Annotated in this window: 53 protein-coding genes and 3 tRNA genes (2 of these 56 only partly in view); 32 read left to right on the top strand and 24 right to left on the bottom strand. The window is 59.5% G+C overall.

Translation table 11 applies throughout. The annotated features are described in order from the left end of the window. The 7 genes from serA to WA928_RS02200 all read left to right on the top strand — a co-directional run. Positions 1–464, top strand: the 3' portion of a protein-coding gene (gene serA / locus WA928_RS02230) for a phosphoglycerate dehydrogenase (protein ID WP_424299000.1). 736 nt of this gene lie to the left of the window's left edge; only the last 464 of its 1,200 coding nucleotides appear in the window; its start codon lies beyond the left edge, outside the window; its stop codon occupies positions 462–464. A gap of 219 nt (positions 465–683) precedes the next feature. Beyond that, positions 684–2,156 carry a NarK family nitrate/nitrite MFS transporter gene (locus WA928_RS02225; protein ID WP_424299586.1) on the top strand — a complete coding sequence of 491 codons (1,473 nt, stop codon included), beginning with the start codon at positions 684–686 and terminating at the stop codon, positions 2,154–2,156. Between the two features lie 81 nt (positions 2,157–2,237). Then, positions 2,238–5,993 carry a nitrate reductase subunit alpha gene (locus tag WA928_RS02220; protein WP_424298997.1) on the top strand — a complete coding sequence of 1,252 codons (3,756 nt, stop codon included), beginning with the start codon at positions 2,238–2,240 and terminating at the stop codon, positions 5,991–5,993. Between the two features lie 11 nt (positions 5,994–6,004). Further along, positions 6,005–7,546, top strand: a complete 1,542-nt coding sequence (narH, locus tag WA928_RS02215; protein WP_350379498.1) for a nitrate reductase subunit beta — start codon at positions 6,005–6,007, stop codon at positions 7,544–7,546. Positions 7,547–7,557: 11 nt separating this feature from the next. Continuing rightward, a complete protein-coding gene (gene narJ / locus WA928_RS02210) occupies positions 7,558–8,250 on the top strand; it encodes a nitrate reductase molybdenum cofactor assembly chaperone (protein ID WP_424298993.1) in 693 nt (230 codons plus the stop codon). Positions 8,251–8,260: 10 nt separating this feature from the next. After that, a complete protein-coding gene (narI, locus tag WA928_RS02205; RefSeq protein WP_424298990.1) occupies positions 8,261–8,950 on the top strand; it encodes a respiratory nitrate reductase subunit gamma in 690 nt (229 codons plus the stop codon). A gap of 9 nt (positions 8,951–8,959) precedes the next feature. After that, entirely contained in the window at positions 8,960–9,706 is a 747-nt protein-coding gene (locus tag WA928_RS02200; protein WP_424298987.1) for a peptidylprolyl isomerase, read from the top strand. Here WA928_RS02200 and WA928_RS02195 read toward each other — a convergent pair. The 3 genes from WA928_RS02195 to WA928_RS02185 are packed head-to-tail and all read right to left on the bottom strand — an operon-like array spanning position 9,689 to position 11,919. Then, positions 9,689–10,183 (bottom strand): RrF2 family transcriptional regulator, encoded by a 495-nt coding sequence (locus WA928_RS02195; RefSeq protein ID WP_424298984.1) that lies wholly within the window; start codon positions 10,181–10,183, stop codon positions 9,689–9,691. The genes WA928_RS02200 and WA928_RS02195 overlap by 18 nt on opposite strands. Before the next feature lie 13 nt (positions 10,184–10,196). After that, positions 10,197–11,519, bottom strand: a complete 1,323-nt coding sequence (locus WA928_RS02190) for an NnrS family protein (protein ID WP_424298981.1) — start codon at positions 11,517–11,519, stop codon at positions 10,197–10,199. Continuing rightward, positions 11,497–11,919: a group III truncated hemoglobin gene (locus tag WA928_RS02185; protein WP_424298978.1), complete on the bottom strand. Its 423-nt coding sequence runs from the start codon at positions 11,917–11,919 to the stop codon at positions 11,497–11,499. Before WA928_RS02185 ends, WA928_RS02190 begins: the two co-directional genes overlap by 23 nt. Before the next feature lie 208 nt (positions 11,920–12,127). On the opposite strand from WA928_RS02185, the gene WA928_RS02180 reads away from it, so the two are divergent. Together WA928_RS02180 and WA928_RS02175 are read left to right on the top strand one after the other, a co-directional pair. After that, on the top strand, positions 12,128–13,126 hold the full coding sequence (locus WA928_RS02180; protein ID WP_424298975.1) for a glycosyltransferase family 2 protein: 999 nt from the start codon (positions 12,128–12,130) through the stop codon (positions 13,124–13,126). Further along, positions 13,123–14,781, top strand: a complete 1,659-nt coding sequence (locus tag WA928_RS02175) for an ArnT family glycosyltransferase (protein ID WP_424298972.1) — start codon at positions 13,123–13,125, stop codon at positions 14,779–14,781. Before WA928_RS02180 ends, WA928_RS02175 begins: the two co-directional genes overlap by 4 nt. Here WA928_RS02175 and WA928_RS02170 read toward each other — a convergent pair. Continuing rightward, positions 14,741–15,133 (bottom strand): GtrA family protein, encoded by a 393-nt coding sequence (locus tag WA928_RS02170; protein ID WP_424298969.1) that lies wholly within the window; start codon positions 15,131–15,133, stop codon positions 14,741–14,743. The genes WA928_RS02175 and WA928_RS02170 overlap by 41 nt on opposite strands. 34 nt (positions 15,134–15,167) lie before the next feature. Between WA928_RS02170 and WA928_RS02165 the strand changes: the two genes are divergently transcribed. The 5 genes from WA928_RS02165 (at position 15,168) to mobA (ending at position 18,620) form a co-directional block, all read left to right on the top strand. Then, complete coding sequence (locus WA928_RS02165) at positions 15,168–16,022, top strand: ChbG/HpnK family deacetylase (RefSeq protein ID WP_424298966.1); 855 nt, start codon at positions 15,168–15,170, stop codon at positions 16,020–16,022. Beyond that, a complete protein-coding gene (locus WA928_RS02160; protein WP_424298963.1) occupies positions 16,019–16,381 on the top strand; it encodes a TIGR01244 family sulfur transferase in 363 nt (120 codons plus the stop codon). The genes WA928_RS02165 and WA928_RS02160 overlap by 4 nt, the downstream gene beginning before the upstream one ends. A gap of 70 nt (positions 16,382–16,451) precedes the next feature. Continuing rightward, positions 16,452–16,913, top strand: a complete 462-nt coding sequence (locus WA928_RS02155; RefSeq protein WP_350379470.1) for a universal stress protein — start codon at positions 16,452–16,454, stop codon at positions 16,911–16,913. 14 nt (positions 16,914–16,927) lie between these two features. After that, the gene (moaA, locus tag WA928_RS02150) at positions 16,928–18,010 is read left to right on the top strand and encodes a GTP 3',8-cyclase MoaA (protein WP_424298959.1); all 1,083 of its coding nucleotides are present in this window, start codon (positions 16,928–16,930) and stop codon (positions 18,008–18,010) included. Next, positions 18,003–18,620 carry a molybdenum cofactor guanylyltransferase gene (gene mobA, locus WA928_RS02145; protein WP_424298956.1) on the top strand — a complete coding sequence of 206 codons (618 nt, stop codon included), beginning with the start codon at positions 18,003–18,005 and terminating at the stop codon, positions 18,618–18,620. Before moaA ends, mobA begins: the two co-directional genes overlap by 8 nt. Here mobA and glp read toward each other — a convergent pair. Genes glp through moaC form a run of 5 tightly spaced genes read right to left on the bottom strand, consistent with a single transcriptional unit; the run spans position 18,617 to position 21,589 of the window. Beyond that, positions 18,617–19,825 (bottom strand): gephyrin-like molybdotransferase Glp, encoded by a 1,209-nt coding sequence (glp, locus tag WA928_RS02140; RefSeq protein ID WP_424298953.1) that lies wholly within the window; start codon positions 19,823–19,825, stop codon positions 18,617–18,619. The genes mobA and glp overlap by 4 nt on opposite strands. A 2-nt stretch (positions 19,826–19,827) precedes the next feature. Further along, positions 19,828–20,352 (bottom strand): molybdenum cofactor biosynthesis protein B, encoded by a 525-nt coding sequence (gene moaB, locus WA928_RS02135; protein WP_424298950.1) that lies wholly within the window; start codon positions 20,350–20,352, stop codon positions 19,828–19,830. After that, entirely contained in the window at positions 20,349–20,822 is a 474-nt protein-coding gene (locus tag WA928_RS02130; RefSeq protein ID WP_424299583.1) for a molybdenum cofactor biosynthesis protein MoaE, read from the bottom strand. Before WA928_RS02130 ends, moaB begins: the two co-directional genes overlap by 4 nt. A 40-nt stretch (positions 20,823–20,862) precedes the next feature. After that, a complete protein-coding gene (locus tag WA928_RS02125) occupies positions 20,863–21,114 on the bottom strand; it encodes a MoaD/ThiS family protein (protein WP_424298947.1) in 252 nt (83 codons plus the stop codon). Next, on the bottom strand, positions 21,095–21,589 hold the full coding sequence (moaC, locus tag WA928_RS02120; protein WP_424298944.1) for a cyclic pyranopterin monophosphate synthase MoaC: 495 nt from the start codon (positions 21,587–21,589) through the stop codon (positions 21,095–21,097). Before moaC ends, WA928_RS02125 begins: the two co-directional genes overlap by 20 nt. 70 nt (positions 21,590–21,659) lie before the next feature. On the opposite strand from moaC, the gene WA928_RS02115 reads away from it, so the two are divergent. After that, positions 21,660–23,204: an MFS transporter gene (locus WA928_RS02115; RefSeq protein ID WP_424298941.1), complete on the top strand. Its 1,545-nt coding sequence runs from the start codon at positions 21,660–21,662 to the stop codon at positions 23,202–23,204. On the opposite strand, the gene WA928_RS02110 is transcribed toward WA928_RS02115, so the two are convergent. Further along, positions 23,094–23,975, bottom strand: coding sequence for an EamA/RhaT family transporter (locus WA928_RS02110; RefSeq protein WP_424298938.1), 882 nt, complete (start codon positions 23,973–23,975; stop codon positions 23,094–23,096). The two genes, WA928_RS02115 and WA928_RS02110, sit on opposite strands and share 111 nt — an antisense overlap. After that, a complete protein-coding gene (gene bioB, locus WA928_RS02105; protein ID WP_424298935.1) occupies positions 23,975–24,973 on the bottom strand; it encodes a biotin synthase BioB in 999 nt (332 codons plus the stop codon). The genes WA928_RS02110 and bioB overlap by 1 nt, the downstream gene beginning before the upstream one ends. 279 nt (positions 24,974–25,252) lie before the next feature. On the opposite strand from bioB, the gene WA928_RS02100 reads away from it, so the two are divergent. The 4 genes from WA928_RS02100 (at position 25,253) to WA928_RS02085 (ending at position 28,717) form a co-directional block, all read left to right on the top strand. Further along, positions 25,253–25,328, top strand: a tRNA-Ala gene (locus tag WA928_RS02100). 20 nt (positions 25,329–25,348) lie between these two features. Next, positions 25,349–25,424, top strand: a tRNA-Glu gene (locus WA928_RS02095). Between the two features lie 19 nt (positions 25,425–25,443). Then, a tRNA-Asp gene (locus WA928_RS02090) sits at positions 25,444–25,520 on the top strand. Between the two features lie 314 nt (positions 25,521–25,834). Beyond that, a complete protein-coding gene (locus WA928_RS02085) occupies positions 25,835–28,717 on the top strand; it encodes an EAL domain-containing protein (RefSeq protein ID WP_424298932.1) in 2,883 nt (960 codons plus the stop codon). A 17-nt stretch (positions 28,718–28,734) separates the two neighbouring features. On the opposite strand, the gene lnt is transcribed toward WA928_RS02085, so the two are convergent. From lnt to queA, 10 genes are all read right to left on the bottom strand, one after another. Beyond that, positions 28,735–30,360: an apolipoprotein N-acyltransferase gene (lnt, locus tag WA928_RS02080; protein WP_424298929.1), complete on the bottom strand. Its 1,626-nt coding sequence runs from the start codon at positions 30,358–30,360 to the stop codon at positions 28,735–28,737. Continuing rightward, a complete protein-coding gene (locus tag WA928_RS02075) occupies positions 30,353–31,240 on the bottom strand; it encodes an HlyC/CorC family transporter (RefSeq protein ID WP_424298926.1) in 888 nt (295 codons plus the stop codon). Before WA928_RS02075 ends, lnt begins: the two co-directional genes overlap by 8 nt. A 54-nt stretch (positions 31,241–31,294) precedes the next feature. After that, positions 31,295–31,780, bottom strand: a complete 486-nt coding sequence (ybeY, locus tag WA928_RS02070) for an rRNA maturation RNase YbeY (protein WP_424298923.1) — start codon at positions 31,778–31,780, stop codon at positions 31,295–31,297. Further along, complete coding sequence (locus WA928_RS02065; protein WP_424298920.1) at positions 31,770–32,792, bottom strand: PhoH family protein; 1,023 nt, start codon at positions 32,790–32,792, stop codon at positions 31,770–31,772. The genes ybeY and WA928_RS02065 overlap by 11 nt, the downstream gene beginning before the upstream one ends. Beyond that, a complete protein-coding gene (miaB, locus tag WA928_RS02060; RefSeq protein ID WP_424298917.1) occupies positions 32,789–34,276 on the bottom strand; it encodes a tRNA (N6-isopentenyl adenosine(37)-C2)-methylthiotransferase MiaB in 1,488 nt (495 codons plus the stop codon). The genes WA928_RS02065 and miaB overlap by 4 nt, the downstream gene beginning before the upstream one ends. A 205-nt stretch (positions 34,277–34,481) precedes the next feature. Further along, the gene (gene secF, locus WA928_RS02055; RefSeq protein WP_424298914.1) at positions 34,482–35,417 is read right to left on the bottom strand and encodes a protein translocase subunit SecF; all 936 of its coding nucleotides are present in this window, start codon (positions 35,415–35,417) and stop codon (positions 34,482–34,484) included. A 12-nt stretch (positions 35,418–35,429) separates the two neighbouring features. After that, complete coding sequence (gene secD / locus WA928_RS02050; RefSeq protein ID WP_424298911.1) at positions 35,430–37,301, bottom strand: protein translocase subunit SecD; 1,872 nt, start codon at positions 37,299–37,301, stop codon at positions 35,430–35,432. Between the two features lie 102 nt (positions 37,302–37,403). Then, positions 37,404–37,751, bottom strand: a complete 348-nt coding sequence (gene yajC, locus WA928_RS02045) for a preprotein translocase subunit YajC (protein ID WP_424298908.1) — start codon at positions 37,749–37,751, stop codon at positions 37,404–37,406. A 102-nt stretch (positions 37,752–37,853) separates the two neighbouring features. Next, positions 37,854–38,990: a tRNA guanosine(34) transglycosylase Tgt gene (gene tgt / locus WA928_RS02040; RefSeq protein WP_424298905.1), complete on the bottom strand. Its 1,137-nt coding sequence runs from the start codon at positions 38,988–38,990 to the stop codon at positions 37,854–37,856. Continuing rightward, entirely contained in the window at positions 38,987–40,051 is a 1,065-nt protein-coding gene (gene queA, locus WA928_RS02035) for a tRNA preQ1(34) S-adenosylmethionine ribosyltransferase-isomerase QueA (RefSeq protein WP_424298902.1), read from the bottom strand. The genes tgt and queA overlap by 4 nt, the downstream gene beginning before the upstream one ends. Positions 40,052–40,250: 199 nt before the next feature. Here queA and dacB point away from each other — a divergent pair, with 199 nt between their 5' ends. From dacB to WA928_RS02010, 5 genes are all read left to right on the top strand, one after another. Continuing rightward, positions 40,251–41,630, top strand: a complete 1,380-nt coding sequence (gene dacB / locus WA928_RS02030; protein WP_424299580.1) for a D-alanyl-D-alanine carboxypeptidase/D-alanyl-D-alanine endopeptidase — start codon at positions 40,251–40,253, stop codon at positions 41,628–41,630. A gap of 96 nt (positions 41,631–41,726) precedes the next feature. Further along, positions 41,727–42,365 (top strand): uracil phosphoribosyltransferase, encoded by a 639-nt coding sequence (gene upp, locus WA928_RS02025; protein WP_424298899.1) that lies wholly within the window; start codon positions 41,727–41,729, stop codon positions 42,363–42,365. A 116-nt stretch (positions 42,366–42,481) separates the two neighbouring features. After that, positions 42,482–42,805 (top strand): DUF883 family protein, encoded by a 324-nt coding sequence (locus WA928_RS02020; protein WP_350382260.1) that lies wholly within the window; start codon positions 42,482–42,484, stop codon positions 42,803–42,805. A 5-nt stretch (positions 42,806–42,810) separates the two neighbouring features. After that, positions 42,811–43,263, top strand: coding sequence for a phage holin family protein (locus WA928_RS02015; RefSeq protein ID WP_424298896.1), 453 nt, complete (start codon positions 42,811–42,813; stop codon positions 43,261–43,263). Then, the gene (locus WA928_RS02010) at positions 43,263–43,595 is read left to right on the top strand and encodes a hypothetical protein (protein WP_424298893.1); all 333 of its coding nucleotides are present in this window, start codon (positions 43,263–43,265) and stop codon (positions 43,593–43,595) included. The genes WA928_RS02015 and WA928_RS02010 overlap by 1 nt, the downstream gene beginning before the upstream one ends. 25 nt (positions 43,596–43,620) lie before the next feature. Here the strand turns inward: WA928_RS02010 and WA928_RS02005 are convergent, their stop codons facing one another. Continuing rightward, complete coding sequence (locus tag WA928_RS02005) at positions 43,621–45,165, bottom strand: UbiD family decarboxylase (protein ID WP_424298890.1); 1,545 nt, start codon at positions 45,163–45,165, stop codon at positions 43,621–43,623. Between the two features lie 71 nt (positions 45,166–45,236). On the opposite strand from WA928_RS02005, the gene WA928_RS02000 reads away from it, so the two are divergent. Then, the gene (locus WA928_RS02000) at positions 45,237–46,121 is read left to right on the top strand and encodes a transglycosylase SLT domain-containing protein (RefSeq protein WP_424298887.1); all 885 of its coding nucleotides are present in this window, start codon (positions 45,237–45,239) and stop codon (positions 46,119–46,121) included. A gap of 19 nt (positions 46,122–46,140) precedes the next feature. Here WA928_RS02000 and WA928_RS01995 read toward each other — a convergent pair whose 3' ends face one another. Then, the gene (locus WA928_RS01995; RefSeq protein ID WP_424299577.1) at positions 46,141–47,310 is read right to left on the bottom strand and encodes a pyridoxal phosphate-dependent aminotransferase; all 1,170 of its coding nucleotides are present in this window, start codon (positions 47,308–47,310) and stop codon (positions 46,141–46,143) included. Positions 47,311–47,371: 61 nt separating this feature from the next. Between WA928_RS01995 and WA928_RS01990 the strand changes: the two genes are divergently transcribed. From WA928_RS01990 to WA928_RS01975, 4 genes are all read left to right on the top strand, one after another. Beyond that, positions 47,372–48,298, top strand: coding sequence for a hypothetical protein (locus tag WA928_RS01990; RefSeq protein ID WP_424298884.1), 927 nt, complete (start codon positions 47,372–47,374; stop codon positions 48,296–48,298). Between the two features lie 86 nt (positions 48,299–48,384). Continuing rightward, complete coding sequence (locus WA928_RS01985) at positions 48,385–50,679, top strand: NADP-dependent malic enzyme (protein WP_424298881.1); 2,295 nt, start codon at positions 48,385–48,387, stop codon at positions 50,677–50,679. A gap of 22 nt (positions 50,680–50,701) precedes the next feature. Beyond that, on the top strand, positions 50,702–51,865 hold the full coding sequence (locus WA928_RS01980) for a patatin-like phospholipase family protein (protein ID WP_424298878.1): 1,164 nt from the start codon (positions 50,702–50,704) through the stop codon (positions 51,863–51,865). Beyond that, positions 51,862–52,323, top strand: a complete 462-nt coding sequence (locus WA928_RS01975) for a barstar family protein (protein WP_424298875.1) — start codon at positions 51,862–51,864, stop codon at positions 52,321–52,323. The genes WA928_RS01980 and WA928_RS01975 overlap by 4 nt, the downstream gene beginning before the upstream one ends. A gap of 1 nt (position 52,324) precedes the next feature. Here the strand turns inward: WA928_RS01975 and WA928_RS01970 are convergent, their stop codons facing one another. Further along, positions 52,325–53,047, bottom strand: a complete 723-nt coding sequence (locus WA928_RS01970) for a 16S rRNA (uracil(1498)-N(3))-methyltransferase (RefSeq protein ID WP_424298872.1) — start codon at positions 53,045–53,047, stop codon at positions 52,325–52,327. Positions 53,048–53,182: 135 nt separating this feature from the next. On the opposite strand from WA928_RS01970, the gene tkt reads away from it, so the two are divergent. The 3 genes from tkt to WA928_RS01955 all read left to right on the top strand — a co-directional run. Continuing rightward, entirely contained in the window at positions 53,183–55,228 is a 2,046-nt protein-coding gene (gene tkt, locus WA928_RS01965; RefSeq protein WP_424298869.1) for a transketolase, read from the top strand. 12 nt (positions 55,229–55,240) lie between these two features. Beyond that, positions 55,241–56,251, top strand: a complete 1,011-nt coding sequence (gap, locus tag WA928_RS01960; RefSeq protein ID WP_424298866.1) for a type I glyceraldehyde-3-phosphate dehydrogenase — start codon at positions 55,241–55,243, stop codon at positions 56,249–56,251. Positions 56,252–56,362: 111 nt separating this feature from the next. Further along, positions 56,363–56,695, top strand: the beginning of a protein-coding gene (locus WA928_RS01955; protein WP_424298863.1) for a phosphoglycerate kinase. The gene runs 855 nt beyond the window's last position; only the first 333 of its 1,188 coding nucleotides appear in the window; it begins with the start codon at positions 56,363–56,365; the stop codon falls past the right edge of the window.

Raw genomic sequence — 56,695 nt, 5'->3', positions numbered from 1 at the left:
CGGGGCATTTGTCCGGTGCAGCCATCGATGTGTTTCCCACTGAGCCCAAAAGCCGCGACGAAGGCCTGGACAGCCCGTTGCGTGGCATGCAAAACGTTATTCTTACCCCACACATTGGTGGTAGCACCCAAGAGTCCCAGGAAAACATCGGCCGCGAAGTGGCCGAGAAGCTCAGACGTTTTGTCAGCAGTGGCACCACCAAAGGGGCAGTCAATTTCCCCGAAATCGCCTACCACGAGCAGGCAGGCACCGCGCGGATCATCCATATCCACCAAAACGTGCCCGGTGCCATGGGTGCGCTCAGCAATTTGATGGGCGAGTTTGGCCTCAATATTGTCAGCCAGCAGCTGCAAACCCGGGGCAAGATTGGCTATGCCATCACCGACGTCGATGGTGAAGTCACTGATCAAGTTGTCGAGGGCCTGCGCCGCCACCCCATCACCATCCGCTGCGACCGCGTCTGATCGCGCTTTGTCGCCAGCTCACCGCGCCCTCAAGGGCGCGGTTTTTTTTGGATCCAAATCTTTTCTGCTGATGCTTCGCCTGTGAGCTAGGGTTCATTGGTCTGGTCATCCGTGCGGTAAGACCCTTATACTGACTAGGCTTTGTCAGATCACGCGGCCCTGGTTTCCCCTATAGATACAGGCTGTTTGCAAACAAGCAATGATTTGATCTAGATCATCATCCTTGTTGTCTGTGGGGTTTATTGTGTCAGGGTTCTTGGCCTTGGAGTCCTGCGCATGAGCTCTCCCCCTGACGTTCCCGCACGTAAAAGGCGTCGTGTCCTCACTGTCTGGACCCCTGAAGACCAAGAGTTTTGGGCGCAAGAGGGTCGGGCAATTGCCAACGTCAATCTCTGGATCTCCATCCCGGCTTTGTTTCTCGCCTTTGCCGTGTGGCAAATGTGGAGTGTCGTTGCCGTCAATCTACCCAATTTAGGGTTTAAGTACACCGAAAACCAGCTGTTCTGGCTGGCTGCACTGCCTGCCTTGTCCGGTGCCACGCTGCGCATCTTTTATTCGTTCATGGTGCCCGTTTTTGGTGGCCGTCGCTGGACGGCTCTCACCACAGCCAGCCTGTTGCTACCCACCATTGGGGTGGGTATCGCCGTACAAGACCCCACCACCCCGTATTCAACCATGCTGATGCTGGCTTTGTTGTGCGGTCTGGGCGGAGGCAATTTTTCCTCGTCCATGTCCAATATCAGCTTTTTCTTTCCCAAAGAGCGCAAGGGCTCTGCCCTGGGGCTAAATGCCGGGCTGGGCAATCTGGGCGTGTCTTCGGTGCAGTTTTTGGCTCCTCTGGTGATCACCATGGGTGTTCTGGGGCCCTGGGCGGGTGGCTCGCAGATGGCCACGCTGTCTGGTGCCCATGGCGGTCCCGCCGAGGTCTGGGCTCAAAACGCTGCCTTTATCTGGGTGCCGTTCATCATCGTCGTATCCATGCTGGCCTGGGTGGGGATGCATGATATCGCCACAGCCAAAGCGTCTTTCTCCGAGCAGGCCGTCATCTTCAAGCGCCGGCACAACTGGATCATGTGCTTCCTTTATCTGGGTACCTTTGGCTCATTTATCGGGTTTTCTGCCGGTTTTCCGTTGCTCATCAAATATCTGTACCCGGATATCCGTCCTTTGCAGTACGCCTGGCTTGGGCCTTTGGTAGGGGCCATGGCGCGGCCCTTTGGCGGCTGGCTGTCCGATCGTCTGGGTGGGGCCCGGGTTACCTTCTGGACATTTTTCTGGATGGTGCTGGGTGTGGTGGGTGTGATGCTTTCATTGCCGGGCGGCCAGTCGGCCGGTAGTTTCCCAGGGTTTTTGCTGTCGTTTCTGTTCCTGTTTTTCCTCACGGGTATCGGCAATGGATCTACCTTTGCCATGATTCCGGTCATTTTCAATACGCTGGCGCAGCGTCGGCATGCCGCCGGATCCCCCGTCAACGCCGAAGCCGAAGGTGCCAAAGAATCCGCCGCAGTGTTGGGATTCAGTGGTGCCATGGGGGCCTATGGCGGCTTTTTCATCCCCAAAAGCTTTGGCACGTCCTTTGATCTCACCGGCGGTGCAGACGCCGCCCTGGTTTTTTTCATTGTGTTTTATGCAATCTCCATTGCCGTGACCTGGTGGTTTTATGCCCGGCGCGAGGCGGAGATCCCCTGCTGAACACGTCTTCTGGGCCTGTCCTCACCTGGGTGTGGTGGCACGGCCGGCATTTTTAGAATTCTTTCCAACGGAGCCATCATCGTGAGCCATTTCATTGATCGCCTGAAATATTTTTCCCGTCCGAAAGAGCCGTTTTCCAATGGGCATGGCACTGTGGTGCACGAAGATCGCACCTGGGAAGAAGCCTATCGCAATCGCTGGCAGCACGACAAAATTGTCCGCTCCACACACGGGGTCAACTGCACGGGCTCCTGTTCCTGGAAAATCTACGTAAAAGGCGGCATTGTTACCTGGGAAACCCAGCAAACCGACTACCCCAGAACCCGCCCTGACATGCCCAACCACGAGCCCCGTGGCTGTCCGCGGGGCGCCACGTTCTCGTGGTACCTGTACAGCGCCAACCGGGTCAAATATCCCATGTTGCGTGGCCGGCTGGCACGGATGTGGCGCGAGCAGCGCCAGTCGCTGGGGCCGGTTCAGGCCTGGGAGTCCATCGTCTCCGATCCCGAGAAAGCCGCGTCCTATAAATCGATGCGGGGCTTGGGCGGCTTTGTGCGATCCAATTGGGATGAGGTCAACGAGATCATCGCTGCGGCCAATATCTACACCATCAAGCGTTACGGGCCTGATCGCATCGCGGGGTTCTCGCCGATTCCGGCCATGTCCATGATCTCCTACGCCTCGGGCAGCCGTTATCTGTCGCTGCTGGGTGGGTCCCTGCTCAGCTTCTACGACTGGTACTGTGATCTGCCCCCCTCCAGCCCGCAAACCTGGGGCGAGCAAACCGACGTCAGCGAATCCGCCGATTGGTATAACTCCACCTTCATCATGCTGTGGGGCTCCAATGTGCCGCAAACGCGTACACCCGATGCCCACTTCATGGTCGAAGCGCGTTATCGGGGTGCCAAGGTTATTTCGGTTTTCCCGGATTACGCCGAGGGTGCAAAGTTTGGCGATCTCTGGATCCATCCCAAGCAGGGTACCGACGCCGCCTTGGCCCTGGCCATGGGCCATGTGGTGCTCAAAGAGTTTCACCTGGCCGGAAAAAGCGCATATTTCGACCAATACTGCCGCCAGTACACCGATATGCCTTTCCTGGTTCGGCTGGTGCGTCAGGGCGATCACTACGTGCCGGATCGCAAGCTGCGGGCTGCCGATTTCACCGACCGTCTGGGCCAGCAAAACAACCCCGAATGGAAAACCGTCGCTTGTGACGAAAACACCGGTGATTGGATTGTCCCCCAGGGCTCCATCGGCTTTCGTTGGGGCCAAAAAGAGGGTGAGGACGCCGGCAAATGGAACCTCGAACTCAAAGATGCGCGGGGCCAGGCTGTCAAGCCGCGCCTGTCCTTGCTGGATGTCCGGGACGACGCCGTTCCCGTGGCTTTTCCCTATTTTGGCGGCGTGCACCACGATTACTTCAAGGGCACCGACCACGATGAAGTGTTGGTGCGCCAGTTGCCGGTCAAGCGTGTACAAACTGCCGAAGGCGAAGTGCTGGTGGCCACCGTATTTGATCTTTTCGTGGCCAACTACGGTATCGACCGTGGCTTGGGGGGCGAAAACGTCGCGTCTTCCTTCGATGACGATGTCCCCTACACCCCGGCCTGGCAAGAGCGCATCACGGGTGTGCCCCGCGAGCAGGTCATCACGGTGGCGCGCCAGTTTGCCGATAACGCCGACAAAACCCAGGGCAAGTCGATGGTGATTCTTGGGGCCGGCCTCAATCACTGGTATCACATGGATATGTCGTATCGCGGCATCATCAATCTGGTTTCCATGTGTGGCTGTGTGGGTCAGTCGGGTGGTGGCTGGTGCCACTATGTGGGACAAGAAAAACTTCGCCCGCAAACCGGCTGGACGATGCTGACCTTTGCGCTCGATTGGCTGCGCCCGCCACGCCACATGAACGGCACCTCGTTTTTCTACGCGCACTCCGATCAATGGCGCTACGAGAAGCTGAAGGTCTCCGAGCTTCTGTCACCACTGGCCGACCCCACCAAATACCAGGGTGGGCTGATCGACATGAACGTGCGTGCCGAGCGCATGGGCTGGTTGCCCACTGCCCCGCAGCTGCAAGCCAATCCGCTTAAAGTGGTGCAAGATGCCCAGGCAGCCGGGCAAGACCCCAAAGATTACGTCGTCAAGGGCTTGACCGACGGTTCTTTGAAATTGGCCTGCGAAGACCCGGACAACCCCGAGAATTTTCCCCGCAACCTGTTTGTGTGGCGCTCCAATATTTTGGGGTCTTCCGGCAAGGGGCACGAATATTTCCTCAAGCATCTGTTGGGTACGCAACACGGCGTCCAGGGCAAGGATCTGGGCGAAATGGGCGAAAGCCGGCCTCAAGAGGTCAAATGGCACGACGAAGCCCCTCAGGGCAAGCTCGACCTGCTGGTTACGCTGGATTTTCGTATGTCCACTACCTGTGTGTACTCGGACATCGTGCTGCCTACGGCCACCTGGTACGAGAAAAATGATCTCAATACCTCGGACATGCACCCGTTCATCCACCCCTTGTCGGCGGCGGTTGATCCCATCTGGGAGTCGCGCAGCGATTGGGAGATCTACAAGCAGCTGGCCGAGAAATTCACCGAGCTTGCCGCAGACGCAGATCTTCCGGACGAAGATCTCGTCATGCAGCCCATGCAGCATGATTCGCCAGGAGAACTCTCCGATCCCTACGAGGTTCGCGACTGGCGCAAGGGCGAATGCCAGCCGATCCCGGGCAAGACGATGCCCAACCTGATGGTGGTAAATCGCGACTACAAAAATCTGTACAAGCGCTTTATTACGCTGGGCCCGCTGGCCGAGAAGCTGGGCAATGGCGGCAAGGGCATCTCGTGGGATACCAAAGAAGAAGTCGATTTCTTGCGCAAGCTTAATTACACCGAGCGCGAGCCCGGGGTAGGGCAGGGCCAGCCGCGCATTTTTACGGATATCGATGCCTGCGAGACGGTGCTTACCCTGGCGCCCGAAACCAATGGCCATGTGGCGCTCAAGGCCTGGGAGGCCCTCTCCAAATCAACCGGGCGCGATCACACCCATCTGGTGCGCTCCAGCGAGCACGAGAAAATCCGCTTCCGCGATATCCAGGCGCAACCGCGCAAGATTCTCACCTCGCCCACCTGGTCGGGGATCGAATCCGACAAGGTCAGCTACAGCGCGGGCTACACCAATGTGCACGAAATGATCCCCTGGCGCACGCTCACCGGCCGTCAGGAGCTCTATCAGGATCACCCCTGGATGCGCGACTTTGGCGAGGCACTGTGTGTGTACCGGCCACCAGTGGATACAAAAACCATCAAGCCGATGCTCGACAAGCAGTTCAGTAACGGCGAGCCCCATGTGGTGCTTAACTTCATCACACCGCACCAAAAATGGGGCATCCACTCCACCTACTCCGACAACCTGATAATGCTCACCCTGTCACGTGGTGGCCCGATTGTCTGGATGTCCGAGATCGATGCCGCCAAGGCGGGCATTGTCGATAACGACTGGATCGAGGTCTTTAACGTCAATGGCGCCCTGGTGGCGCGGGCGGTGGTCAGCCAGCGGGTGCCCGAGGGCATGACCATGATGTATCACGCCCAGGAAAAAATCGTCAATGTGCCGGGCTCCGAGATCACCGGGAAGCGAGGCGGCATTCATAACTCGGTTACCCGCATTGTGATCAAGCCCACGCACATGATTGGCGGCTATGCCCATCTGGCCTACGGGTTCAATTATTACGGCACTGTCGGATCCAACCGCGATGAGTTCGTGGTGGTTCGCAAACTGAAGAACGTTGACTGGATGGACGAGACACACGAAATCCCTGCCCAGACACAGGCCTAAGGAGTCACCCCATGAAAATACGCGCACAAGTTGCCATGGTCCTCAATCTGGACAAATGCATTGGCTGCCATACCTGTTCGATTACCTGCAAAAATGTCTGGACGTCCCGTGAGGGCATGGAATACGCCTGGTTCAACAACGTCGAAACCAAGCCTGGCATTGGCTATCCCAAAGACTGGGAAAACCAGGATCGCTGGAACGGCGGTTGGCGACGCAAGGCCAATGGCCGCATCGAGCCCCGTCAGGGCGGCAAGCTTAAGCTTTTGTCCCGCATTTTTGCCAATCCCAATTTGCCCCAGATTGACGATTACTACGAGCCCTTTACCTACGATTACGAGTATCTGCAAAAAGCCCCCGAGCGCACCACGCCGCCCGTGGCACGGCCGCGTTCGCTGATTACCGGGCAACGCATGGAGAAAATCGAGTGGGGCCCCAACTGGGAGGAAATCCTCGGTGGCGAGTTCTCCAAACGCTCCAAGGATTACAACTTCGAGGACGTGCAAAAAGACATCTACGGGCAGTTTGAAAACACCTTCATGATGTACCTGCCACGGCTGTGCGAGCACTGCCTCAATCCAACCTGTGTGGCCAGTTGCCCCTCGGGCTCCATCTACAAGCGCGCCGAAGACGGTATTGTCCTGATCGACCAGGACAAATGCCGCGGCTGGCGCATGTGCATTTCCGGCTGCCCTTACAAAAAGATTTACTACAACTGGAAATCCGGCAAGGCCGAGAAATGCATCTTCTGCTATCCGCGCATCGAGGCCGGGATGCCTACGGTGTGTTCCGAAACCTGCGTGGGGCGTATTCGTTACCTGGGCGTGCTGCTTTATGATGCCGACCGCATCGAGGCGGCTGCCAGCGTCCCGGACGAAAAAGATCTCTACGAGGCGCAGCTCGATCTTTTCCTGGATCCCTTCGACCCGGAAATCCGTCGTCAGGCCCTGGCCGATGGCATTCCCGAAAATTGGCTGGATGCCGCCTGTAATTCGCCGGTGTACAAAATGGCAGTCGAGTGGAAAATCGCCTTCCCGCTGCACCCCGAATACCGCACCTTGCCGATGGTCTGGTACGTGCCGCCGCTGTCGCCCATTCAATCGGCGGCCAACAGTGGTCAGATTGGCGCGTTTGGCGAAATCCCGGATGTGAAATCCCTGCGGATTCCCCTGCGTTATCTGGCCAATCTGTTGACGGCTGGCAACGAACCCCCTGTTGCGCTTGCGCTCGAACGCATGCTGGCCATGCGTGCATTCATGCGTGCCCGTTCGGTTGACCGCCAGGAGCGTCAGGACATCCTGGATCAGGTCGATCTTACGGTGCACGAAGTCGAGGACATGCATCGCTACCTGGCCATTGCCAACTACGAAGACCGCTTTGTCATTCCCACGGCGCACCGTGAAAACGCTGAAAACGCCTTCGAGATCCGGGGCGGTTGCGGTTTTACGTTTGGCAATGGCTGTTCAGGGGGCAGCTCCGAGGGCTCGCTTTTTGGCAAGCCACGCAACAAACGCAAACCGACGGTGGTCTTTCTTGATCCCGCCCGGACAGCCTGAAGGAGACCCGTATGACAGAACTGCTCACGACACGGGATGCGGCGGTGTTTTCCGTGATGTCGCTCTTGCTCAGCTATCCCGAGCAAGATTGGCTTGATGCCTTGCCCGAACTCTCGGATGAACTTCCGCCCGAGGCGCAGCAACGTCTGGCCCCCCTGTTTGCCTATCTGCGCAGCTTCGACGACCTGATCGATCTTCAGGAAGCCTATGTGGCCACCTTCGATCGGCGGGCCGCGCATTCGCTGCATTTGTTCGAGCACGTCCATGGCGAATCCCGCGACCGTGGCCAGGCGATGGTGGATTTGCAAAACGAGTACCTGAAGCATGGTCTCGAGCCTGCCACCACCGAGCTGCCCGACTATGTCCCTCTGTTTCTGGAATTCCTCGGGCAGATTCCACCAGAGGCGGCGGAGGCATTGTTGGGCGATGCCATCCATGTGCTGTCCCGCCTGGGCGACAAACTCGCAGAGTCCGACAGCCCCTACGCCTGCCTGTTTGTGCATTTGCGCACCCTCACGCCGGTGCAGCCCGAGATGCTGCCGGATCCGCCCGAGGGTGAGATGGAAGAAACCATGATCACGTTTGGCCCGCAAGCCGATGGCACCGAGCCTTTGCTGATGCAGCGGGCGGGCCAGCAAACGCAGCCGCTGGTGTTCCATCCACCACGAGCGCGTGCCAAACAATCAGGCGACAAACCGGTTTGAGGAGATCACCATGAAAGACGGTCTGAACTTTTTCTTTTTCGGGGTGTATCCCTATATCGCCCTCAGCATCTTTTTCCTGGGCAGCCTGGTGCGCTTCGAGCGTGAGCAATACACCTGGAAAAGTGACTCCAGCCAGTTGCTGCGTTCAGGCTCTTTGCGCTGGGGCAGCAATCTCTTCCATATCGGGATCATCTCCCTGTTCTTCACCCATCTGGTGGGCTTGCTTACGCCACCGGCTGTTTATCATGCCTTTGGCGTCACCACCGAGTTCAAGCAACTGCTGGCCATCATTGTGGGCGCCATCCTGGGGATCATCTGCCTCATTGGCTTGTTGCTGCTGATTCATCGCCGCTGGGCAGAAATTCGTATCCACCATAACAGCACCCATGCCGACTGGGTCACGTTGCTGTGGATCCTGCTGGTGCTGGCCTTTGGTCTGGCAACGCTGTTTACTTCCGTGCAGCACACGGACGGTGCCGTGATGATCCAGCTGGGCGAGTGGTCGCAGCGTATTGTCACCTTCCGCTCTGGGGCGGTGGGGGCCCTCGAAGGTGTACCGCTGGTTTATCGCCTACATATGGTGCTTGGGATGACGCTCTTCCTGATCTTCCCGTTTACCCGGTTGGTGCATGTGTGGTCGGGCTTTGCCTCGGTCACATATCTGGTTCGTCCCTGGCAACTGGTTCGCCCGCGTCGCTAAGGAGGCTTCATGATCACGGTTAATGACATCACCATCACCGAGGCCGAGGTGCTGGCCGAGGTGCCCAATCATCAACAAGAGGCCAACCCACGTCTGGCGGCCGGTCAAGAGCTCGTCTTGCGCGCGCTCATCCGCCAACGGGGTGCAGCGCTGGATCTGAATGCGGATTCGGATGAGGCCCTGACGGCGGCCGTTCTAAATGAAGACGTGCGCACGCCACAGGCAGACGAGGCCAGTTGCCGGCGCTACTACGAGCAGCATCCTGACGAGTTCCGCGAAGGCGATCTTATCGAGGTCTGGCATATTCTTTTTCAGGCCACTTCGGGGCTGGACGTGCAAAAACTGCGCGCCCGGGCCAATTTGCATCTGGCCGAGCTCCACCGCAAAGGTCTGGGGCATTTTGCCCAGTTTGCCCGCGAGTACTCCAACTGCCCCTCCGGGTCGGAAGGCGGCTCGCTGGGCGAACTTACTCGCGGCGAGATGGTGCCCGAGTTTGAAAAGGCCGTGTTTGCCATGCCCGAGTACACGCTGGCCCCCGAGCTTATCGAATCCCGCTTTGGTTTTCATATTGTCCGAACCGGACGTAAGGCCGAAGGCCACATTGTGCCCTTCGAGGCTGCGCATCAGCGCCTGGCCACCTGGCTCGAAGAATCCAGCTATCGCCGGGCGGTACACCAGTACCTGCAGCAACTGGTGGGCAGCGCCCAGATACAGGGTATTCCTATGCAGGGGTCGGATTCACCCTTGGTGCAATAAGCCTGCCTGACGCCTGATACGCACCTCGGCTGCCGGTTTTGCCGGGGTGTCAGGCGTCAAACCAGGCTGGAGGGTGCCTGTGGGTGGCAGCACGTCAGCCAGCGTGCGGGCATCCAGATAATCCATAAAGGCCTGCAGGGCCCCGGCAATCACGGGTTTCAGCCCACAGTGGCCGCTGAGGATGCACTGGTTGTCAGGCCCCATGCATTCCACCAGCGCCAGATCGTTTTCCATATCGCGGATCAGGGCACCCAAAGGAATCTCATGTGGCTCGTGAGCCAGCTCCATCCCGCCGTTTTTACCGCGTACCGTCCGGATCCAGCCGTGTTGCCCCAGCCGGTGGGTGATTTTCATCAGGTGCGGCTCGGAGATGCCATAGAACTGGGCAATTTCCGCAATCGTGCACAGGCGGTCGCGGTGATTGCTGAGATACATCAGCAGCCGTACCGCGTAGTCGCTCATGTTGGTGAGGCGCATGGTGATCCTTGCCCTAACGGGCTTCTGCGGGGCGAGCCGCCGCCGGCTTTTTAGCCGTGGCTACCGGTGCCGGCTTGTCGGGCCGTGGGCGGATCAGCATGGGTACAAAGCGCCACAGATAAAGGCCCAGGGCAACAATCCAGGCCACTGCGCTGAGGTGCAGCAAGTGCACGCTGGTGGCCGTGGGCCACAGCGCAGCCAGGCGCAAGACAGCCGCCGCCACCACCAGCCAATGGCCGGCCAGCATGCTGCGATCCAGTGCCAGGGGCCGCCCCAGGTGGCCCAGGGCAGTACGGGTGAGCATACCGATGATCAGGATGCAAAAGCCTGCCAGGCCAATCAGGTGCACGTGCGTTGCGCTGCGCGCCAGCACCCCGTTGAGCAGTGCCGGGTCAAACAGATTGCTGAACTGCCAGGCGGCAAACAGCAGGCCGATGCCGATGAAGGCGTAGCCCAGGTACAGAATCCAGAGCATGGGCTTGTGCAGGATGGCTTGGGGTTTCCAGTAAAACAGTTGCCCCAGGCTGATCAGGCCGGTGATGAACAGGCTGATGGCCATCACCAGAGGCAGGGTGTGCACACCGCTGCCGGGTGTCATGGGGGTGCCGGTGATCTGAACCCCGATGCCTGCTGCCAGGGCCAGCCCGCTGAATATCATCTGGTATTGCCCGGAGCGTGTCAGCATGGGGATTTTCAGATCGGGCACCATGCGCATCGCAAAAAACGGGATCACCCGGCGGGCAATCAGCAAAGCAATGATGGCCATGCCGATCAGGCCGATGTCAAAGCGCTGCATCAGTTCGATATAGTTGCCGTCCAGTGCAGCCAGCAGATACATCAGGTCGGCTACCCCGAGCATGAAAATCAGAACCGGCACCCCGTAGTTGCGTCGGCTGCGTCCCTTGATCATGACGCGGCCCAGGGCCACTGCGGCGCCTGCAAAGAACAGTAGTTCGGCCACCAGGGCAATCCAGAAGCCCGCCAGGCCACCGGCCAGGAAACCGATGCGGGCAATGCACCACAGAATGCAAAGAATGGCCAGCGGTGTGCCGTGCAGGGGGTTAAAGCCTGTCCAGGTGGCGCTGGCCGTGAGCAAAAAGCCCACGGCAATGGTGATGATGAAGCCCCAGAGCATCTCGTGCGCATGCCAGCCGACCATCGACAGCGGGCCGGTGAGCAGCTGTGGTGTAAAGATCCACAGTGCAATGGAGATTAGTGCCCAGCTTGCCCCGGCGATGTACAGCGGGCGAAAACCCAGGGCCAGAAACGCAGCCATGGAAGGGCGGTTGGGGGAGAGAGGCGCGGAGGCCTCTTCAACGTTCAGCAGACGAGACATTTTCGTCAAACTCCGTGACGGGATGATTGGGGGAATGGCTGACCTGGTAGCCATACCAAAGACTGCGGGCAATCCGCTGGGCAAAATCCTGGGCCTGGGCCTGGAAGGCGGGGTTGTCAAACTCCATGAGTGTTTCGCGAAACAGCTCCAGCCAACGGACGAACATGCCGCCCTCGATGCCAGGCAAAGCCACATGGCGGGGCATGGGTGTACCGCTGTAGGTGCCTGTGCGACGCAGCAGCGACGACCAGAATCTCACCATGCGTTCGAGGTGTTCATCCCAGTCGTCGATGTGGGCATCAAAGATTGGGCCGAGAGTCTCGTCTTGCCGCACACGGCGGTAAAAGTGGTGGACGAGGGTGACGATTTCGTCTTGGGTGCAGACAAAGGGTTCGTCCATTCAGCGCTCACAAGGTGTCAATTTTTAAAGGTTCATATTATAGGTACCTTAATAAGGTACCGTAAAGTGAATCTTTTGGCTGGCTGTCGCTGCCGGGCTTCAGTTATCATCAAAGCCCTGGCCGACTGTCTTGGTATGGCCAGGGTTTTTTTGCTGCCGCCTGGGGCGCATTGGATGCCCGGGTGCCTATTGTTGCCAAATCCCCCACATGTCCAAACCCGCCTTTCTGTCGTGTATTGTGCCGTGCCTCAACGAGCAGGCCAACCTGGCTATTTTGCTACCAGAGCTTCTGGTGACCCTCGAGCCCCACGTGGATCAGCTGGAGATCATCGTGGTTGATGACGGCAGTACCGATGCCACGCCCGATTTCATGCGCCGCATGTGCAGCCTGCATGCCCAGATCGTGTATTTGCGCCTGTCGCGCAATTTTGGCAAAGAGGCCGCCCTGACGGCGGGTCTTGAGGCTGCGCGCGGCACGGTCATGGTTTGCCTGGACGCCGATCTGCAGCATCCACCGCAAATGGTGCCGGCAATGTTGGCGCGTTGGCGTGAAGGCATCCAGATGGTGTATGCCGTCAGGGCCAGCCGCATCGATGAAAGTCCGTTCAAGCGCCTGGGAACGCGGTTGTTCTACGCACTGATGCGCACCTCTGATGGCCGCACGGTGCCGCCCAATGCGGGCGATTTCCGTCTGATGGATCGTGTAGTGGTGGATGCACTGTTGCAACTGCCTGAGCGCGACCGCTTCATGAAGGGGCTGTTTGCCTGGGTGGGCTTCGAGGCTGAGCCCATGCCATACACCCCGCCGCAAAGGCGTTTCGGGGTCAGTCGGTTTCGGCCATTGAAGCTGCTGCGTTTTGCCGTGGATGGCCTCACCGCATTTACGACTTGGCCGTTGCGGATCCTCAGCCTGGTGGGGGCCTGCTTGTCCCTGGTGGCGTTTGTGTATGGTCTGTTCATCATCATCACTCACTGGTTATATGGTGATGCCGTACGCGGTTGGGCCACCCTGATCACCGTGGTGCTGTTTTTCTCTGGCGTCAATCTGATGTCGTTGGGGGTGGTAGGTGAATACATCGCCCGGATTTTCACCGAAGTCAAAGGCCGTCCGGTGTATCTGCTGCGCGAACACCTGGGCGGTGACGGCGTAACGGCACAAGCAAAGCAAACCAACGATGTCCCCGATCAAGACAAGGATGCTTCATGATGCGTGCGGCGGGTTTGCGTGGGTTTGGCTCACGTGTGCTGGACAGTGCAGAAAACATCTGGCGCGGCATGCAAACGCGGCGCGCCTGGCCCTGGATCGCCCTATGGGTGTTTGTCTGGCTGGCGGCCACTACCTGGGCCTATCCCTTGCTGTTGCCCGACGAAGGCCGTTACGTGGGGGTGGCCTGGCACATGCTGGCTTCGGGTGACTTCCTCACCCCGCGCCTGGATGGCATGCCGTTTTTTCACAAGCCGCCCCTGTTTTACTGGCTGACGGCGGGTGCCTTGGCCGTATTTGGCGATAACGCCTGGGCGGGCCGCCTGGTGTCTGTTTTGTCTGCCACCTTGCTGGTTACCGTGTTTTATGTCTTTTTAAGGCGCTACGAACGTGTGTCCGTGGCGCGCCGTGCGACACTGATTCTTGCCGTGCAGCCATTTCTGTTTGGTGCGGCTCATTATGCCAATCTGGATATGCTGGTGGCGGCTCTCATGGGGCTTACCGTCATGGCGGGCGCGCATGCCGTGTTTCAGCATCAGCTGCAACGGCCCAGCCACTACGCGGTATTGGGGATGTATGCCCTGGCTGCCGGTGGATTTATGGCCAAGGGCCTGATCGGTGCTGTGCTGCCCGGGGGCATCCTGTTTTTCTGGTTGCTGGGCCGACGCCAGTATCCGGCCATGGGGCGCCTGCTGTGGTGGCCCGGCATTGTGCTTTTCCTGGTGCTGGTTTCGCCGTGGATGCTCATCATGGAGGCACGCCATTCTGGTTTCTTTGATTACTACATTGTCTATCAGCACTTTCAGCGCTTTCTCGAAACCGGCTTCAATAATCCGCATCCGTTCTGGTTCTACGTGCCGGTGGTGCTGGGTCTGACCTTGCCTTGGTCTGTGCAGCTGTGGCGCTGGTTTACCTTGCATGGCCCGCTACAAACGCATTTTGTGCCGCCTCTCGAGCGCATCGAGCAGGTTGAGCGCCCGGTCATGCGCGGGCTGATGCTCTCCTGGCTACTGGTTGTGCTGGTGTTTTTCTCCATTCCCAGCTCCAAGCTGGTGGGCTACGTCATTGCCGTGTTGCCGCCGCTGGCTTGGTTTATCCAGGAAACCTTCGAGCAGCGCCACGAAGAAACCGAACCGTCAGTGGCCAGAAGCCTGGTGCGCCATACGCTGATTGCCATGGGGCTCTGCCTGCTGGCCGTGGTGCTGCTGCTGCTGTTTCCGCAGCGCACCTCCAAACCGCTGGCTCAGGTGCTTGCCGCCTCTGCCCAGGTAGACGACCGTCTGGTGATGTTCAACCAGTTTGCTTACGATGTGCCCATGTATGCCCACTGGATGTCTCCTGTGATTGCAGTAGCAAACTGGGAGGATCCGGACATCATGTGCGGAGACGATTGGCGCCGCGAGCTGGCGGATGCTGCGCAGTTTGCTCCCGTCATCGGCCAGGCTGTGCTCTGGACACCCCAGCGTTTGCAGGCCAGTGTGTGTGAGCCAGGTCGTCCTGACACCTGGATCATGGCGTGGTTGGACGAAGCAGACCGCTTGCCAGCGCTGGCAGGCAAATTGCCTGTTGCCAAAACACGCAAGATGGGGCTTTGGAAAATCTCTGCCACAGACCAGGTTAATGGCTGCGCCGAAACGCCCAGTACCGGCCCAAAATAAATGTCATCCCTGCAATGCCGATCAGCACCAGAGCCAGTAGGATGTCATAGCGGATCCGGGTGGCTTGCAGCAAGATGGCATAGCTGATTTCATTGATGGCAAAGCCCAGGGCCGATACCATAAAAAACCGCACCGCTGCCCGTGCCAGGGGCGCGTGCTGATGGCGAAACGTCAGGCGGTAATGCCCGGCAAATGACACCCCAAAGGCCACCAGCCAGCCAATTACGTTGGCGATCAGGGGCGCCAGGCCGGCCCAGGCCACACAGGCAACGGCAATTACCCAGTGGGTGGCTGCCGCTGCGCAGCCTACAATAACAAACCAGCCGATCTGGCCCAGAAAGTTTTTAAGCATTCGTCTTGATGCGTTCCGGTGACATGAACCAAGCATGAACCAAGCTTCTTCTCCCAGCCTTCCGTCTGATTCACGATCTCGGCGCATTGTAGTGTGTGCGGATGATTTCGGAATCAGCGCGTCTGTAGACGCCGCCATTCTGGATCTTGCTGCGGCTGGCCGTCTGTCGGCCACCAGTGTGCTGGTGGATGGCCCTACGGCCACCCAGAGCATGCCGGCGCTCCTGCAAACGCATCTGCAAATTGGCCTGCACCTTAATCTCACCGAATCCTTTGGCCAACCAGGCGTGTGCCGGCCATTGCGGCAACTGATTTTGTCCGCCTATCTGCGTCGGCTATCCGCCGAGGCGGTGCGCGGCACCATCCGGCGGCAACTGGCACGGTTTATTCAACTGACAGGCCGCAACCCGGATTACATCGACGGACATCAGCATGTACATCAGTTGCCCGTCGTGCGGGACGCCTTGCTGGCTGTGTTGGCAGAGGCGCCTGCAGATCGCCCCTGGTTGCGTCATACGGGGCGTCCGCGCACACAAGGCCTGCCCTTGCGTGTACGGCTCAAGGCCTGGGTGATCGCCTGTCTGGGGTCGCGTCAACTGTGGCGGCAGGCACAAGCGGCAGGGTTTTACCAAAACCCGGGGTTTCTGGGCGTGTATGATTTCACAGGAGGCACCCGAGCATATGCACACTGGATGTCTTGCTGGTTGGCTCAAGCCCAGGCGGGTGATGTGCTGATGTGTCATCCGTCCATGGGCGTCGATGCCCAGGATCCACTGTCAGAGCAGCGCCTGGCAGAGTTCTCTGTCTTGTCGGGTGCGCCGTTGGCTGGTTGGCTGGCCAATCACTGTTTAATCATTGCGGGCACAGGCCCCGCCAAGGAGACACCATGAGCGTTTCTTATCAATCTCTTGCTCCGGATTTTGCGGTATCTGGCCAGTTGCAGCCCTCGGACATGGCTGAGTTGGCCCAGGCGGGCTTCAAGTCCGTGATCATCAATCGCCCGGATGGCGAAGGTGGTGCCGAGCAGCCGCAGTCGGATGCCGTGCTGGCTGCCGCCCGGGCCGCAGGCATGGAGGCCCGCTACCAGCCCGTGGTCAGTGGTTCGGTCACACAGGCCAATGTGGTGGATTTTGCTGCACTGCTACAAGAGCTCCCGGGGCCGGTTCTGGCCTTTTGTCGTTCGGGTGGGCGCTGTACTAAATTGTTTCAATCTGCTCAGAACCTTGCGTCAGATCAATCTCAGGGCTGATCCGACTATTTTTTAACCCGGCCAGCAGGTATGCTGAAGCTTCCCGTTCAGTTCTTTGGATGATCTGCGTATGTTCAAGAAAATCCTTATCCCCACCGACGGCTCCAAGCTTTCTGCACAGGCAGCCAACAAGGGTGTCTGTTTTGCCCGCACCATCGGGGCCGAAGTCGTTGCACTGCACGTCACCCAGCCGTTTGCCGCAACCGTCGGCTTCGACGGCATGGCTGCGGCATACGCCATCACCGACGAAGACTACGACCGCACCGCGGCCGAGCAAGCCCAAAAATACCTGCAGCAAGTGCTCGACCGCGCTGCCACAGCGGGTGTCAAGGCAAGCAGCCGGGCGGTTTCCAACTTCAATGTGGCCGATGGCATTGTGCATGCTGCCAAAGAAGAAAACTGCGACCTGATCTTTATTGGTAGTCATGGCCGCAGTGGCTTGTCGCGTTTGTTGCTGGGCAGTGTCACCGTCAAGGTTCTGGGCCTGGCCAAAGTGGCCACGCTGGTCTATCGCGTCAAAGAATCCGATTAAACCTGCCCAGATTCATGAGTCGAGTCATTTTTCACGATCCTCAGGATCAACCTCGTCCTGCGGCCCCCCTGGCCGCAGGCGAGGCCGTTCGCGATACGTTCGGGCGGCCGCTGCGCGATTTGCGTATTTCTGTCACCGATCGCTGTAATTTTCGCTGCACGTATTGCATGCCCCGCGAAGTCTTCGGCGCCGACCACGCATTTCTGCCGCAAAGCGCCCTGCTTACCTTCGAAGAAATCACGCGGGTGGCCAGCATCGCTTTGTCGCAGGGTGTGCGCAAAATCCGGCTTACCGGCGGCGAGCCCCTGCTGCGCAAGCAAATCGAAGTGCTCGTCCAGATGCTGGCGCAGCTGCGCACCCCGGATGGCCTTCCTCCAGAACTCACCCTCACCACCAATGGCACGCTGCTGGCCCGCAAGGCCGAGGCCCTGGCCAAGGCGGGGCTCACGCGCGTTACTGTCAGCCTGGATGCGCTGGACGACGCCATCTTCGAGCGCATGAGTGACAGCGGGGTGGCTGTCGCCACCGTCTTGCAGGGTATCCAGGTTGCAGCCCAGGTGGGCCTGGCGCCTGTCAAAGTTAATATGGTGGTGCGCCGCGGGATGAACGATCAGCAAATCCTGCCCATGGCCCGGCATTTTCGGGGCACGGGGCACGTGCTACGCTTCATCGAATACATGGATGTCGGCAATACCAATGGCTGGCGTATGGATGAAGTCGTCACCGGTGCCCAGATCATCCAGCAGATCATCCAAGAATTCCCACTGCAGCCCTTGCAGGCCCAGTATCGCGGAGAAGTCGCCAATCGTTGGGCCTACACCGACGGCGCGGGCGAGATCGGCTTGATCACCAGTGTGTCGCAGCCGTTTTGCGGTGATTGCACGCGGATGCGGCTGTCGCCCGAGGGCCGCCTGTTTACCTGTCTGTTTGCCGACCACGGCCACGATCTTCGTGCCTTGCTGCGTTCCGGCGCCACCGATGATGCCTTACGTGACCGTCTGGCAGGTGTGTGGTCTTCGCGCAGCGACCGCTATTCCGAAATCCGTGGTGAAGCCCACCGCGACCACAAAATCGAGATGAGCTACATCGGTGGCTAAGGGCGCAGGCCTTGATGCACCATCACCGGCGGATTTTCCAGACGGCCTGATTCTGGCCGGCGGGCGATCCCGCCGAATGCGCAGCCCGCAGATGCCTGACATCGACAAAGGCCTGCGCCTGCGCCATGGCCGGCCTTTGGTGGCAGGTGTGTGCGATTACCTGCGCTCGCAGGGGGTGGGGCAGGTACTGATCAGCACCAATCAGCACCTGGATACCTATCGTGCGTATGGCCAGGTACTTATGGATGCTCCCCAGTGGGCCGATTGCGGGCCTTTGGCCGGCGTGCTGGCAGGCCTGCAGCATAGCCAGGCGTCCTGGGTGCTGGTGTTGCCAGTAGATGTCTTACAGTGGCCCCGGCATTTTTTGGCAGGGTTGCAAGCGGCAGCCACGCCTCGGCATCCCGCCTACGCACAAAGCAATGGCCCTCATCCCTTGTGCCTGTTGGTGCATACCGGGATGGCCACAAGCCTGCAGGCGTTTTTACACAGCGGCCAGCGTCAGGTGCAGGCCTGGCTGCAAGCCTGTGATGCACGGGCGGTGCTGTTTGATGAACCCGACTGCCTGGTCAATCTGAATACCCCCGAAGACTGGCAGCGCTGGGCCCTTTAAATCAGCCAGTCGTTAAAGGCGTACCAGGCCACTTCCGCGCCGGGTTCCAGTTTTGTGCCGGCGGGGATCCTGGCCAGGCCATGCGCCCAGCCCAGGCTGCTCAGGGCACCAGAGCTTTGCTGTGCGTGCGGCACCAGATACGGCAAACCTGCCGCTTGAGGTACAGCCTGCACCCGGATGAAATCGTCACGTTCGCCGCCCAGTGGCTTGCCTGATTGCAGGATGCCGCGCCGGAGCACGGGCATCTGGATCTGGCGCCCCTGCAGACCGCGGATCAGCGGGCTGACCAGCAGTGTGAACACCACAAAGGCCGATACCGGGTTGCCTGGCAGGCACACCATAGGACGTTGGTGGAGCTCTGCCAGTGCCACGGGCTTGCCGGGCTTCATGCGAACACGCCAGAGGTCCAGGGTGCCCCCCAGGGCTTCAATGGCTGGTTTTACCAGATCCTTTTCACCAACTGATGCACCGCCAACGCTGAGGACGAGGTCGCATTGTTGATGGAGATCGGCAATGGCATGCTGGATGGCGTTTGCGTCGTCGGGGGCGTGTCGCACCAGGGCTGGTGCGGTGTTCATCCCCTGGCAAAGGCTGGCCAGCATGGCGGCGTTGGAGTTGTAGATGGCACTGGCAGGCAGCGGTTTGCCGGGGGCGATCAGCTCGTCGCCGGTTGTGAGGATACCCACTGTCAGCTTAGGGTACACCTCGGCCTCGGGCAGGCCTTGGGCAGCCAGTGCGGCGATCTGGCCGGCCTGCAAGAAGCTGCCTTGCGACAAGATGCAGTTACCCTGGCGCATGTCGTCGCCCTGGCGGCGGATATGCTGGCCTTTGGGAAACACCTTGTTGAACGTGACACCGGTTTCATCCTCGTGGACGTCTTCCTGCATGATGACGGTGTCGGCGCCCTCGGGGATCACGCTGCCGGTAAAGAGACGGATTGCCTGCCCGGGATGCAGCGCCTCGGGGATTTGCCCAGCAAAGCAGCGTTGTTGCACCGGCAAGGTGCGTGGCAATGGGGCGAGGTCGGCCAGGCGTACCGCATAGCCATCCATGGCGCTGTTGTCTGCCGGTGGCAGATCCAGGCTTGCCAGGATGTCGCGGGCCAACACACGGCCCGTCAGTTGATCCAGAGGCAAGGTTTCGGTGTCTTTGGGCGCGTGCCCGCGGGCCGCCAGATGCGACTGCGCAGTATCAAAATCAAGCATATTCAGTGTGTCGCCTTGCGATAGACGCTGGCAAAGTTGCAGGGTGGGTGGCGGCTGTCGAGCTGTGACAGAAGGATTTTCTCCCAGGCCAGACGGCAGGCCGCGGTAGACCCCGGCAGGCAAAACAGCAGGGTATCGTTGGCTTGCCCGCCCAAGGCATCCGACTGCAACGCCGAGGTGCCGATGTCTTGCCACGACAAATGGCGAAACAGTTCGCCAAAGCCGGGGATGGTTTGATCCAGCAAGGGAGCCACCGCTGCGATGGCCGATTTTTGATGGGTAAATCCGGTGCCGCCGTTGCACAAAATCACCTGGATATCGGCGCGCGCAATCCAATCGCTGAGAATGCGCCGGATCTGATAGCGGTTGTCCGGGCATAGATCGCGGGCTTGCAGTGTATGGCCTGCTGCCTGCAGCGCCTGCGCAAGATAATCTCCACTGGTGTCGTCGTGTGCCTGCCGGCGGCTTGAGATGGTCAGCACGGCACACTGCAGGTTTACGGGTGGGAGAGAAGAATCAGCTTTCATGGGTTTGTGCTGGGGGGATGATCCCAGCTTTCGGTTTTAAGTGCGTCGGCTTCTTGTTGCTGTACCCAAAATGCCTGGCCGCTGGCCAGGGTTTCGCGCTTCCAGAATGGCGCCCGGGTTTTCAGTGTATCGATGATGTACTCACAGGCACGAAATGCCTCGCTGCGATGTGCGCTGCTGACACCCACAAACACGATGGGATCCCCCACAGGAAGCGCTCCCACCCGGTGCACCACGTGTGTATCTAGAATATTCCATCGTGCCTGGGCGCGCTCGCACAGTGCAAGGATTTCGCGCTCGCACATCCCCGGGTAATGCTCCAGGAAGAGGCTTTCAGATGGGGAGTCTGGGCTGTAGTCGCGCACGGTTCCCAGAAAGTACACATAGGCGCCTGCCTGACCGACTGCCTTTTTTTGCAGTTGGTCGATCAGTGCAGCGGTGTCAAAGCGTTCTGTCTGGACAACAACCATCATCAAAACCTGTCAAAAATCGGGTTTGGCAGCGGCTGGGTCAGCCGCCTGTTACGGGCTCGAAGACCGCGACTTCGTCGCCGGGCCGGATCATGTCCTGGCGCCTGGCGTGTTGCTGGTTGATGGCCAGCTTGAGGCGGCCGGTTGCGCCCAGCGTGGGGCATCTTGCCGTCAGGGCATCCAGCCAGACACCTGCTTGCACTGGGGCTTCCAGTGTTTGGGTTTCCTGGCGGGTGCCCATGTGTTCAGCCACCTGGGCAAAATACAAAACGTTAATCGTTGCGCCATTCACCGCTTTTTCCTCCAGACTTGTAGACGAGCCGGATGTTCTCGATGAGGATGCCTTTGTCAGCTGCCTTGCACATATCGTATACCGTCAGGGCTGCCACCGAGCATGCGGTCATGGCTTCCATCTCGACACCCGTTTGGTGTTGGGTGTGGCAGGTGCTGCGGATGGTAAGCACATGAGAGACATCATCGGCACTGAAATCTACCCCGATAAAGCTGAGCGGCAGGCTGTGGCACAGGGGAATGAGCTCAGCGCAGCGCTTGGCTGCCAGAATGCCCGCCACCCGTGCCGTGTTCAGGACTTCGCCCTTGGCGTTGGCCTGTGCAGACAGCAGCCCCCAGGCGTGTGCGCTAAGCCGTACCTGGGCTTGAGCAATGGCCGTACGCTTTGTGGCCGCTTTATGGCCCACGTCTACCATCCGCACCTGTCCGTTTTCGTCGAGGTGTGTGAGTGTGGGGGAAACATCGTTTTCATTCATCGTTCTATGATATCGGATATTTGATACTGTTTGCGGCACCGGCGGGGCCGTAACAGCCACTGGATCCTTCATGGCCAAGACACTCGGTGCGTTTTTTTCGCTCTATCTGGCAACCCTGATTTTGTTGCTGAGCTCGGGGCTGTTCAACACCTATCTGGGCTTGCGGCTGACAGCACAATCCGTCTCCGAGGTCTGGGTCGGGGCGATGATTGCATCGTACTATCTTGGCCTGGTGCTGGGGGCGCGCTTTGGGCACCAACTGATTATTCAGGTTGGGCATATCCGGGCCTATGCCGCCTGTGCTGCCCTCACCACCGTCACTGTGCTGGTGATGATCCTGGTGCACGACCTCTGGTTTTGGCTGGGCTTGCGATTTGTGGCGGGGGTCTCGATGGTGTGCCTGTTTGTGGCCATCGAAAGTTGGCTCAACGAGCAAACTGAAAACGCCTCGCGTGGAACAGTTTTTGCGTTTTATATGGTGGCCACCTGTTCGGGGACGGTGCTGGGTCAGCTGACGCTGGGCCTGTTTCCAGATCTCGACTATCAACCGCTGGTGTTTGTTGCCATCTGCTGTGTCCTCAGCCTGATGCCCATCACCCTGACGCGCCGGCTTCACCCTGCCTTGCAGGTGCCGGCACCGCTGGCCTTGCGCTACTACCTGGCGCGTGTGCCGATGTCCATGACTGTACTGTTTGTTGCGGGCATGCTGAATGGCGCGTTTTATGGCCTGGCGCCGGTATATGGTTTGCAGCATGGCATGGATAATCACCAGGTGGGTGTTTTTCTGGCAGCCTCTTTGGCTGCCGGTCTGATTTTTCAGTGGCCGTTAGGGTGGCTTGCAGATCGCACCAGCCGTGTGCGCCTGATCCGTATAGGTGCCCTGGTGCTGGTAGCCCTGGGGATACCGTTATGGGGTTGGCTGCAGTTTTCCTATCCAGCGCTGGTGGCGTTTTCGGTGGTACTGGGCATTGTGCAATTTACGCTGTACCCGATGGGTACGTCGTTTGCCAACGATAACGTCGACCCCGAACGCCGCGTGGGCCTGAGCGCTTTGTTATACATGGTGTATGGCGTGGGTGCGTGCCTGGGGCCCTTGCTGGCAGGTGTGTTGATGCGGGTATGGGGCAGCGACGTATATTTTGTGTTTGTGTCGGCGTGCTCGGCCATCTTGGTGCTGTTCATCCGCGAGCAACGGGTCAAAGGTGATCATGTCAGCCCTGATGCCCCCACGCAGTTTGTGCCCATGGCCGACACTCTGCAAAATGCCCACGTGATGGCAGTGCTGGATCCGCGTGTGGATATCGAGCTGGATATCTCGCACGATCCCGTGCCCGAGGAGGACATTCCGTTACCAGAAGATGCCTGCGCTGGAGACGCGGTGGACGCCTCTGACACACCCTTGACAGGCAACACCGGGCAAGACCCTGACGCGGAAAATACAGGGCCAGCCTCTGGTGTTGCGGGTGATTTCAAAGGCCTGGATGATCCGGTGACACCAGTAGATTCAGCGGGGAAACAGCAGCACGATGGCGCCGATGGCCAGGGCGATACCGAGCCCCTGAACCCAGGAGAGCCGCTCTCGAAACACGCCGGCCCCAACCAGCGTACCGATTGAAATCACGCCGATGTTCATGGCGGCAAATACCAGTGTCGGGTTTTCGGGAAAGCTTTGATGGGCCCGGATGTAAAAATAGATATTGCTGAAATTCAGCGCCCCCAGCAAAATGCCAGATGCCAGGCTGCGCCCGTGCCATTGGGTGCGCTGGATAAGCAGCCACACGCCCAGCAACACACCAGCCAGCAAAAAGCTTAGCAACAGGGTGCTGGTAAAGCCTGCGCCGGTGCGCGCCATTTGCTTGAACAGGATATCGATCACCCCGTAGCCCAGCCACACGCCCAGCAGGGTAAGCCACACTTTGCGGCCTGTGCCAGGATGCGGTGCTGCAGTGTCGTCAGCTGCAATACTGGCGGTTTGCGGACGTCGCTGCAGCAAGCATCCTAATGCGGCCAGTGCCAGCAGGATGCCACCGGCCTTGGCGATAGACAGCGCTTCGTGAAACACTAAAAACGCCGCCAGAATGGGGATGATCAGCGATAGACGCTGTGCCGTGTCGCTTAGCACAATACCCGCATGGCGTACGGCAGATGCCATCACTAAAAATACGAATGGCAAAAGTACGCCCAACAGCACCAGTACAAGCCAGCCTTCTGGTGTTTGCCGGCCCAGCGAAGCCAGCGACGGTTGCAACAGCCAGAGGCACAGTACGCAAGCGGTCACGTAATTCATCGCAATCGCTTGCCCGATCTGGATCTGGTAGCGGCGCGCCAGCTTTAGAAACACAGAAACAAGTACGCTGAAAGTGACACTGAGAATGAGGGTGTGCATTATTGCTGATCCAGGCAGGTGATTCCAGTATCCGCGGGCATGGCCCGTAATCCCAGGCGGTCAAACAGATCTTTGTCGGCTTGCAGCGCCGGGTTGGGGGTGGTAAGCAGTTGCTCGCCCTGAAAAATAGAATTGGCACCGGCCATAAAGCACAACGCCTGGGTGCTGTCGTGCATGGATTCGCGCCCGGCAGACAGGCGCACCACCGTGGCAGGCATTGTGATGCGCGTCACTGCGATGGTTCTGACAAACTCAAGCGGGTCCAGGTCTGGTGCGTCAGCCAACGGGGTGCCAGGGACTTTTACCAGTTGGTTGATCGGCACGGATTCAGGGTAGGGTGCCAGATTGGCCAGTGTGGCGATCAGGCCGGCTCGCACCTCGCGGGATTCTCCCAGGCCAACGATGCCGCCGCAGCACACTTTCAGGCCCGCATCGCGCACCCGTTGCAGTGTATCCAGACGGTCGTCGAAGGTGCGGCTATGAATGATCTCGTGGTAGTACTCGCGGGAGGTGTCCAGGTTATGGTTGTAGTAATCCAGCCCGGCTTCTTTCAGACGCTCGGCCTGGCCGGGCTTCAACATGCCCAGGGTGACACAGGTTTCCAGCCCAAGACCCTTGACCGCCTGAACATGTTCGATGACGCCGTCCAGTTGACGCTCGGTGGGTGAGCGCCAGGCAGCGCCCATGCAAAAGCGCTGGGCGCCAGCATCCTTGGCCTTGCGGGCAGCGGCCATGACTTGTGCAAGCGGCATCAGCGGCGCTTCCTCCACTGCTGTGGCATAACGCGATGATTGCGGGCAATACGCGCAGTCTTCGGGGCAGGCACCGGTTTTGATGGACAGCAGCCGCGACATCTGCACAGCATTGGCCGGATGGTGTTGCCGGTGCACGGTTTGCGCTCGCAGCAACAAATCATTCAGGGGCAGGGCAAACAGATCCAAAATTGCAGGTATCGACCAAGTGGGTGTCAGGGTTTCGTGGCGGATGTAGGTATCCATGGTGTAGCCGTAGAGTGTGTGGTGATGGCGGCATGTTAGGGAGGCTTGATGCCGTTGACAAACTCTATTTACATTGCAATCTAGCCGAACTTAAGACAAGTTCTCCTAACCTGTCGTCTTTCTTGCTGTTTACCTCAGTTGGGGCCGGGTGCAGGCGTCTATGTGTTAGCCGTGTTGTTGTGTAACAAATTGCTGCGTTCGCACATTTTCCGGTGTCAACTTGCACGCCTAAAAAAATTCGTGCATAATCTCGCTTCTTCGTTAACGAAGACCTTGTTTGGGGGTATAGCTCAGCTGGGAGAGCGCTTGCATGGCATGCAAGAGGTCAGCGGTTCGATCCCGCTTACCTCCACCAAACTTCTTAATGATTGTGTTGTCCCCTTCGTCTAGAGGCCTAGGACATCACCCTTTCACGGTGAGTACAGGGGTTCGAATCCCCTAGGGGACGCCAAATTTTTTGGCACCGCTGCGGAGCGGTAGTTCAGTTGGTTAGAATACCGGCCTGTCACGCCGGGGGTCGCGGGTTCGAGTCCCGTCCGCTCCGCCAGAGAATTCAAAAAGCACCTGCTTCGAGCAGGTGCTTTTTTTTTCGTGTGTACCCAGCATGGGCGCACTCCTGCGGGCATGAAACCGCAAAGCTCAGTGCTGAGAATCTTGACGTGTCGTTGCGCTTCTATCGTGACGGCTGGGTTTTACACACATGTACTAGCAAAAGCCCGAGATCCCGCCAGGAAACCGGGCTTTTGCGTTGTTGCCTTTGGGGGCCGATCCATTAAGATACATTTATAGTGGTTCTACTTTGTGCTCGGTTTTTTGTGCGGGCGTTGTGTAGTCTCGACATATCCCAGAAAATCTAAACGCATGCGCCTACCAATATCCCGGCAAACAAGGTTCAGCGGCCACTCGCATCTTGGCATCGCGGCATTGTCTGCAGCCCTGTACGGCTTGGTGTTGGCCATGATAGTGGGTAATGCGGGCCTGGTGTATGTGCTGATGTCAGGTTATGACGCCGCACTGGATCAGTCGGCTGTGCTGGCAGAGATGCGCACCGGCAGTCAGCGCCTGGCGGTGCAGGCCATGCGCTTGTCGGATGGCGGGCTTTTGCAGACAGGCCAGCTCAGCAAAGATATCGACGCCATGGATCGCCATCTGCAGGCGCTGGATCGGGGCGGGGTGGTTGGTGATCGCGAAATCGCACCTTTGCAGCAGACGGAGGTGCGTCAGTTTTTGCCAAGTATCCAGCGTCACTGGGTGGGGTTCAAGGGGCGCTTGCAGGCAGTTATTCTCAATTCATACTCACACGGCGAAGCGTCGCGCGATCCCCAGGAGCTGCCTGGCGGCGTGCAACGCCAATGGTTGGCTGATGATGCGGGCGCCTTGCTCAAATCTGTGTCGGCTGCGTCCGACGCCTTAATGCCACAGTTGCGGGAAGTCAAAAACCACGTCATCAGTACTTTGCTGGTAGCGGTATTTGTTGATCTTGCCTTGCTTATCTTTTTGTTTTGGGCGATGCGCCGGATGGTTGTGCTGCCTTTATCCGAGCTACGCAAAGGCACCGGCGCATTTGCGCACGGTAATTACAGTCATCGTCTCGAGCCCAGGGGGGTGCGAGAGGTTGCAGAGATCAGCATCGCGTATAACGTAGGCGTGCAGCATATCCACGAGCTCATCGAGGAAATGCACAGCAACCAGCAGGGCTTGCAACGGGCAGATCTGGTGTTCCAGGGGCTTGCAGCCAATGCGCTGGTGGGTATCTTCCTGTCATCCCATGGGCGCTTCAGCTTTGTCAGCCGAAAAATGGCCGACATCTTTGGCTACCAGCCAGACGAAATGGTGGATCAGCTGTCGCTGCTTGCGCTGATCGCCCCAAAAGAACGCTATCTGGTAGATGAAACCCTCAAAAATGCCCTTACCCGCAAATCGCCCACGGTGCGCTTCGAGCACCATGGGCGGCGTAAAGATGGCTCGCTGATCGATATTGAAGTGTTTTTAACCATCATAGGCAGTGGCGACGAAGCCTCGGTGATTGGGCTGGTGCAGGACATCACTGAGAGCAAGCAAGCAGAGTCCTCTGCCCAATTGGCCGCCATTGCCTACGAAAACAGCAGTGAAGCCATTGTGATCACAGAGCCCACGGGTGTGATTATCGACGTGAATCCGGCATATTCCAAAATGACCGGTTATTGGCCCGACGAAGTAGCCGGCGAGCTGCTCTCTTTGTTGCGGCCGGGACGTCACAACCGTGATTACTACGATGCCATGTGGCACGCGATCAACACCAAAGGGCGTTGGGAAGGCGAGCGCTGGCAGCAGCGCAAGTCGGGCGAGGAATACGCCCAGCGCGTGGTGCTGGATACCGCCTGGAACCACGACGGAACCGTCAACTGCCGGGTGGTGATGCTAAGCGATATCACCCAGAAAAAGCAGATGGAAACCGCCATCTGGAACCAGGCACACCATGATCCGCTGACTGGCTTGCCCAATCGCCAGTATTTCAACGAGCAACTGCTCGATAGTGTGTCCCAGTCTCACGCAAAGGGGCAGACTCTGGCGCTGCTGTTCATGGATCTGGATCTCTTTAAAGAGGTTAATGATTCGCTGGGCCACGCAATGGGCGACCGTCTACTGGTAGAGGTTGCCGAGCGGCTACGTCAGTGCGCTCCGGATGGGCAATATTTCATTGCCCGGCTGGGTGGCGACGAGTTTGTGATGCTGCTGACAGGCGCTCCCGACCGTACCGCGCTGGATCAATTGTGCGAGCGGATACTTGCTCGCATCACGCAGCCCTACCAGTTGGCGGGCACAGCCACCCATATTTCTGCCAGCATTGGCCTGGCCTTGTATCCCGCTGACGCCGATACCGCTGAATCCTTGATGCGCCATGTGGATATGGCCATGTATGCCGCCAAGGCACAGGGGCGTAATCGCTATCGGTATTTTGATCAGTCCATGCGCAATCGGGTGCAGATGCAGCACGATTTGCTGGTGGGCCTGCCCCAGGCGTTGGCTGCCGGTGAATTCTTCCTTGAATATCAGCCGATTTTTGCTTGTGATACGGGGCAGGTAATACAGGCAGAGACCCTGTTGCGCTGGCGGCACCCAGAGTTTGGCGTGATTTCACCATTGGAATTCATCCCGTTTGCCGAAGAGCGGAAGCTGATCCAGCCGCTGGGCGACTGGGTCTTTGGCGAGGCTATTAGCCAGTTGGCACGGTGGCGCAGTACCTGGGCCCCCGATCTGCGGCTTACCATCAATGTCTCGCCTGGCCAGTTTGGTTTTGTGCGCTCGGGTCTCGAATCCGTGTTGCAGCAGCTGGCATCGGCCGGCTTGCCGGCAAACAGTCTATCGCTTGAGTTTGATGAGCGCATCCTGACGCACCTTGAGCATAATGTGCGGCCCAGACTGCTGGCACTGCATCATGCCGGGATGCGATTCTGTGTGGGTGCTGCGTCTTTGGGCATGCCGGCATTGCTGGCTTCCGGACGCCTGCCTTTCGAGTTTCTGAAGCTGGATCCCGGAATTACGGCGCAGATTACCAGTAGTCCAGTGGCTCGACTGGTGTGCGAAACCATTATCTCGTTGGCACATCGCCTTGAGATGTTGGTGATTGCCGAAGGCATCACCAATGCTGCACAGCATCAGTTGCTCGAAACCATTGGCTGTGATGCCGGCCAGGGATTCTGGCTCAGCGCGCCGCTGATTGCTTCAGACTTCGAACAACAATATCTGGTGCCTCCCGCCTAGCCGGCAACAGCCGCTGCTTAGGCCCGTTTTTTGCGTAGATAAAAACCCGCCAGCAATAAGGCCAGCAGCCAGATCAGGATGGGGCGGTCGCCCCAGCGGACATACGGAGTAAGGCCCTGAGCCCCTTGGATCTCCACATCCAGTACGCCCGGTATATCGGGATCCAGTTCAGCCCGCACCTCGCCCTTGGGGCCGATGGCGGCGGTTGTCCCGGTGTTGGTGGCCCGAATCACTGGTCGTGCGGTTTCCAGGGCGCGCATGCGCGAGATCCATAGGTGCTGTCGAAGCGCCCAGGAGTTGCCAAACCAGGCTAGATTGCTGAGGTTGACCAGCACGCTGGCACCCGCCTGGCCATTGGCCCCCGGCCTGACCGCGGCGGCTATCTCCTCGCCAAACGCGTCTTCGTAGCAGATGTTGATGGCCAGGGCCTGATCGCCAATGAGCAAATCCGCCTGTCCGGGCTGTCCGCGATTAAAGTCGCCCAAGGGGATATTCATGGCGTGGACAAACCAGTGGAACCCGGTTGGGATGAATTCACCGAACGGGACGAGATGCTGCTTGTCGTAGTGCCATTGGCCCGGCTGCAAGGGCCCTTGCGTATCGGTGGGCTGGATGACTGTGGCGCTGTTGGTATAGCGTTCTGCCGACTGGCTGCGGGTGTGCAAGGGCAGCCCCATGATGATGGGCGCCTGCATGGTTTGGCTAAGGCGTATCCAGGAGTGCCAGAAGGCGGGGGGCAGTTGGTCTTGAAACACAGGCAGCACGGTTTCGGGCAGCACGATCAACTGGGGTTGATCTTCAGGCGTTTTGGCGGCCAGGCCAGCCAGCCGGTGCGTGCGTGTCATTGCCGCCGACATGTGGTCGGGGTTGAATTTATCGGCCTGTGGCGTGGCGGGTTGCACCAGACGCACCAGCATGGGCCGGCCGGATGCCCGGGCCCAGTCGATGTGTCCCCAGGCAATGCCCAGTAAACCGCTCAGCAAAGCCAGGGCGATGGTGGCAGCCGCGCTGCGGTCGTAGGGGGTGTCTTTGGCCCGTGCCATCAGGGCAATGGCACCGGCTGCAAAGGCAGCCAGCCAAGCCACCCCATAGACCCCTGTAAATGGGGCCCAGGCAGCAAACATGCCTTCTGCATGCGCATACCCGATATTCAACCAGGGAAATCCGGTAAACAGCGTGCCGCGCAGCCACTCAAAAAGTGCCCAGGCACTGGCCCAGACCACGGCATTGAGGATCTGCCTGCCTGCCTTTTGCCGAGGCGAGCGATGAGCGGCGCAAAGCCATGCAGTGAGTGCGCAGGCGCCTGCTGCAAACAGTGCCATGGCAGCCGCAAACAGCAGCAGTGCGGCGATGGCCAGCGGCAGAGCCAGGCCTCCAAACTGGTGCATGCTGATGGTCAGCCAGTACACCCCGATACTGAATTGCACCCAGCCAAAGAGCCAACCGCGCAAGGCGGCTTGCCGGAGGGTGCCTGCCTGCCATGTTTGCGCAGCCAATACCGCCAGGCTGGCGATCTGGGCAAAGGGCAGGCTCCAGGCAGGTAGCGGCCCAGGCGCGAAGCAAAGCGCCTGCAGCGCTCCGGCCAGAATCAGGTAGAGCCAGGATTTGGCTGATTGCCCTTGCTTGCTATTGGGCTCAGCCATGCTGTGAGGCGGGTTCCTGTGATTGGTTTGTGGTCCGCTGGATATGCAGCCAGCGTGCACATTTGCTGTCGGCACTCACTACCGTGATTGCCAGACCACGGCTTTCGAAACGCTCGGCCCGACGGGGGATATGGCCCAATTGTGCGGCAAGCCAGCCATTGAGCGTGTCGTAGTCTTCGTCGGGGATATCCACGTGGAAGGCTTCGTTGAAGTCGTCGATTTCGGTCATGCCCATGGCACGCCAGCTGTTCTCGCCAGTGCGGAAAATCGTCTTTTCGTCTGCTTCGTCGAATTCGTCTTCAATGTCGCCGACAATCTGCTCGAGGACGTCTTCCATGGTTACCAGCCCACAGATGCCTCCGTGCTCGTCGATGACGATGGCCAGGTGATTGTGACCGACGCGAAATTCGTGCAGCAGCTCGTTGAGCCGTTTGGTTTCCGGGATGAATACCGGGGGCCGGATCAGGGCCCGGATATCCAGGGCGTGATCGGATAGCGTGAGCAGCAGATCTTTGGCCAGCAACACGCCGATGATGTTGTCACGGTCGCCTTCGTATACCGGAAAACGGGAGTGACCTGTCTCGGTGATGCTGTGCATGAGCTCGGACAGCGGTTGAGTGACATCGAGAAGATCCATCCGCGAACGCGACACCATGATGTCGGCGACGGTTTTGTCGGCAACCTCGAGTGCGCCCGAGATCATTGCGTAGGATTCGCCATCCAGGATCGAGTGATCGTGTGCGGCTTCGAGGACGTCCCGGATGCCTTGGCGGTCGGTGGGTGGGGCAGGCCGCATCAGGGCTTTGAGGCGGGAGAACAGCGAACGGGAAGCCACCTGGGTAGGTCGGGGTTCTGAGTCTGAGGAGTGAGGGTCTGGCATTGTCCGAAGGACGAGTAATGGATCCCGTAGCATAACCGATAAAGCGCCAAACGCTTAAGGGCTGGATTGCGTCAGGTAAGGGTTGGGGATCCGCTGTGCCGCGAGGATCGCTGTTTCTAGTGCTTCCATGCGTTCGGCCTCATCTGTCTGGATGTGGTCGTAGCCCAATGCGTGCAAAACACCGTGGGTCACCAGGTGTGCGGCATGGTGCAAAAATGGCTTGCGCTGATCGAGAGCCTCTTGCTGCAGCACCGGCAGGCACAGTACGATGTCTCCGCTGATCAAGCCCGAGGGATCAGCGCCGTATTCGAAGGTCAGCACATTGGTGGCGTAATCACGCTGACGCCAGGCGGCGTTCAGGGTGCGGCCCTCGTCGGCGTCCACAATGCGGACAGTCAGCGCCACAGGCTGGCCGGCCCTGGGGTCTGGGGGGGCCAGAGCGTGTTCAAGTGCCTGGCCTGCCCATCGGCGCAGGCGCCAGCGTGGCAGTTGTGGTGCCGGCACACCGTACTGGACGGCCAGTGAAAACTCAGGATACATGGTCGCCCGCCTGCTCGTAGGCATCCACGATGCGGGCCACCAGTGGATGGCGCACCACGTCGCGGCTGGTAAAACGTGTCTGGGCAATGCCGGGCACACCATCGAGCACTTCCAGTGCGTGCAGCAGCCCGCTCTGGTGGCCCTTGGGCAGGTCTACCTGTGAGGGATCGCCGTTGATGACTGCCTTGCTGCCAAACCCGATCCGCGTGAGAAACATCTTCATTTGTTCGGGCGTCGTGTTCTGGGCCTCGTCCAAAATGATGAAGGAGTGGTTCAGTGTGCGCCCGCGCATGTAAGCCAGCGGGGCGATCTCGATGGTTTGCTTTTCGAAGAAGCGCTGTGTCTTCTCGAAGCCCAACAGATCATAGAGTGCGTCGTACAACGGACGCAGATAGGGGTCTACTTTCTGGGTGAGGTCGCCGGGCAAAAAGCCCAGGCGCTCGCCGGCCTCTACTGCTGGGCGGGTAAGCACCAGGCGTGACACTGATTCGCGCTCCATTGCGTCGATGGCGCAAGCCACAGCCAGCCAGGTTTTTCCGGTGCCAGCCGGGCCCACGCCAAACGTGACGTCGTGCTTGAGGATGGCTTGCAGATAATCGCGTTGCCGGGGTGTGCGTGGGCGCAGATCCGATTTGCGGGTGTGCAGCACGATGCCGTCTGCATCCACTGGCGGCAGCTCGGGCAAACCTTGGGCTGGCGTGTCTGACGGCAGGTGCGAGTTTGAGATCCCACGGTTACTGAGCTCTACCAGCCCCAGTTGCAGCGCATCCAGCGACAGCGCCTCTTTTTCGGATCGTTTGTGAAACCAACGCAGGGCGTTTGCTGCCTCTTGGGCACGCGCCCCCCGGACGCTGAGGCGATTGCCGCGCCGGTTGATCGTGACGTCGTAGGCGTGAGAGATCTGGCGCAGGTTCTCATCCAGTGGGCCGCAGAAATTGGACAACTGCGTGTTGTCTCCCGTCAATTGCAGCGTGACGGGACGTGGGCCAGGTGTCTTGATGCGAGTACTCATGCAGGAATATGGCCGGTTTCGCGGGTAACGATTTCGCCCCGCAGGGTGTTGGTCATGGTTTCGGTGATGCGCACGTCCACCATCTGGCCGATCAGCCTTGGCTGGCCCGCGAAGTTGACGATGCGATTGTTTTCGCTGCGGCCCTTCATGTCGGCTGGGTCGCGTTTTGACGGCCCCTCGACCAGCAAGCGTTGTACGCTGCCCACCATGGATTGGCTGATATCGGCGGCCTGCTGGTTGATCAGGGCTTGCAGGCGATGCAGTCGCTCAAGCTTCTCGGCTTGTGGAGCCGGGTCGTCCAGATCAGCTGCCGGGGTGCCCGGGCGCTTGGAATAGACAAAGGAAAAGGACTGATCAAAGCCGACTTCCTGGACGAGGTCCAGCGTTTTTTGGAAGTCGGCTTCTGTTTCGCCCGGAAACCCGACGATAAAGTCGGATGACAGGGTCATGTCGGGGCGTGCAAGACGCAGGCGCCGAATGATGGATTTATATTCGAGTGCGGTGTAGCCGCGCTTCATGGCGGCCAGCACGCGGTCGCTACCGGCTTGAACCGGCAGATGCAGGAAGGGCACCAGCTTGGGCAGGCGGCCGTGTGCTTCGATCAGGCGTGCCGTCATCTCTTTTGGGTGCGAGGTGGTGTAGCGGATGCGCTCGATCCCCGGAATGTCGTGCACGTAGTCGAGCAACATTGCAAAGTCGGCAATCTCGCCTGCGGCACCGGTGGGGCCGCGATAGGCATTGACGTTTTGGCCCAACAGGGTCACTTCGCGCACACCCTGATCGGCAAGGTCTGCGATCTCAGTGAGCACGTCGTCAAAAGGCCGGGAAACCTCGGCGCCCCGGGTATAGGGGACAACGCAGAAGCTGCAGTACTTGCTGCACCCTTCCATGATGGACACAAAGGCCGTGGGGCCGTCCACGCGCGCTGGCGGCAGCGCGTCAAATTTCTCGATCAGGGGAAACGAAATATCCACTTGCGAGTGGCCTGTGGCCCGGCGCCGGTCGATGAGCTCGGGCAGGCGATGCAAGGTTTGCGGACCAAACACCACATCGACGTAAGGTGCCCGACGGACAATGGCTTCGCCCTCCTGGCTGGCCACGCAGCCACCCACGCCGATGACGAGATCAGGTTTGGCTTGCTTGAGGTGCTGCACGCGCCCGAGATCCGAAAACACTTTTTCCTGTGCTTTTTCGCGCACCGAACAGGTATTGAACAGAATGATGTCCGCGTCTTCCGGTGTATCGGTAAGCTCGACACCTTTGGTGGCGCGGAGAATATCCACTATTTTTTCGGAGTCGTACTCGTTCATCTGGCAGCCAAAGGTGCGAATGAAGAGCTTTTTATGCTGTCCGGGCAACACGGGTTGCAGCAGGGTTGCCAGGGTTTCATCTTGAGACTGGCGCCAGGCCTGGTCTTTGAGGTGCTCGGCGGATTCGCGGGAAGCAGGGATGACGCCGGGGCGACGTGCGGGGGTTTCTTGCATGGCAAAGCGCCGGGGCGGGTTTATATCCCGGGGGCGTCGAAAAATGGATGATCGCGCATTTTAACCCACAGCGCTGCCTGATGCCCGGGTGATCCAGGTATCTGGCAGTGCTGCGGGTTGGAAGGGTAGTCTCACCGCGCGGCCTGCAAGCCGCTTGAATAAGCCGGGCATCCAACAGCCCGCAGGGGCTATTGGATGCCTGGGATCATCCCAGTTCCACCTCTGAGTTTTCTTTTTTGACGTGTTTGACGAGGTCTTCACGCTGGATACCCATCCACATGGCCAGGGCGGCGGCCACAAACACGGAGGAGTAGATACCAAACCAGATGCCGATGGTGAGGGCCAGGGAGAAATTGTGCAGGGTAGGACCGCCAAAGAAGAACATCGACAGCACCATCATCTGGGTGGACCCGTGGGTAATCACGGTTCGGGAGATATTTTGCGTGATGGATGCGTTGATGATTTCGCGTACGGATGCCTTACGCTGCTTGCGGAAGTTTTCGCGGATACGATCCATCACCACCACGGATTCGTTGACGGAGTAGCCCAGCACCGCCAGCACCCCCGCCAGCACCGAGAGCGAGAACTCCCACTGAAAGAAGGCAAAAAATCCCAGGATGATCACCACGTCGTGTAGGTTGGCGATGGCGCACGACGCCGCCAGCTTCCATTCGAATCGGACCGCCAGGTACGCCATGATCCCCACCACCACAAACAACAGGGCCATGAGCCCGTTGTGAAGCAGCTCTTGCCCCACTTGCGGGCCGACGAATTCAACCCGGCGCAGCTGCACATCGGGGTGCTGTGCCTGCAGTGCGGTAAGCACTGTGCGGCTTTGGGTGGCCGTGTCTTCGTTGGCACGCACCGGTAGGCGGATCATGACGTCTTGCGAGGTGCCAAAATTTTGTACCTGGAAGTCGCTGTAGCCCAGGGTGTCAATGGCGCTACGGATATCGCCCACCGGTGCGGTCTGGGTGTAGTGCACCTCCATGACGGTGCCGCCAGTGAACTCGATTGACAGGTGAAAGCCGCGGCCGACAATGAAAAATACAGCGGCCAAAAATGTAAGCAGGCTGATGATGTTCAGGATCAGCGCATGCCGCATGAACGGGATGGTGCGATGGATGCGGAAAAATTCCATGATGAATCCTGATTAGTCTTGCTTGGGTTTCCAGATCTGGCCGATGGAGATGGCCTTGAGCTTGCGCTTGCGGCCGTAGTACAGGTTGGCCAGCGCCCGCACGCCCACCACGGATGAGAACATCGAGGTGAGAATACCGATGCAGTGCACCACGGCAAAGCCGCGTACCGGCCCGGTACCAAAGGTAAGCAGTGCCACCCCGACGATCAGACTGGTGAGGTTGGAGTCGAAAATGGTTGCCCACGCGCGATCGAAGCCTAGGTGGATAGCTTGCTGGGGTGGTAATCCTAATCGAAGTTCTTCGCGGATGCGCTCGTTGATCAGGACGTTTGCATCGATGGCCATCCCCAGCGTCAGTGCGATAGCCGCAATGCCTGGCAGGGTGAGGGTGGCCTGCAGCATGGACAGTACCGCCAGCAGCAACAGCACGTTAAACGAGAGGCCCAGCGTGGAGAACATGCCAAACAGGTGGTAGTACAGAATGATGAAAATGGCGATGGCCGTAAAGCCGTACAAGGTGGAATCGAAGCCTTGTTTGATGTTTGCCGCACCCAGGCTGGGGCCGATAGTGCGCTCTTCGATGATGTGCATCGGGGCTGCAAGCGAGCCGGCGCGCAGCAGCAAGGAGACATCCGCAGCTTCCTGGGCGGTCATGCTGCCTGAAATCTGCACCTGGCCACCCGGGATCTCTGAGCGGATCACCGGGGCGGTGACAACCTCGCCCTTGCCGTTTTCAAACAGCACAATGGCCATCCGCTTGCCAATATTGTCTCGCGTCACGTCGCGGAAAATCCGTGCCCCTTTGGAGTCGAGTGTCAGGTTGACGGTGGGCTCTTGTGTTTGCTGGTCGCGCCCAGGTTGTGCATCTTGCAGGTTTTCACCAGTGAGGATTACCTGCCGGCGCAGCAGCAACGGCCGGCCGTCGCGGTCGGTGTATTTCACCAGGCCAAACGGGACACGACCCGAGGCCAGGGCGGCAGTGGCGGACGGGGAGTCGTCCACCATGTGGATTTCCAGTGTGGCGGTGCGGCCAAGGATCTCCTTGGCTTTGGCCACGTCCTGCACGCCGGGCAGCTGGACGACGATCCGGTCGCCGCCTTGCTGCTGGATCACGGGCTCGGCCACGCCAAGTTCGTTGATCCGGTTGTGCAGTGTCTGGATGTTTTGTTTGAGGGCGCTGTTTTGCACCTGGGTGATGGAGGTGGCACTGAGCTTGCCATCCAGTGTCCAGGTGTTGTCTGAACGCCCGGTTGAGAATTCCATCTCGGGCATGGTGCGTCGCAAGGTGTCGGCGGCTGCATCACGTGCGTCCTGGCTTGCGAAACTTGCATGCACGGATTGCTGGTTGCGCTCGACGTCTTCGTATTTGATCTTGGCGTCACGCAGGGCCGTGCGGGCTTCGCCAGCCATGGAGTCGTAGCGGCTGGTGAGTGCGCCCTGCAAATCAACCTGCAGCAAGAAGTGCACGCCGCCTCGGAGATCCAGCCCCAGATACATGGGGTGGGCGCCCAGGGCCGTCAGCCAGTTGGGTGAGGCCGACATCAGGTTCAGCGCCACCGTGTAATCCGGGTTCTTGGGATCAGTGTTGAGTGCGCTTTCGAGGGTGTCCTTGGCTTTGAGCTGAACGTCTGTGGTTTCAAACCGCAGCCGCACTGTTCCCACCGGGCCGTTCATTTCAAATGAACCCGCCGTCGGTGTGATATTTGCCTGTGCCAGGATCTCGTTGGCTTTGTCCAGGGTGCCCTGATCAACCCTGACCGATGTTTTAGCCCCGGCGATCTGGACAGCGGGGGATTCGCCATAGAGATTGGGCAGCGTGTAGAGCACGCCAATCACGACGGCGGCCAGCACGATGAGGTATTTCCAGATGGGGTAACGGTTCATGGTCGGTCAGGAGAAAAGCGTAAAAGACCGGGCGCCGTCCAGAGTGGGCAGCATGTCTGGGGGACAGCTGCACGTGATGCGTGCAGACGGCGCCGGAAGGGATCAGAGCGACTTGATCGTGCCTTTGGGAAGCACGGCCGTGACAGCGCTGCGCTGCACGATGGTTTCCACGGCTTTGTCGCCTGATTGAGCGATTTCGAGGGTGATGTAGCTGTCGCTGACTTTGCTGATCTTGCCCAGCATGCCACCAGACAAAATGACCTCATCGCCCTTGCCCAGGGTTTCGACCATTTTCTTGTGTTGTTTCTGGCGTTTCATCTGCGGCCGGATCATCAGGAAGTACAGAATGACGAACATCAGGATGATGGGCAGCATGCTCATCAAGGCATTGGGTTCGCCACCGGCAGCCGCCTGGGCCGGGATCAGGGTCAGGGTGTCAAGCAGAGACATGAAGGCTCCTGGGAATTCGAGTGTGGGTTAAAGGAAGGAAATAATGGATGAGATTAACTCTTGATTGTAGCGGCATCCGGGCAGGGTCGTCTGTAGGGATATTTAATCAATCCCCCGCTGGCGATCCCGCAGGAAGTTGTCGCGCCATGCTGCAAACCGCTGGTGCTCAATGGCTTCGCGCATTTCGGCCATCAGGTTCAGGTAAAAATGCAGGTTGTGTAACGTATTTAGCCGGGCACCCGTGATTTCACCTACACGCTGCAGATGATGCAAATAAGACCGCGAAAAATGCTGGCAGGTGTGACAGGTACAGCCTGAATCCAGGGGCCGGGTGTCGGCGCGGTAGCGGGCATTACGAATCTTGATGTCGCCGTATCGGGTAAAGAGCCAGCCATTACGTGCGTTACGGGTGGGCATCACGCAGTCGAACATGTCCACGCCGCGTGATACACCTTCAACCAGGTCTTCAGGGGTGCCCACTCCCATCAGGTAGCGGGGTGCGCCGGCCGGCATGCGGGGAGTGACGTGGGCCAGTACCCGCATCATGTCGGCTTTGGGTTCACCCACCGAAAGCCCGCCAATGGCATAGCCCTCGAAGCCGATTTCGGTCAGACCCGCCAGAGATTCGTCGCGCAGGTCTTCAAACATGCCACCCTGGATAATGCCAAACAAGGCATTGGGATTCTGCAGATCCTGGAAGGCCTGGCGCGAGCGCCGTGCCCAGCGCAAAGACATGCGCATCGATACCGCTGCTTCTTCGTGTGTCGCCGGGCGGTCACCGATGCGATACGGTGTGCATTCGTCCAGCACCATCGCGATATCGGAGTTCAGGCTGCGCTGGATGCGCATGGATTCTTCTGGGGAGAGAAACTGCCGAGAACCATCGATGGGCGAAGCAAAGCGCACGCCTTCCTCGGTGATCTTGCGCATGCTGTCAAGGCTGAATACCTGGAATCCGCCCGAGTCGGTCAGGATGGGGCGGTTCCATTGCATGAACCCGTGCAGGCCGCCATGCTGGTCCAGGATATCGGTACCCGGCCTCAACCACAGGTGAAACGTATTGCCCAATACGATCTGGGCGCCGATTTCCGTCAGTTCGTGGGGCAGCATGGCCTTGACGCTGCCATAGGTGCCCACCGGCATGAAGATGGGCGTTTCGACGATTCCGTGGTTGAGGGTAATGCGGCCGCGCCGTGCGGCGCCGTCTGTGTGCAGAAGTTCGAATTGCAGTCCGGTCATGGGGTCAGGGCAGAGGGGTTCTGGGCGGCCTCGATGAACATGGCATCGCCGTAGCTAAAGAAGCGGTAGCGAGATTGTACGGCGTGCTCGTATGCCCGACGGATAGGGCCCGTGCCGGCCAAAGCCGACACCAGCATCAGCAGAGTGGATTGTGGGAGGTGAAAATTGGTAATCAGGGCATCCACATAGGCAAACGAGTACCCCGGGGTGATAAACAGCCGGGTATCGCCTTCGGTGGTATGGATGCCATCACCTTCTGCGGCGGCTGCTTCGAGCGAGCGCACGCTAGTGGTGCCTACTGCCACCACACGTCCACCACGCGCACGGGTTTCGTGCACTTTTTGCAAGGTTTCGGCAGAGACGACATAGCGCTCGGCATGCATGACGTGATCGCGGATGTGGGTCACCCGTACGGGTTGAAACGTACCCGCCCCCACATGCAGGGTGACAAACGCCTGGTCCACCCCTTGCGCCTTTAAGCGGTCGAGCATGGCCTGATCAAAATGCAGCCCTGCCGTGGGTGCAGCCACAGCACCTGGTTTCTGCGCGTAAACCGTTTGGTAGCGCGATTCGTCCTCGTTGTCGGGGGCGTGGGTAATGTAGGGGGGCAGCGGCACGCTGCCGTATTGATCAAGTAGCGTCAGGACGGGTTCGGGAAAATGCAGTTTGAAGAGTTCGTCTTCGCGTCCCAGTACCTGCGCGTCAAATGCGCCGTCGGCCAGTATCAGCCGAGTGCCGGGTTTGGGTGATTTGCTGGCACGCACATGAGCCAGCACATGGTGTGGATCGAGAATGCGTTCGACCAGCACCTCGATCTGCCCGCCAGTGGCCTTTTGTCCACGTAGGCGGGCCTTGATCACCCGGGTGTTGTTGAACACCAGCAGATCTCCTGCACGCAGCAGACTGGGCAGGTCAGTAAATTGCAGATCGTGCAGGGTGCTTGTGCCATCCAGGCGCAGCAGCCGGCTTGCATCCCGGCGTTCAGCCGGGTGCTGGGCGATCAGCTCGGGAGGCAGATGGTAATCAAAATCAGAAAGATCGAGGTCGGCAATCACGGGCAAGGCAGATGTTGCATCTGTAACGTCTGAAAGTAAAGGTTGGCCGGTATTTTAGTCCTAACAAGCTTTGGATTATGCTGGGGCTTTTTTGGGTGTGCGGATGATGCGGACAGCGCGGGACAGTATTCGATGGCCGCGTCTCTCTAACTGGAGGCGTGGGCTGGCAAGCCGGGTGGCCGGTGCTTTGGCGTTGTGGGCAGGTATGGCCTGGGCGGCAAGCGCCTGGGGCCAGGCGCTGCCACCTGAGTTGCAAAAAGCCTGGCAGGCCACTCGCTTGCCCGACTCTTCCCTGTCGCTGGAAATTCGTGAAGCGGGTGGGCCGGTGTTGGCGCAGGTGCACGCCGATGTGCCGCGCAATCCGGCGTCCGTCATGAAAACCGTTACCACCTGGACGGCCCTGTCGGCGTTGGGGCCGGATTATGTCTGGCGCACGCAATTTTTGTCGGTTGGTGGCGCCCGTATTGATGATCAGGGCACGCTGCAAGGGCCTTTGTATGTCAAGGCGGCCGGCGACCCCTGGTTCACCATCGAAGACCTCTGGGTTGCCTTGCGCGAGCTACGCCTGCGTGGGGTAAAAAACCTTGTCGGTGTGGTGGTTGATCGCAGTGTGTTCGGGCCTGTGTCCATCGACCCAGGCGACTTCGACGACTCACCCGACCGGCCTTATAACGCCAGTCCCGATGCCATGATGGTGGGATTTGGCGCCACACGCATTTTGTTTCAGGCCGATGCTACGCACCGGCAGTGGATTCCGGTCATCGATCCACCTACACGCAATGTCCGCATCGAAGGCCGCCTCGAATGGCGCGATGGGCGCTGCAAGCCGGCCTCGCAATTTTCGGCGGATGCCACGGCCCAGGGGCCTGTAGCGGTCATTCATATCGGTGGCCAGGCGTCAGGGTCGTGCGGAGATTTCAGCCTGTATCGACTGGCCGGGTCGCAGGCAGATCATTTCGAGTCATTGTTTCGTCTGCTATGGCGCGAGCTTGGCGGTACGCTGGGTAAGGGGTTTACTCAGGGCCCGGTACCGGCCAATGCAGACATCCTCGTGTCGCACGACTCTCCGGCGCTGGCCGATGTCATCCGCCAGATCAACAAGCACAGCAATAACGTCATGGCCCGCATGACCTTATTAACGCTGGGCGCTGAAACCAACGGCCCTGGCGCCACACCAGACACGGCCGCCCGTGCGGTGCGTCAGGTATTGGCCAGCCAGCACGTGGATACCACGGGCTGGGTGCTGGATAATGGTTCGGGCTTGTCGCGGCAAGGCCGGCTGACTGCGCATGGCCTGGCGCAGATGCTGGATGTCGCCTGGCGCTCACCGATGATGCCCGAATTTGTGTCCTCGCTGGCCATTTCAGGGATGGACGGTACTGTACGCAAACGGTTGCGTTCGGACGATACTCGTGGTCAGGCACATCTCAAAACCGGTACCTTGCGCGAATCGCGCGCATTGGCCGGGTATGTCAGAGGCGTCAGCGGCAAGCGGTATATTTTGGTCAGTTTGGTAAACCATGCCAATGCCGGGGCAGTGCGTGCATTTGATGATGCGCTGGTACGCTGGCTGGCAGCCCATTGACACCGGTCCCGGCTGCCGTAGTGCGGCCGTGCACCCTCCGTGCGCGCCACCAGGGGTTAAACTGCTGTCCAGTTTCCGCCAGTCGACAGGTCTGCCATGCCCATCCACGAAATTCGCCATCCCCTTATCCGCCACAAGCTGGGCTTGATGCGCCGCGCCGATCTCAGTACCAAGAATTTTCGCGAGATGGCACAAGAAATCGGCTCCTTACTGACGTACGAAGCCACTAAAGATTTGCCGCTCGAGCCCTCGCACATCATGGGCTGGGCCGGCGAGCTTGACGTCGAAAAGCTGGCAGGTAAAAAGGTTACTGTTGTACCCATTTTGCGCGCGGGAATTGGCATGCTGGATGGGGTTCTCAATCTGATTCCGGGGGCCAAGGTCAGTGCGGTGGGTATCGCCCGCAACGAGCAAACCCTGCAAGCCCAGCCGTATCTCGAAAAACTGGTGGGTCAGCTGGATCAGCGCCTGGCGCTGATTATCGATCCGATGCTGGCTACCGGGGGATCCATGGTGGCGGCCATCGATATGCTCAAGCAAGCCGGATGTCGCACCATCAGGGCCCTGGTGCTGGTGGCTGCCCCAGAAGGCATCGCCGCTGTCGAGCAGGCGCATCCGGACGTCCATATCTATACCGCGTCTATTGATGACCATCTCAACAAAGATGGTTACATTATCCCCGGCTTGGGCGATGCCGGTGACCGCATTTTTGGTACCCGCCAAAAGACGGATTAAGCAGCCGTTGGGCGCGTTTCGGTGGTCGTTGCCGGCTGCTTGTACAGTTTCTGACACTGTGCTCTATCTGGATCAGGTAGGATATAAGTTCCCCTGTCAGATTCAAGGAGTACCGAATGGCCACTCGTAAGCAAATTGCTACACAGTCCGCAGGCGACGCCCTCATCGAAGACCTTAAATCCAGCCTGGATCAGGCTGAAAAGCTGCTGCGCGAAGCCGCCGACGCAACAGGCGAAAAAGCAGCCGATTTGCGTGCACGGGCGCTGACCGCCCTTGATCAGGGCCGCAGTGCTCTGGCTGATACGCAAGCTAATCTGGTCGAGCAAGGCCGCAAGGTTGTGCACGATACCGATGAATACGTGCAGTCCAACCCCTGGAAAGCGGTTGGCATTGCGGGTGTTGCCGGCCTGCTTCTGGGCGCCTTGTTGTCGCGGCGCTAAGTCCAATGGCAACACTCGGTCAGGTCGCGGCAGATCTCGCCGCCCAGCTGGCTGCATTGCTGGGTACTCGCCTCGAACTCCTGGGTCTCGAGGCTCAGGATGTCCGCGATCGCCTGTTGTGTCGTCTGGCGCAGCTGATACTGGCGGTGTTTCTGCTGGCGCTGGCAATACTGGTGGCCACGCTCACCGTTGCCCTGTATTTCTGGCCCACCCAACACCGTTATCTGGCCTTGTGCTTGCTGGCCCTGGGCTATGCCGTGCTGGGCGCCGTTGTGCTGGTGTGTCTGTTGCGGCGCCTCAAAACAGATCCGCCGCCTTTTGCGGTCAGTGCCCAGGTGTTGCAGCAGGATGCTCGGGCATTCAAAAAACCTGCTACTGGCGGCGCTACACCAGACTTCAACCAGGCGTCTGACGGCACTGACCTGCCCGATGAAGATCCTTTTCGGGGGATGTCGTAATGTCGTTGTTTGCACCGTCTCAAGCCGCGCAGCAGCGTCAGTTGCGTATCCAGTTGCTGCGTCTCCAGGCCGATTACCAGCGTCTGGCGCTGCGCCGTACAGGTTGCCAGTTGGTGCAGGCGCTGCAACCCGACGCCTTGGCTGCGCAAGCCCGTACCCATTTGCGTGCCAAGGGCCTGGGGTGGCTTGGCGTAGGGCTGCAGGCCTTGCGCCGCTACCCGCTGATGAGTTCGCTGCTGGGGTCGTTGCTGGGCAGCCGAAGCCGCCGTCGCATCGCACTTAAAACCGCCCTGATCACCGGGTTGGTCTGGCTGGGCAAGCGCCGCAGGTAAGGATCGAAACTAACCAGACAGGGCACTAGATACCCAGCTGGTCCCACATGGCATCTACCTTGCGTTTTGTGTCCTCGTCCATGTGGATGGGGTGGCCCCATTCGCGCACGGTTTCTGCCGGCCACTTGTTGGTGGCATCGAGCCCCATCTTGCCGCCCAGGCCGGACACCGGAGAGGCAAAGTCCAGATAGTCGATCGGGGTGTTGTCCACCAGCACCGTGTCACGCACAGGGTCCATCCGGGTGGTCATCGCCCAGATCACTTCCGGCCAGCTGCGGACATCGATGTCTTCGTCCACCACCACAATAAATTTGGTGTACATGAATTGCCGCAGCACACTCCACAGGCCGAACAAAATGCGCTTGGCGTGCCCCGGGTACTGCTTGCGGATGGAGACCACCGCCAGGCGGTAACTGCAACCTTCGGGGGGAAGGTAGAAGTCGGTAATTTCGGGAAACTGGCGTTTGAGCAAAGGCACAAAAACTTCGTTTAGCGCCAGCCCCAGTACGGCGGGTTCATCCGGTGGTTTGCCAGTGTAAGTACTGTGATAGATCGGTTGGCGGCGATGAGTGATGCGCTCAACCGTAAATACCGGAAACCAGTCTTGTTCGTTGTAATAGCCTGTGTGGTCGCCGTAAGGGCCTTCCAGGGCCATTTCGTAGCCGGTCTCTGGCGGCGGTTTAACGCCCTCGGGCACGGCAGGTGCCCGCGCGCGAGGGTCTGTGGAGGGCAGGATATGGCCCTCCAGAACGATTTCTGCCTGGGCGGGTACTTGCAGGTCGCTGCCCAGCGTAGCGGCCAGCTGGGTGCGGGATCCTCTCAGGAGACCGGCAAATTGATATTCGGACAGGCTGTCGGGGATGGGGGTGACAGCCGCCAGCAAGGTGGCTGGATCGGTGCCCAAGGCGACAGCAATCGGAAACGGCTTGCCTGGGTGTGCCAGGCAGTGGTCGCGAAAATCCAGCGCACCGCCACGGTGCGAGAGCCAGCGCATGATCAGCTTGTTGCGTCCGATCAGTTGCTGGCGGTAAATGCCCAGGTTTTGCCGACGGGCGTTGGGGCCGCGGGTAATCACCAGCCCCCAGGTCAGTAGTGGGGCCACGTCACCAGGCCAGCAACTTTGCAGCGGCAAGGTGTTGAGATCCAGCTCGTTGGCCTCGATGACGACTTCCTGGCACGCCGCACCCTTTACCTGACGTGGATTCATGTCCCACAGCGCAGCCTTGAGCATCGCGACCTTGGAGAGGGCATCACGCATGCCATGGGGGGGGGTGGGCTCGCGCAGCGAAGCCAGCAGCTCACCTGTCTCGCGCAGGGCGGAGACATCCTCGGCACCCATGCCCCAGGCCACGCGCTGCGGTGTGCCAAACAGATTGGCCAGCACCGGGGTGTCTGCAGGCTTGCCCGCATGTAGCGGATGCTCGAACAGCAGGGCGGGGCCGCCTGAGCGCAAGACCCGGTCGCTGATTTCGGTGATTTCGAGGTGGGTGGAGACAGGGTGCTGGATGCGCTTGAGTTGCCCCTGGCGCTCAAGCTGGGCGATGAAGTCTCGGAGGTCGCGATATTTCACAGAGTATGGCCAATCAGGTTACAGTGTCGTCGTGCCACAGATTACCATCCGACTGTCTGCCGGAGGCCGCCATGGTTGCAGGATTTTCTGATCGACTGCAGCACGGGGCGCGTGCCGTCGTGTCTCCTGTCAGCGAATTCATCCACGTCAGTGCTATTTATCTAGGGCTGGCGGTTCTCACAACACTAGCGCTCAGCTTGGTGCTGCCGTCCATGCGCCAGCAATCCCGGCAACTGCACGAAGTCGTCCTGGCCATGTTTCAGGCAGATGGTGGCAGCTACAGTGCACCCGATAGCGACGAAATCTGGTCGCCCATGGCCTCGTCTGATGTGGCGGATGCCACGGATAACACCAGCTCGCCTGCTGCAGGCGAGACTGCTGCCGAACAACCGGGCGACAACCCGCCCGCAGCGGCTCAGCCGCCGGTTGCACAGGCTGGTGTACCCGGATTCATGCAAGCGGTCTCGGCCAGTATCCATGATCGTTCGGTGCCTGGCGCAACAGCGTCTCAGGTGCACAGTCTGCGCAGTTACCTGGCCCGCAAATACCGGATTTCACCCAGTGTGGCCGGTGCTTTGGTGCGGATTGTGTTTCCAGTTGCCCGGGATCTCAAGCTGGATCCCCAATTGATGTTGGCCGTGATTGCTATCGAATCCCGTTATAACCCTTTTGTTGAGAGCTCCGTGGGGGCGCAGGGTTTGATGCAGGTGATGGGAACAGTGCATCGCGACAAGCTGCGCCAGTATGGCGGGCAGCCTGCCATCTTTAACCCGGTGGTCAATATCCGAGTGGGGGGCCAGATCCTGGCCGACTGCATTCGCCGCCGGGGATCTGTGCAAAGTGGCTTGGCCTGTTACGTAGGTGCGTCGGGCCCCAGCGACGGCGGATACGGTGCCAAGGTGCTGGCTGAGCGCCGCCGTATCGCGCTTGCCTCCGGCATTCCCCTCGGCAAGTAATGACGCCGGCGCGCAGCGCTTATGCGCGCAGCGCTGCTATAAAGGTTTCCATCCGGGTGATGGCTTGGCGCAGGCGATCCAGGCCGGTGGCATACGAAAATCTGACAAAGGTCTGTGCATGGGTCGGGCCAAAATCCAGCCCAGGTACGGCAGCGACACCTGCTTCTTGCAGCAGGCGCCGGCAAAAGGTGGCGCTGTCGATGCCCGTGTGGCTGATGTTCGCAAAAATATAAAACGCACCGTCTGGCGGAGCAGGGACATCAAGGCCAAGGCGCGAGAATTCGGGCAGGAGATAATCGCGGCGTTCTTTGAAAGACAAGCGCCGGCGCTCGTAGATCTGCATGACTTCAGGCTCAAAGCAGCTTAGCGCCGCATGCTGAGCCAGTGCCGGTGCGCAAATGGCCAGGCTGGCCGCCAGTTTCTCGATGGCTGGCATCAGTGCTGCCGGGGCCATCAACCAGCCTAGGCGCCAGCCTGTCATGTGAAAATACTTTGAAAAGCTGTTGATGACAATCAGGTTGTCATCCAGGGTAAGGGCGCTTTGCGGCGTGTGATCGTAGGCCAGGCCAAGATAGATCTCATCCATGATCACAAAGCCGCCCCGGGCACGTACTGCGGCAATCAGCGCCTGCAAGGCCTCGCGCGGCATGGAGGTGCCGGTGGGATTGCTGGGCGAGGCAATAAGCACGCCGCGGGTGTTGGGCCCCCAATGATCTTCAATGTCTTGGGCGCACAGCTGAAACCGCTGTTGCGCCGTGGTGGGGATCAGCCGTGTGATGCCGCCGGCTGCGGTGACGAAATTTTGGTTGGCCGGATAGGAAGGATCGGGCATCAAGACTTCATCACCCGGATTGATGAGTGCCAGGGCCGCCAGCAACAGGGCGCCGGAAGCACCGCCGGTGATCAGAATCCGTGAGGGATCCACGCGTGCGCCAAACTGGGTGTCGTAGTAGTGGCTGATGGCTTCGCGCAGCGCCGGGATGCCCGCGGGCGCGGTGTAGCTGCTGAGGCCGGCCTCGGCGGCGCGGTTGAGCGTCTCCAGCACGCGGGGTGGTGCGGTGAAATCGGGCTCGCCGATCCCCAGGCTGATGATGTCATGCCCTTGGGCAGCCAGTGCCTGTGCCTGTTTCAGTACTTCCACAGCGTAAAATGGCACCGTGCGTTCTGTTCGCTCTGCCAGTTGAACCATCATCAGTCTCTAGCGCATCCATTTGAAAGCCCGATTGTAGCCTTGGCTTCAGGAGATCCCAATGCAGTCACCGTCACGCCGCGCCTTTCTGTCCGGACATCGTGTCGAACGCTCTCCCTGGGAGGCATTCATGACACGTCTGCGTCGTGCCATCCAGGGGAAAGTCTATGATTTTTCCACCCCCGAGGGCAGTGCGCGGTTGCTGCCCGGGCATATGCAAGATGTGTACCGGGCGCGGGCCCTGTGCCACGAATACGGCATCACCCTGGCACTCGATGGGCTGCCTTCAGCCAATCCAAGAGATGATTTGCCTGTGCTTTGGGTAGAACCCGGTTCTGCCATGGCCCGTTGTGAGCGCCTGGGTGATGGTGACCCTCGCTGGTTTGTGCAACCGGGCTGCTTGGTGGCCGAACTCGAAACCGCCGGTTTGCCGCAATTCAAGGATCAGCCGCCGCACCTCACGGTTGCCGCCTGGCTGGCAGACCGCCGCGGGTGTGATTGGGGACGTGGGCAAACAGCCGATAGCGGTCTGGTGCACGCATTGGTGCTGCTGTCCGATGGTACCCAGGCCAATCTGGGCGCGTTTGGTGTCGATAATCACAAGCCGTTGGACAATTTGCGCGTACAGGAAATGATCCCCAAGCTGTTCGAGCTCAATGCCTCTTTGACAGACCAGACGGCGTCGTCAGAGGCTCTGTGGGATGGACGCTACCGGCTGGACGCACTCAGCCCGGTCGAGGGGCAAACCATCAATTTGTCGCATCTGCTGTTGGGGCACGGCGGCGAGTTGGGATGGGTTGAATGGCTGGTGTTCGACGAGCGCGTGGGGCGGCCTGGCAGCCGGCCCTACGAGACCCGCTATGGGCAACGGCAGGCGGCCAGTGACACCTGTGCCATCGATGATGCCGTGCGCGCACTGTTCGACCCGGATGGCTTATTTCCATCTCGCGGGCAAGACTTCAATCATCACTATGGATCGGATATATAGCGGACATGCGGCCCGGCCATACCCGCAATCGATCCAAGCAGCTAGAATGACATCACCCCTCATACATTTTCTATCAAGGCATCACGATGGACGAATCACTGCGTGCGGCAGCTCTCGAATACCACGAGCATGGCCGCCCCGGAAAAATCTCGGTTACTCCTACCAAGCAGCTTTCCAATCAGCGTGATCTCGCGCTGGCCTATTCGCCTGGTGTTGCTGCGGCTTGCGAAGAAATTGTCGCGGATGCGCATAATGCTTTCCGTTACACCGCGCGCGGCAATCTGGTGGGCGTGATTACCAACGGTACAGCCGTGCTGGGTCTGGGCAATATCGGCGCACTGGCGTCCAAGCCCGTGATGGAAGGCAAGGCGGTTCTGTTCAAGAAATTCTCTGGCCTGGATGTCTTTGATATCGAGATCAACGAACAAGATCCCGACAAGCTCGTCGAAATCATCGCCGGGCTCGAGCCTACCTTCGGCGGCATCAACCTCGAGGACATCAAGGCGCCCGAATGCTTCGAGGTAGAGCGTAAGTTACGCGAGCGCATGAAAATCCCCGTGTTTCACGACGACCAGCACGGCACGGCCATTTGCGTCACGGCTGCGTTTATCAATGGCCTCGAAGTCGTCAAAAAGGATATTGCCAAGGTCAAGGTGGTGGTCTCCGGGGCCGGGGCAGCGGCACTGGGTTGCCTGGACCTCATGATGGACATGGGCTTGCCCCTCGAGCACGTTTGGGTGTCCGACATCGAGGGTGTGGTCTACGAAGGCCGCACTGTCCTGATGGATCCCAAGAAAGAGCGCTTTGCCAAAAAAACCGATGCCCGTACGCTGGATGACATCATCGCCGACGCAGACGTGTTTCTGGGCCTGTCGGCCGGTGGGGTGCTGAAACCCGCCATGGTCAAAAAGATGGCCAAGCGCCCCTTGGTACTTGCGCTTGCCAATCCCAATCCCGAGATCCTGCCTGAGGATGCCCACGCAGTGCGTGATGATGTCGTCATCGCCACGGGGCGTTCCGACTTCCCCAATCAGGTCAATAACGTGCTGTGCTTTCCGTATATTTTCCGCGGAGCACTCGATGTGGGGGCCACCACTATTACTCGTGGCATGGAAAAAGCGGCGGTCATGGCCATCTGCAAGCTGGCCCGCGAAGAACAAAACGATGTGGTTGCAGCGGCCTATGGCCTGTACGACGTCTCCTTTGGTTCCACCTACTTTATTCCCAAGCCGTTTGATCCCCGCCTGATCGTTCGTATTTCTCCCGCTGTGGCCAAGGCAGCCATGGACGATGGCGTTGCCACACGACCTATTGCCGATTTCGAAAGCTATGCCGGCCAGCTCGAGCAATTTGTCTATCACTCCGGTGCCTTCATGAAGCCGCTGTTCTCGGCGGCCCGTGCCATGGTCCGCGAGGGTGGAAAATCGCGCATTGTGTTTGCCGAAGGCGAAGACGAACGCGTATTGCGCGCAGTGCAGATCGTGGTCGACGAACGTCTAGCTAAGCCGATTCTCATCGGGCGCCCGGCCGTACTGGCCAGCCGCATCGAAAAATATGGGCTGCGCATCCGCTTGGGCGTAGACGTCGAAGTCACCAACCCCGAGCACGACGAGCGCTTCCATCAATACTGGACGCACTACTGGGAGATCATGTGCCGTCGCGGCATTACCAAGGAGATGGCGCGTGTCGAGATGCGGCGTCGCCTGACGCTGATCGGCGCCATGATGGTGCACCTGGGCGATGCCGATGGCATGATTTGCGGCACGGTGGGTACCTATGGCAACCACCTTCGTTTCATCGACGAAGTCCTTGGTCAGCAGCCAAATGCGCGCACCTATGCGGCGATGAACATCCTGCTGCTCAACGAGCGCACCATTGCGCTGGCTGATACGCATGTCAACGACAACCCCGATGCGGCCCAGATCGCCGAGATCACCCTGATGGCAGCCGAAGAAATGAGGCGCCTCAACATCGAGCCCAAGGTTGCACTGTTGTCGCGGTCCAATTTTGGTACCGGCAGTTCGTCCTCGGGCCAGAAGATGCGGGACGCCCTGGCAATTGTGCGTGAGCGCGATCCCAATCTCGAGGCAGACGGCGAGATGCACGGCGACTGCGCGCTTGACCCAAGCCTTCGCGAGCGCATCCTGCCCACCACCACACTCAAGGGCGAAGCCAACCTGCTGATCTGCCCCAGCGTGGATGCCGGCAATATTGCCTATAACCTGCTCAAGACAGCAGCGGGTGGCAATATTGCTGTGGGCCCATTTTTGTTGGGGGCCAATGCGCCAGTGCATATTCTGACATCCAGCTCCACCGTACGGCGGATCGTCAATATGGCAGCCCTCACTGTCGTTGATGCCAACAAACCCCGACGCACCTGATCGAGGGCGCATAGGCCTGGTCATGACAGGAGGCGGCGCGCGCGCCGCCTACCAGGCCGGGGTGCTGTCCGGAATCCTCCAGGTGCTGGATCCCGATTCAGCCCCCGGATTTCGCAATCCGTTTGACATCATCTGCGGGACGTCGGCTGGCGCCATCAATGCGGCGGCCCTGGCCTGCCGGGCGCATCGGCCGCATCAGGCCGTCAACCACCTGTGTGCACTGTGGCAGGCCCTGCACACCAATGATGTTTATTATTCGGACGCCCCACGGCTGATGCGAACCGGCCTGCAGTGGGTGGCCATGCTCACGCTGGGTTGGCTTCGGCCACAGTGGTCGCGGCTGGCGCCACACTCGTTTCTGGATAATCAGCCGTTGGCCCGTTTGCTGGGCCAAACGCTTAACTTTTCGCGCCTCAACACCAACCTTCAGCGTGGCCATCTGCAGGCGGTGGCCATTACGGCGGCTGCTTACACCACCGGAGAACACCTCACTTTCTATCAGGCACGCGGCGGCATCATGCCCTGGACACGTACCTTGCGCCGCGCGGTGGCATGCCAGATCGGGGTCGATCATCTGCTTGCATCCAGCGCCATTCCCTTTGTGTTTCCGGCCCGAGCCATCTTGCTGGGAGACCGCACTGTCTGGTGTGGCGATGGCTCGATGCGACAGTTGGCACCGATCAGCCCGGCCATTCACCTTGGGGCACAACGCATTTTTGTCATTGGTACCAACTACCGTGATGAGACCCAGCCGGGGATCCGCGAACTCAGCCCCCAGTACCCCTCTTTGGCACAGATTGCCGGGCATACTTTGTCCAATATTTTTCTGGATGGAGTGTCCGCCGATATGGAGCGCCTCGAGCGCGTCAATGAGCTGCTTGCGCGAATCCCTCCAAATGGATTAAAAAGCGAGTCACTGCGACCCATCCATACCCTGATGATCGCACCCAGTCAGTCTCTCGATGAAATTGCGCTGGCCCATCTGGCCGAACTTCCGCGAGCTGTCCAAACGTTGTTCAGGGTGTTGGGTGTCTCGTCCCGGAAAATCGAACCCGGGGGCGGGGCACTGGCGTCTTACCTTTTGTTCGAATCTGGTTACACAAAAGACCTGATCGCGCTAGGTAGGGCAGACAGCATGAACCGTGCTGATGAAATCATCGCTTTTTTCAAGGAGTGGTCCGCATGAGTCTGGCCCAGATAAGCAAAATGTTCGCCCAAGGCGTGGTCGACGCTCAGGCTGTGTCCGAACAGGATGCCATGGCCGCTGCGGCCGAGGCCGGTCTGGCAGCATTTGTGGTCGATTGCGATCGTGCCCGCAGCCGCTCTGCTGTGTTGCGGGCTGTCGTCAAAGCGATTGATTATCCCGAGTTTTTCGGCGGCAATCTGGATGCCCTGTACGATTGCCTCAGCGATACGCTGATCGATCAGAAAGCCGGTTTGTTTTTGTGGTTCCGACATTTGCATTCGGGTGATCCAGCGCTGACCGAAGATGCTCAGGCGATTCAAGCCGTATGCGACGATGTGGTCGAGTTTGGCCAAAACAACGAGCGCGTGTTTGTGTATGCCATCCAGCATGCCGGCGCACACCCGGCGGCCGAGCCTGGCGTAGACCCCACGCCGTACTCTGGCCGCGACGGTGCCTGAATCACCACCCCAGCAAGGCTGTGGCAGCCGCTGCCATGGCCAGGCCGGCGGTTTCGGTGCGCAGTATGCGCAGGCCAAACTGTACGGGCGTGATGCCCGCTCTGTTCGCTGTGGCTAGTTCTGCCTCAGACCAGCCGCCCTCTGGCCCCACCAGCAAGGTCAGGGTGTTGTCCACTGGCCGCAAGGCCGCCGCAAAATCCTGATTGGCATCGGGATGACAAAACACTGGATGCCCTGATACTTGCATCAAGCTGTTTGCTAGCGTTTGCGGCGTCTCCAGGTGCATCAGCCGATTGCGGCCACATTGTTCGCTGGCTGCCTGAATCACCGCACGCCAGTGTGCCACCCGTTTCTCAAGCCGCGGTCCGGCTAGACGCAGTACGCTACGGTCTGCAGCAACCGGGATCACACGGTGTATGCCGAGCTCGACTGCCTTCTCGATGATCCAGTCCATTTTGTCGCCCGCCGCAATGCCCTGCACCAAGGTGATTTGGCCAGCGAGTTCGCGTTCGATGGGGTCGCGTACGCCAAGCACTGCCCAGGCCTGGCGCCCTTCGGCGTGCAAAACGGCGGTAAATTGCCCACCCAAACCGTCAAACAGGACAATGTTGCTGCCCGTAGGCAAACGCAAGACCCTCAGGGCGTGATGTGCCAGTGGTTCGGGCAGTTCGATCCGTTGATGGGCCTGCAACGGAGTCGGGTAAAAAAAACGGGCGGTTGACATAAATAGTTCATGTCCCTGCAAGAGGAATGCCCGGACTATAAACCGGAGCGGGCAGGGTGGTAAAATTCAGGGCTTTGTCATCCTTCATTTTTGCTTACGCATGCAGCATGGCTTGCGTGCGTGGCCCAAATACCTATGAGCGCATTGCCCGCCCCTGATTCTTCCATGGCCAACGCGATCCGTGTTCTTGCCATGGATGCCGTCCAACAAGCCAATTCCGGACACCCCGGAGCCCCAATGGGGATGGCTGATATTGCGCATGTGCTCTGGACTCGTCATCTGCGCCACAACCCGGCTGATCCCGCCTGGATCGACCGCGACCGTTTCGTGCTGTCCAATGGCCATGGCTCGATGCTGTTGTACGCCTTGCTGCATCTCAGTGGCTACGACCTCCCCATCGAAGAACTCCGCAATTTCCGCCAGCTGCATTCGCGCACGCCGGGACACCCCGAAGTCGGCATCACGCCGGGGGTTGAAACCACTACCGGCCCACTGGGGCAAGGCCTGGCCAACGGGGTGGGGATGGCGTTGGCACAGGCCCTGCTGGCGCAGGAGTTCAACCGTCCAGGACACCCGATCATCGACCACGACACCTATGTGTTTGTCGGCGATGGCTGCCTGATGGAAGGCATTTCCCACGAGGCCTGCTCCCTTGCCGGTACGCTGGGTCTGTCGCGTCTCATTGTGTTCTACGATGACAACGGCATCTCCATCGACGGCGAAGTCAAAAATTGGTTCGCTGATGACACCCCGGCCCGCTTCGAGGCCTATGGCTGGAATGTCCTGCGCGGCGTGGATGGCCACGACAGTAATGCACTGGACGCCGCCATCAACCAGGCCCGCGCCCATGGGGCGGCAGGCCGCGGCCCTACCCTGATTTGTTGCCGCACCGTCATCGGAAAAGGCGCGCCCACCAAGGCAGGCACCGAGAAAGTGCACGGCGCACCGCTGGGCGCGGATGAAATCGCCGCTGCCCGCAAGGCCATGGGCTGGTCATATCCGCCCTTCGAGATCCCGCAAAACGTCTACGCCTATTGGAACGCCCGCGAACGTGGCGCCCACCTGCAATCTGATTGGCAAGTGCGTTTCGACCACTACGCCGAGGCCTACCCCGAGCAGGCGTCCGAGCTCTGCCGCCGGATGGCGGGCGAGCTGCCCACTGATTTTGCTCAGCGTGCGCTCGATTACGTGTTGTCCACGCAAGACAGGGCAGAATCCATCGCCTCGCGCAAGGCCTCCCAGCAGGCCATCGCGGCGTTTGCCGAGATCCTGCCCGAGCTCCTGGGCGGTTCGGCCGATCTCACCGGGTCCAATTTCACCGACTGGAAAGGCGTGGCGCCGGTGCGTCGCACGGCGCAAGGCCTGCAGGCCGGCCGGCACATTAATTACGGTGTACGCGAGTTCGCCATGGCTGCCATCATGAACGGCATGGCGCTGCATGGGGGCTACCTGCCGTTTGGCGGTACGTTCCTGACGTTCTCCGACTACTCTCGCAATGCGCTGCGTATGGCTGCCCTCATGAAGCAGCGCGTGGTGCATGTCTTTACCCACGATTCCATCGGCCTGGGCGAAGACGGCCCCACCCATCAGTCCATCGAGCACGCTGGCAGCCTACGCCTGATCCCCAATCTACATGTCTGGCGTCCGTGCGACACCACCGAAACCGCGGTGGCCTGGCAGTCTGCCTTGTCCCGTCCGGCCAGTGTGGGTATGGCGGTTCACCCGGGCGGCCCGTCTGCGCTGTTGTTGTCGCGTCAAAATCTGCCGTTTGTCGCCCGGGACACCGCCACTACCCAGGCCATTGCCCGGGGGGGATATGTGTTGCGCGACATGGTGGGCGCCTGCGCGGTGCTGATTGCCACCGGATCTGAAGTCGGGCTGGCCCTGCAGGCGCAAGACCAGCTGGCTGCGCGCGGTATTGCCACCCGCGTGGTTTCCATGCCTTGCACCCAGGTGTTTGATGCCCAGGATGCCGCCTGGCGCCGCGAGGTGCTGCCTGCGGATCTTCCCCGCGTGGCCATCGAGGCAGGCGGCACGGCTACTTGGTACAAATACGTCGGTACCACCGGTGCAGTGGTGGGTATCGATACCTTTGGTGAATCGGCGCCGGCCGGTGTGTTGTTCAAACATTTCAACCTGACGGCCGATCATGTGGCCGCTACAGTCGAACAGCTTTTGTAAAGGAGATTCTCCATGACCATTCGCGTCGCCATCAATGGTTACGGCCGTATCGGCCGCAACATCCTGCGGGCCCACTACGAAGACGGCAAGAAGCACGATATTCAGATCGTGGCCATCAACGACCTCGGTGATCCCGAAACCAACGCTCACCTTACCCGCTACGACACCGCCCATGGCCGTTTTCCTGGCACGGTTGAAGTCGATGCGGACAGCATGGTCGTCAATGGCGACCGCATCCGTGTGCTGGCCGAGCGCGACCCCGCCAAGCTGCCCTGGGGCGAGCTCAAGGTGGATGTTGTGCTCGAGTGCACGGGTTTCTTTGCCACCAAAGAAAAAGCCTCTGCCCACCTCAAGGGCGGTGCAAAAAAGGTCATTATCTCGGCTCCAGGTGGCAAGGATGTCGACGCAACCATCGTGTATGGCGTCAACCACACCGTGCTAAAGGCCACTGATACCGTTATCTCCAACGCGTCTTGCACCACCAACTGCCTGGCACCGCTGGTGCATCCGCTGCATCAGAAACTGGGCATCGTCCATGGCTTGATGACCACCATCCACGCCTATACCAACGATCAAGTCCTGACCGACGTCTATCACAAAGACCTGCGCCGGGCGCGTTCTGCCACACACAGCATGATCCCCACCAAAACCGGTGCGGCCTCGGCTGTGGGTCTGGTGTTGCCCGAGCTTAACGGCAAGCTGGATGGTTATGCCATCCGTGTGCCCACGATCAATGTCTCGATTGTTGACCTCTCCTTTGTGGCCTCGCGTGACACCACCGTCGAAGAAGTCAACGGCATCCTCAAGGCGGCTGCCGAAGGCCCTCTGAAAGGCATTCTGGCTTACACCACCGAGCCCCTGGTATCGGTCGACTTCAACCACAGCCCGCTGTCCAGCACGGTAGACGCAGGCCTGACCAAGGTCTTGGGTTCTCTGGTCAAGGTGTCATCCTGGTACGACAACGAGTGGGGTTTCTCCAATCGGATGCTGGATACCACCGTGGCCCTGATGGCTGCAAAATAATCCAGAGCTTAAAAAAAAGGGCGGGGCAACCCGCCCTTGTCATATCTGGTGTCTTACCGTTTTGCACCATTTGCGTGCTGCTTTTTTGTCAATCAACCCACTTCTGATCTCATGACCATTCAGACTCTTTCTGCCCTGGCCAAAACCGGCAAGCTGGCCGGCAAGCGCATATTTATCCGCTCCGATCTCAATGTGCCGATGGATGGTGAGCGCATCACCGAAGACACCCGTATCCGCGCGTCTGTGCCTGCGATTCGGATGGCGCTTGATGCGGGCGCTGCCGTGATGGTGACGTCCCACTTGGGTCGACCCACCGAAGGTACTGTAAGGCCTGAAGATTCCCTGAAACTGGTTGCCGTCCGGCTGGCCGAGTGCCTGCAGCAACCCGTGCGCCTGGTGCAAGACTGGGTGTCAGGGGTTGAGGTTGCGGTGGGCGAAGTAGTG

The sequence above is a fragment of the Castellaniella sp. genome (genome assembly GCF_049651205.1).
Classification (GTDB): domain Bacteria; phylum Pseudomonadota; class Gammaproteobacteria; order Burkholderiales; family Burkholderiaceae_B; genus Castellaniella.
The sequence above is the reverse complement of the archived record's forward strand: the minus strand, read 5'-3'. Positions and strand labels throughout refer to the sequence as shown.

Excerpts from the sequence above, each read along its gene's own strand:
- WA928_RS01975 (WP_424298875.1), top strand. The coding sequence starts at position 51,862 with ATGAGTCTGGCCCAGATAAGCAAAATGTTCGCCCAAGGCGTGGTCGAC.
- WA928_RS01985 (WP_424298881.1), top strand. The coding sequence starts at position 48,385 with ATGGACGAATCACTGCGTGCGGCAGCTCTCGAATACCACGAGCATGGC.
- WA928_RS02000 (WP_424298887.1), top strand. The coding sequence starts at position 45,237 with ATGGTTGCAGGATTTTCTGATCGACTGCAGCACGGGGCGCGTGCCGTC.
- secF (WP_424298914.1), bottom strand. The coding sequence starts at position 35,417 with ATGGAATTTTTCCGCATCCATCGCACCATCCCGTTCATGCGGCATGCG.
- WA928_RS02160 (WP_424298963.1), top strand. The coding sequence starts at position 16,019 with ATGAGCGTTTCTTATCAATCTCTTGCTCCGGATTTTGCGGTATCTGGC.
- bioB (WP_424298935.1), bottom strand. The coding sequence starts at position 24,973 with ATGGATACCTACATCCGCCACGAAACCCTGACACCCACTTGGTCGATA.
- lnt (WP_424298929.1), bottom strand. The coding sequence starts at position 30,360 with ATGGCTGAGCCCAATAGCAAGCAAGGGCAATCAGCCAAATCCTGGCTC.
- miaB (WP_424298917.1), bottom strand. The coding sequence starts at position 34,276 with ATGCAAGAAACCCCCGCACGTCGCCCCGGCGTCATCCCTGCTTCCCGC.
- WA928_RS02175 (WP_424298972.1), top strand. The coding sequence starts at position 13,123 with ATGATGCGTGCGGCGGGTTTGCGTGGGTTTGGCTCACGTGTGCTGGAC.
- WA928_RS01990 (WP_424298884.1), top strand. The coding sequence starts at position 47,372 with ATGCAGTCACCGTCACGCCGCGCCTTTCTGTCCGGACATCGTGTCGAA.
- WA928_RS02180 (WP_424298975.1), top strand. The coding sequence starts at position 12,128 with ATGTCCAAACCCGCCTTTCTGTCGTGTATTGTGCCGTGCCTCAACGAG.
- secD (WP_424298911.1), bottom strand. The coding sequence starts at position 37,301 with ATGAACCGTTACCCCATCTGGAAATACCTCATCGTGCTGGCCGCCGTC.
- WA928_RS02085 (WP_424298932.1), top strand. The coding sequence starts at position 25,835 with ATGCGCCTACCAATATCCCGGCAAACAAGGTTCAGCGGCCACTCGCAT.
- narI (WP_424298990.1), top strand. The coding sequence starts at position 8,261 with ATGAAAGACGGTCTGAACTTTTTCTTTTTCGGGGTGTATCCCTATATC.
- WA928_RS02130 (WP_424299583.1), bottom strand. The coding sequence starts at position 20,822 with ATGGTTGTTGTCCAGACAGAACGCTTTGACACCGCTGCACTGATCGAC.
- WA928_RS02170 (WP_424298969.1), bottom strand. The coding sequence starts at position 15,133 with ATGCTTAAAAACTTTCTGGGCCAGATCGGCTGGTTTGTTATTGTAGGC.
- tkt (WP_424298869.1), top strand. The coding sequence starts at position 53,183 with ATGAGCGCATTGCCCGCCCCTGATTCTTCCATGGCCAACGCGATCCGT.
- WA928_RS02195 (WP_424298984.1), bottom strand. The coding sequence starts at position 10,183 with ATGCGCCTCACCAACATGAGCGACTACGCGGTACGGCTGCTGATGTAT.
- WA928_RS02015 (WP_424298896.1), top strand. The coding sequence starts at position 42,811 with ATGGCAACACTCGGTCAGGTCGCGGCAGATCTCGCCGCCCAGCTGGCT.
- dacB (WP_424299580.1), top strand. The coding sequence starts at position 40,251 with ATGGCCTGGGCGGCAAGCGCCTGGGGCCAGGCGCTGCCACCTGAGTTG.
- gap (WP_424298866.1), top strand. The coding sequence starts at position 55,241 with ATGACCATTCGCGTCGCCATCAATGGTTACGGCCGTATCGGCCGCAAC.
- WA928_RS01995 (WP_424299577.1), bottom strand. The coding sequence starts at position 47,310 with ATGGTTCAACTGGCAGAGCGAACAGAACGCACGGTGCCATTTTACGCT.
- WA928_RS02190 (WP_424298981.1), bottom strand. The coding sequence starts at position 11,519 with ATGTCTCGTCTGCTGAACGTTGAAGAGGCCTCCGCGCCTCTCTCCCCC.
- yajC (WP_424298908.1), bottom strand. The coding sequence starts at position 37,751 with ATGTCTCTGCTTGACACCCTGACCCTGATCCCGGCCCAGGCGGCTGCC.
- WA928_RS01980 (WP_424298878.1), top strand. The coding sequence starts at position 50,702 with ATGACAGGAGGCGGCGCGCGCGCCGCCTACCAGGCCGGGGTGCTGTCC.
- glp (WP_424298953.1), bottom strand. The coding sequence starts at position 19,825 with ATGCTTGATTTTGATACTGCGCAGTCGCATCTGGCGGCCCGCGGGCAC.
- WA928_RS02065 (WP_424298920.1), bottom strand. The coding sequence starts at position 32,792 with ATGAGTACTCGCATCAAGACACCTGGCCCACGTCCCGTCACGCTGCAA.
- WA928_RS02020 (WP_350382260.1), top strand. The coding sequence starts at position 42,482 with ATGGCCACTCGTAAGCAAATTGCTACACAGTCCGCAGGCGACGCCCTC.
- narH (WP_350379498.1), top strand. The coding sequence starts at position 6,005 with ATGAAAATACGCGCACAAGTTGCCATGGTCCTCAATCTGGACAAATGC.
- WA928_RS02110 (WP_424298938.1), bottom strand. The coding sequence starts at position 23,975 with ATGCACACCCTCATTCTCAGTGTCACTTTCAGCGTACTTGTTTCTGTG.
- WA928_RS02115 (WP_424298941.1), top strand. The coding sequence starts at position 21,660 with ATGGCCAAGACACTCGGTGCGTTTTTTTCGCTCTATCTGGCAACCCTG.
- narJ (WP_424298993.1), top strand. The coding sequence starts at position 7,558 with ATGACAGAACTGCTCACGACACGGGATGCGGCGGTGTTTTCCGTGATG.
- ybeY (WP_424298923.1), bottom strand. The coding sequence starts at position 31,780 with ATGTATCCTGAGTTTTCACTGGCCGTCCAGTACGGTGTGCCGGCACCA.
- WA928_RS02165 (WP_424298966.1), top strand. The coding sequence starts at position 15,168 with ATGAACCAAGCTTCTTCTCCCAGCCTTCCGTCTGATTCACGATCTCGG.
- WA928_RS02010 (WP_424298893.1), top strand. The coding sequence starts at position 43,263 with ATGTCGTTGTTTGCACCGTCTCAAGCCGCGCAGCAGCGTCAGTTGCGT.
- WA928_RS01970 (WP_424298872.1), bottom strand. The coding sequence starts at position 53,047 with ATGTCAACCGCCCGTTTTTTTTACCCGACTCCGTTGCAGGCCCATCAA.
- tgt (WP_424298905.1), bottom strand. The coding sequence starts at position 38,990 with ATGACCGGACTGCAATTCGAACTTCTGCACACAGACGGCGCCGCACGG.
- WA928_RS02155 (WP_350379470.1), top strand. The coding sequence starts at position 16,452 with ATGTTCAAGAAAATCCTTATCCCCACCGACGGCTCCAAGCTTTCTGCA.
- moaA (WP_424298959.1), top strand. The coding sequence starts at position 16,928 with ATGAGTCGAGTCATTTTTCACGATCCTCAGGATCAACCTCGTCCTGCG.
- WA928_RS02200 (WP_424298987.1), top strand. The coding sequence starts at position 8,960 with ATGATCACGGTTAATGACATCACCATCACCGAGGCCGAGGTGCTGGCC.
- WA928_RS02075 (WP_424298926.1), bottom strand. The coding sequence starts at position 31,240 with ATGCCAGACCCTCACTCCTCAGACTCAGAACCCCGACCTACCCAGGTG.
- moaB (WP_424298950.1), bottom strand. The coding sequence starts at position 20,352 with ATGAAAGCTGATTCTTCTCTCCCACCCGTAAACCTGCAGTGTGCCGTG.
- upp (WP_424298899.1), top strand. The coding sequence starts at position 41,727 with ATGCCCATCCACGAAATTCGCCATCCCCTTATCCGCCACAAGCTGGGC.
- moaC (WP_424298944.1), bottom strand. The coding sequence starts at position 21,589 with ATGAATGAAAACGATGTTTCCCCCACACTCACACACCTCGACGAAAAC.
- WA928_RS02185 (WP_424298978.1), bottom strand. The coding sequence starts at position 11,919 with ATGGACGAACCCTTTGTCTGCACCCAAGACGAAATCGTCACCCTCGTC.